Source organism: Streptomyces halobius, from assembly GCF_023277745.1.
Lineage (GTDB): Bacteria > Actinomycetota > Actinomycetes > Streptomycetales > Streptomycetaceae > Streptomyces > Streptomyces halobius.
The window spans coordinates 6,952,808-7,010,478 of record NZ_CP086322.1; the positions used below are offsets into that span (position 1 = coordinate 6,952,808).

General features: G+C 71.7%; 41 protein-coding genes and 2 pseudogenes (2 of these 43 running past the window's edge). 19 read left to right on the plus strand and 24 right to left on the minus strand.

What is annotated here, in order from left to right:
* Window positions 1-1,536 carry the final stretch of an AfsR/SARP family transcriptional regulator gene (locus K9S39_RS31610; protein ID WP_248869044.1) on the plus strand. It extends 1,797 nt beyond the left edge of the window, so 1,536 of the gene's 3,333 nt are visible here — the last part of the coding sequence; its start codon lies beyond the left edge, outside the window; the stop codon is at window positions 1,534-1,536.
* 51 nt (window positions 1,537-1,587) lie between these two features.
* Here K9S39_RS31610 and K9S39_RS31615 read toward each other — a convergent pair whose 3' ends face one another.
* From K9S39_RS31615 to panB, 3 genes are all read right to left on the minus strand, one after another.
* A complete protein-coding gene (locus tag K9S39_RS31615; protein WP_248866746.1) occupies window positions 1,588-2,418 on the minus strand; it encodes an ABC transporter permease in 831 nt (276 codons plus the stop codon).
* Window positions 2,415-3,440 carry an ATP-binding cassette domain-containing protein gene (locus K9S39_RS31620; protein WP_248866747.1) on the minus strand — a complete coding sequence of 342 codons (1,026 nt, stop codon included), beginning with the start codon at window positions 3,438-3,440 and terminating at the stop codon, window positions 2,415-2,417. Before K9S39_RS31620 ends, K9S39_RS31615 begins: the two co-directional genes overlap by 4 nt.
* 181 nt (window positions 3,441-3,621) lie before the next feature.
* Window positions 3,622-4,548 carry a 3-methyl-2-oxobutanoate hydroxymethyltransferase gene (gene panB / locus K9S39_RS31625; RefSeq protein ID WP_248866748.1) on the minus strand — a complete coding sequence of 309 codons (927 nt, stop codon included), beginning with the start codon at window positions 4,546-4,548 and terminating at the stop codon, window positions 3,622-3,624.
* Window positions 4,549-4,793: 245 nt separating this feature from the next.
* Between panB and K9S39_RS31630 the strand changes: the two genes are divergently transcribed.
* From K9S39_RS31630 to K9S39_RS31645, 4 genes are all read left to right on the plus strand, one after another.
* A complete protein-coding gene (locus K9S39_RS31630; protein WP_248866749.1) occupies window positions 4,794-6,440 on the plus strand; it encodes an MFS transporter in 1,647 nt (548 codons plus the stop codon).
* Window positions 6,437-7,117, plus strand: coding sequence for a TetR/AcrR family transcriptional regulator (locus K9S39_RS31635; RefSeq protein WP_248866750.1), 681 nt, complete (start codon window positions 6,437-6,439; stop codon window positions 7,115-7,117). The genes K9S39_RS31630 and K9S39_RS31635 overlap by 4 nt, the downstream gene beginning before the upstream one ends.
* Window positions 7,118-7,507: 390 nt before the next feature.
* On the plus strand, window positions 7,508-8,428 hold the full coding sequence (locus K9S39_RS31640; protein WP_406708177.1) for an endonuclease/exonuclease/phosphatase family protein: 921 nt from the start codon (window positions 7,508-7,510) through the stop codon (window positions 8,426-8,428).
* Window positions 8,429-8,653: 225 nt separating this feature from the next.
* On the plus strand, window positions 8,654-9,862 hold the full coding sequence (locus K9S39_RS31645; RefSeq protein ID WP_248866752.1) for an MFS transporter: 1,209 nt from the start codon (window positions 8,654-8,656) through the stop codon (window positions 9,860-9,862).
* Between the two features lie 464 nt (window positions 9,863-10,326).
* Here the strand turns inward: K9S39_RS31645 and K9S39_RS31650 are convergent, their stop codons facing one another.
* From K9S39_RS31650 to K9S39_RS31660, 3 genes are all read right to left on the minus strand, one after another.
* Window positions 10,327-12,078 carry an NAD+ synthase gene (locus K9S39_RS31650; protein WP_248866753.1) on the minus strand — a complete coding sequence of 584 codons (1,752 nt, stop codon included), beginning with the start codon at window positions 12,076-12,078 and terminating at the stop codon, window positions 10,327-10,329.
* Window positions 12,079-12,257: 179 nt separating this feature from the next.
* Entirely contained in the window at window positions 12,258-14,054 is a 1,797-nt protein-coding gene (locus K9S39_RS31655) for a multicopper oxidase family protein (RefSeq protein WP_248866754.1), read from the minus strand.
* An 89-nt stretch (window positions 14,055-14,143) separates the two neighbouring features.
* Window positions 14,144-14,713 carry a hypothetical protein gene (locus tag K9S39_RS31660; protein WP_248866755.1) on the minus strand — a complete coding sequence of 190 codons (570 nt, stop codon included), beginning with the start codon at window positions 14,711-14,713 and terminating at the stop codon, window positions 14,144-14,146.
* A gap of 218 nt (window positions 14,714-14,931) precedes the next feature.
* Between K9S39_RS31660 and K9S39_RS31665 the strand changes: the two are divergent.
* From K9S39_RS31665 to K9S39_RS31680, 4 genes and pseudogenes are all read left to right on the plus strand, one after another.
* Window positions 14,932-15,612, plus strand: a pseudogene (locus K9S39_RS31665) (DUF998 domain-containing protein); the annotation flags it as partial.
* Window positions 15,613-15,794: 182 nt separating this feature from the next.
* Window positions 15,795-16,706, plus strand: coding sequence for an alpha/beta fold hydrolase (locus K9S39_RS31670; protein WP_248866756.1), 912 nt, complete (start codon window positions 15,795-15,797; stop codon window positions 16,704-16,706).
* Window positions 16,707-16,992: 286 nt separating this feature from the next.
* The gene (locus K9S39_RS31675) at window positions 16,993-18,354 is read left to right on the plus strand and encodes a glutamine synthetase family protein (protein ID WP_248866757.1); all 1,362 of its coding nucleotides are present in this window, start codon (window positions 16,993-16,995) and stop codon (window positions 18,352-18,354) included.
* A 23-nt stretch (window positions 18,355-18,377) separates the two neighbouring features.
* Window positions 18,378-21,401, plus strand: a complete 3,024-nt coding sequence (locus K9S39_RS31680; protein WP_248866758.1) for a bifunctional [glutamine synthetase] adenylyltransferase/[glutamine synthetase]-adenylyl-L-tyrosine phosphorylase — start codon at window positions 18,378-18,380, stop codon at window positions 21,399-21,401.
* A gap of 393 nt (window positions 21,402-21,794) precedes the next feature.
* On the opposite strand, the gene K9S39_RS31685 is transcribed toward K9S39_RS31680, so the two are convergent.
* The 3 genes from K9S39_RS31685 to K9S39_RS31695 all read right to left on the minus strand — a co-directional run bounded on the left by K9S39_RS31685 (window position 21,795) and on the right by K9S39_RS31695 (window position 25,515).
* Window positions 21,795-22,625 carry a phosphatase PAP2 family protein gene (locus K9S39_RS31685; RefSeq protein WP_248866759.1) on the minus strand — a complete coding sequence of 277 codons (831 nt, stop codon included), beginning with the start codon at window positions 22,623-22,625 and terminating at the stop codon, window positions 21,795-21,797.
* Window positions 22,626-22,768: 143 nt separating this feature from the next.
* Entirely contained in the window at window positions 22,769-23,818 is a 1,050-nt protein-coding gene (locus K9S39_RS31690; protein WP_248866760.1) for a LacI family DNA-binding transcriptional regulator, read from the minus strand.
* A gap of 23 nt (window positions 23,819-23,841) precedes the next feature.
* Window positions 23,842-25,515 carry a glycoside hydrolase family 13 protein gene (locus K9S39_RS31695; RefSeq protein ID WP_248866761.1) on the minus strand — a complete coding sequence of 558 codons (1,674 nt, stop codon included), beginning with the start codon at window positions 25,513-25,515 and terminating at the stop codon, window positions 23,842-23,844.
* A 247-nt stretch (window positions 25,516-25,762) separates the two neighbouring features.
* Between K9S39_RS31695 and K9S39_RS31700 the strand changes: the two genes are divergently transcribed.
* The 6 genes from K9S39_RS31700 (at window position 25,763) to pulA (ending at window position 34,416) form a co-directional block, all read left to right on the plus strand.
* Window positions 25,763-27,040 (plus strand): extracellular solute-binding protein, encoded by a 1,278-nt coding sequence (locus K9S39_RS31700; RefSeq protein ID WP_248866762.1) that lies wholly within the window; start codon window positions 25,763-25,765, stop codon window positions 27,038-27,040.
* Between the two features lie 53 nt (window positions 27,041-27,093).
* Entirely contained in the window at window positions 27,094-27,972 is an 879-nt protein-coding gene (locus K9S39_RS31705) for a carbohydrate ABC transporter permease (RefSeq protein WP_406708178.1), read from the plus strand.
* 2 nt (window positions 27,973-27,974) lie between these two features.
* Complete coding sequence (locus K9S39_RS31710; RefSeq protein ID WP_248869045.1) at window positions 27,975-28,811, plus strand: sugar ABC transporter permease; 837 nt, start codon at window positions 27,975-27,977, stop codon at window positions 28,809-28,811.
* A gap of 1 nt (window position 28,812) precedes the next feature.
* Window positions 28,813-30,471, plus strand: a complete 1,659-nt coding sequence (locus tag K9S39_RS31715; protein WP_248866764.1) for a glycoside hydrolase family 13 protein — start codon at window positions 28,813-28,815, stop codon at window positions 30,469-30,471.
* A complete protein-coding gene (locus K9S39_RS31720) occupies window positions 30,468-31,523 on the plus strand; it encodes a LacI family DNA-binding transcriptional regulator (RefSeq protein WP_248866765.1) in 1,056 nt (351 codons plus the stop codon). The genes K9S39_RS31715 and K9S39_RS31720 overlap by 4 nt, the downstream gene beginning before the upstream one ends.
* Before the next feature lie 256 nt (window positions 31,524-31,779).
* Entirely contained in the window at window positions 31,780-34,416 is a 2,637-nt protein-coding gene (gene pulA, locus K9S39_RS31725; RefSeq protein WP_248866766.1) for a pullulanase-type alpha-1,6-glucosidase, read from the plus strand.
* Between the two features lie 361 nt (window positions 34,417-34,777).
* On the opposite strand, the gene K9S39_RS31730 is transcribed toward pulA, so the two are convergent.
* From K9S39_RS31730 to K9S39_RS31760, 7 genes and pseudogenes are all read right to left on the minus strand, one after another.
* The gene (locus K9S39_RS31730; RefSeq protein WP_248866767.1) at window positions 34,778-35,515 is read right to left on the minus strand and encodes a VOC family protein; all 738 of its coding nucleotides are present in this window, start codon (window positions 35,513-35,515) and stop codon (window positions 34,778-34,780) included.
* A 94-nt stretch (window positions 35,516-35,609) separates the two neighbouring features.
* Window positions 35,610-36,308: a TetR/AcrR family transcriptional regulator gene (locus K9S39_RS31735; RefSeq protein ID WP_248866768.1), complete on the minus strand. Its 699-nt coding sequence runs from the start codon at window positions 36,306-36,308 to the stop codon at window positions 35,610-35,612.
* A gap of 101 nt (window positions 36,309-36,409) precedes the next feature.
* Entirely contained in the window at window positions 36,410-37,519 is a 1,110-nt protein-coding gene (locus tag K9S39_RS31740) for a PDR/VanB family oxidoreductase (RefSeq protein WP_248866769.1), read from the minus strand.
* Window position 37,520: 1 nt separating this feature from the next.
* Window positions 37,521-38,423, minus strand: a complete 903-nt coding sequence (locus tag K9S39_RS31745; RefSeq protein ID WP_248869046.1) for a metal-dependent hydrolase — start codon at window positions 38,421-38,423, stop codon at window positions 37,521-37,523.
* 165 nt (window positions 38,424-38,588) lie between these two features.
* Window positions 38,589-40,546, minus strand: a pseudogene (locus tag K9S39_RS31750) (hypothetical protein).
* Between the two features lie 76 nt (window positions 40,547-40,622).
* The gene (locus K9S39_RS31755) at window positions 40,623-40,859 is read right to left on the minus strand and encodes a DUF397 domain-containing protein (RefSeq protein WP_248866770.1); all 237 of its coding nucleotides are present in this window, start codon (window positions 40,857-40,859) and stop codon (window positions 40,623-40,625) included.
* 50 nt (window positions 40,860-40,909) lie between these two features.
* On the minus strand, window positions 40,910-44,077 hold the full coding sequence (locus K9S39_RS31760) for an alpha-N-acetylglucosaminidase (RefSeq protein ID WP_248866771.1): 3,168 nt from the start codon (window positions 44,075-44,077) through the stop codon (window positions 40,910-40,912).
* A gap of 624 nt (window positions 44,078-44,701) precedes the next feature.
* Between K9S39_RS31760 and K9S39_RS31765 the strand changes: the two genes are divergently transcribed.
* Genes K9S39_RS31765 through K9S39_RS31775 form a run of 3 tightly spaced genes read left to right on the plus strand, consistent with a single transcriptional unit; the run spans window position 44,702 to window position 47,095 of the window.
* A complete protein-coding gene (locus K9S39_RS31765; RefSeq protein ID WP_248866772.1) occupies window positions 44,702-45,517 on the plus strand; it encodes a GNAT family N-acetyltransferase in 816 nt (271 codons plus the stop codon).
* Complete coding sequence (locus K9S39_RS31770; protein ID WP_248866773.1) at window positions 45,514-46,392, plus strand: lysophospholipid acyltransferase family protein; 879 nt, start codon at window positions 45,514-45,516, stop codon at window positions 46,390-46,392. Before K9S39_RS31765 ends, K9S39_RS31770 begins: the two co-directional genes overlap by 4 nt.
* Window positions 46,385-47,095 carry a DedA family protein gene (locus K9S39_RS31775; protein ID WP_248866774.1) on the plus strand — a complete coding sequence of 237 codons (711 nt, stop codon included), beginning with the start codon at window positions 46,385-46,387 and terminating at the stop codon, window positions 47,093-47,095. Before K9S39_RS31770 ends, K9S39_RS31775 begins: the two co-directional genes overlap by 8 nt.
* An 8-nt stretch (window positions 47,096-47,103) precedes the next feature.
* On the opposite strand, the gene K9S39_RS31780 is transcribed toward K9S39_RS31775, so the two are convergent.
* The 6 genes from K9S39_RS31780 to K9S39_RS31805 all read right to left on the minus strand — a co-directional run bounded on the left by K9S39_RS31780 (window position 47,104) and on the right by K9S39_RS31805 (window position 53,957).
* On the minus strand, window positions 47,104-47,823 hold the full coding sequence (locus K9S39_RS31780) for a winged helix-turn-helix domain-containing protein (protein WP_248869047.1): 720 nt from the start codon (window positions 47,821-47,823) through the stop codon (window positions 47,104-47,106).
* Between the two features lie 305 nt (window positions 47,824-48,128).
* Window positions 48,129-48,869, minus strand: coding sequence for a rhomboid-like protein (locus K9S39_RS31785; protein ID WP_248866775.1), 741 nt, complete (start codon window positions 48,867-48,869; stop codon window positions 48,129-48,131).
* 1 nt (window position 48,870) lies between these two features.
* Window positions 48,871-49,776 (minus strand): DUF6891 domain-containing protein, encoded by a 906-nt coding sequence (locus tag K9S39_RS31790; protein ID WP_248866776.1) that lies wholly within the window; start codon window positions 49,774-49,776, stop codon window positions 48,871-48,873.
* Between the two features lie 170 nt (window positions 49,777-49,946).
* The gene (glnII, locus tag K9S39_RS31795) at window positions 49,947-50,969 is read right to left on the minus strand and encodes a glutamine synthetase (RefSeq protein WP_248866777.1); all 1,023 of its coding nucleotides are present in this window, start codon (window positions 50,967-50,969) and stop codon (window positions 49,947-49,949) included.
* A gap of 266 nt (window positions 50,970-51,235) precedes the next feature.
* Window positions 51,236-52,375, minus strand: coding sequence for an ARPP-2 domain-containing protein (locus K9S39_RS31800; RefSeq protein WP_248866778.1), 1,140 nt, complete (start codon window positions 52,373-52,375; stop codon window positions 51,236-51,238).
* A gap of 73 nt (window positions 52,376-52,448) precedes the next feature.
* Window positions 52,449-53,957 (minus strand): hypothetical protein, encoded by a 1,509-nt coding sequence (locus K9S39_RS31805; protein WP_248866779.1) that lies wholly within the window; start codon window positions 53,955-53,957, stop codon window positions 52,449-52,451.
* Window positions 53,958-54,570: 613 nt separating this feature from the next.
* Here K9S39_RS31805 and K9S39_RS31810 point away from each other — a divergent pair.
* Entirely contained in the window at window positions 54,571-54,843 is a 273-nt protein-coding gene (locus K9S39_RS31810) for a hypothetical protein (protein ID WP_248866780.1), read from the plus strand.
* 125 nt (window positions 54,844-54,968) lie between these two features.
* Here the strand turns inward: K9S39_RS31810 and K9S39_RS31815 are convergent, their stop codons facing one another.
* Both K9S39_RS31815 and K9S39_RS31820 read right to left on the minus strand, forming a co-directional pair.
* On the minus strand, window positions 54,969-55,532 hold the full coding sequence (locus K9S39_RS31815) for a PadR family transcriptional regulator (RefSeq protein ID WP_248866781.1): 564 nt from the start codon (window positions 55,530-55,532) through the stop codon (window positions 54,969-54,971).
* Window positions 55,533-55,708: 176 nt separating this feature from the next.
* Window positions 55,709-57,671, minus strand: partial view of an NADPH-dependent 2,4-dienoyl-CoA reductase gene (locus tag K9S39_RS31820; protein WP_248866782.1) — the 3' portion only. It continues 53 nt past the right edge of the window; only the last 1,963 of its 2,016 coding nucleotides appear in the window; its start codon lies off the right edge, out of view — the gene reads right to left on this strand; it ends in the stop codon at window positions 55,709-55,711.

The window sequence follows — 57,671 nt, forward strand, 5'->3', positions numbered from 1 at the left end:
GAGACGGTGGCCGAGTACGCCGGTGAGCGGCTGGACCAGGCCGGCGAACGGGCCGCCGCCGAACGCCGCCACCTCGTCGCCTACCGTGAACTGGCCCGCGCGGCCGACCCGTTGCTGCGTGGCCCCGGCCAGCGCACCTGGTCCGAGCGGCTGGAGCTGGAACACGACAACCTGCGGACCGCGCTGCGCCGCGCCATCGCCGCCCGCGACGAGCACGAGGCGCTGTGCCTGGTGCTGTCCCTCCAGTGGTTCTGGTCGCTGCGCGATCACCGCAGCGACGCCCGCCACTGGTCGGCGGCAGCCGGGGCGCTCGGCCCCAACCCCTTTCTGTCGCCCGTCAAACCCGCCCCCGACCTGCCGGAACGGCCCATCGACGGGCCGCCGCCGCTGGACCCCGAACAGCTTCTGGAGGCCCGCCGGGAGGTCCGGCTGGTCCACCTCGCCAGCCTCGACAGCGATATCGAGGCGCTGCGGGCGCCGGGGATGCGGGAGGAGCTGGCCGGGATCCGCACCGCCTACCGCAGCGGGATGCCGCAGACCTGCAAGGTGCCGGGCGCCATGTGGTTCTACGCGGTGCTGATCACCGGTGCGTTCGAGGAGGTGGAGCAGCTGGTCGACGGCGCGGTGCGCGCCTGCCGCGACTTCGGCTACGACTGGGAGCTCGCCTTCGCGCTGCAACTGCGCTCCAAGGTCTTCAACGAGCGTCCCGGCGGGCTGGAGCGGGCGACACGGGACGCCGACGAGGCGCTGCGGATCTTCCTCCGGCTCGGCGACGCGTGGGGCGCGGCCGAGGCGCTGTCGGGGCGCGGCGAATCCCACGAGAAGCGCGGCGCGTACGCGCTCGCCGCGCAGGACTACCGCGCGGCGATGGTGCACGCCGAGGACCTGGGGGCGCACGGTCAGACCCTGATGCTGCGCACCAGGCTGGGCGGCGTCCTGATCGAGGACGGCCAGGAGGAGGCCGGCGAGCGGATGCTGCGGGAGGTGCTGGAGGCCGCCAAGGACCAGAACAGCGGCCGCGACGCGGTGCCGTTCGCCCATCTGATCCTCGCGATGTGGCTGACGGTCTCGGGGCGTACGCGGGAGGCCCGCGGTGAACTGCTCGCGGCGCGCGAGGTGCTGGGGCCGCGTGCCCCGGATCTGTTCGCCGGGATCGTGGAGTCGGGGCTGATCGGGCTGGAGGTGGACGAGGGGCGGCGCGGCCCGGATCTGCTGCCGAGATTCCGGAGGGCCCTGGAACTGCTGGAGGATCCGTGGACGGAGATCTTCGCCCCGGAGCTTCCGGTGATCCAACTCCTCACCGGGGCACGGGTGGTGATGGCCGCCCAGGGCGAGCGCGGCGCACGGACCGCGGCCCGGCTGCTGGGGGCGTACGACGCGCTGCGGGCGCCCGAGCCCGTACCGACGCTGATCGCCCGCACCGACCGGGCACGCACGGAGGCGGCGGCGCGCGCCGCGCTGGGTGACGCGGCGTACGAGTGGGGATACGCCGAAGGCGGCGGCCTCACTCTGGAGGAGGCCACCGCCCTCATCTGACGCGAGCCGGGCGAGGGCTGTGACTCCCGGGGCCACCGGGCCCCGGGCACGTCAGGTCTTGTCGCGGAACTTCCGGACCGCGAGCGGCATCGTCACGGCCGTGATGCCGACCGCCCAGCCGAGGGTGACCAGCGTCGGGTGCGCCACCGCGCCATCGCCCGTGATCAGCGCACGGGCCGCGTCCGCGAGGTTGGAGAGCGGGTTGACCTCGGTGAAGCCCTCCAGCCAGCCGGGCATCGACGTCGGCTTGGCGAAGATCGACGAGCCGAACTGCAGCGGCATCAGCACCAGCATCGCCACGCCCTGCACCGCCTGCGGGGTCTTCATGGCGAGCCCCAGCAGGATGAAGATCCACATCAGGGCGGCGCCGAAGACTATGGACAGCACGATCGAGCCGAGGAAGGCGAGGATGCCGCCCTTGATCTCCAGGCCCAGCAGAAAGCCCATACCGAGCAGGATCGCGATGGCGACCAGCATCCGGCCGACCTCGACGACGATCTTGGCGATCAGGACCGAGGACCGGGCTATCGGCATCGTCCGGAAACGGTCCATGACGCCCTTGCGGAAGTCCTCGTTGACGCCCGTGCCCACCGCCATGGCGATGTTCATGCCCATCATCGCCATCATGCCGGGCACCAGGTACTGGACGTATTCCTGCTGGTGGCCCTTGCCGAACATGGCGCCGCCGAAGACATACACGAACAGCAGGATGAAGATGACCGGCATCAGCACGGCGTCGAACATCGACTCCGGGTCGTGCTTGATCTGGAGGGCGTTGCGCCGCGCCAGTGCGCCGATGTGCCGCAGATTGGCACGCACGCCGATCCGGCCCTCGTCGGCGCCCGGCTTCACGCGCGGCGCCGTCACCGTTGCGGCCGTCATGCCGATACCTCCGCGTACTGCTTCTCGTCCGTCAGGTCGTCGATGGCCTCCGAGGTCTTCTGGCCGGTGATGGCCAGGAACACCTCGTCCAGGCTGGGGAGATGGGTGCTGATCCCGGCGAGGGTGAAACTCTGCTGGCCGAGCACATTGACCACGGCCGTCAGCTGTTCATCGCTGATGATCGGGACGTTGACCACACCCCCGTCGTGGTCGGCGGTCGCACCCGCGATGCCGTCCAGGCCGGCCTGCGCGATGACGCCGACCATCCGCTCCAACTCACCGGCGTCCGTCGGCCGGATCTGCAGCGTCCGGCCGCCGACCTTGGCCTTCAGCTCGTCGACCCGGCCCTCGGCGATCACCCGGCCGCGGTCGATGACCGTCAGCTCGTTCGCCAACTGCTCGGCCTCTTCCATGTACTGGGTGGTGAGCAGCACCGTCGCGCCCTCACGGACCATCCGCTGCACCTCTTCCCACACCTCGTTACGGGTGCGGGGGTCGAGGCCGGTGGTGGGCTCGTCCAGATACAGGACGGCGGGCCGGCCGATCATCGAGGCGGCCAGATCCAGCCGGCGGCGCATACCGCCGGAGTACTTGCCCGCGGGGCGCTTGGCGGCCTCGGTCAGGGAGAACCGCTCCAGCATCTCGTCCGCCCGGCCGCGGGCGTCCTTACGGGAGAGATCGAGCAGCCGCCCGATCATGTAGAGGTTCTCCCAGCCGGAGAGCTTTTCGTCGACCGAGGCGTACTGCCCGGTCAGGCCGATCGTGCGGCGCAGCGCGCGGGGCTGGCGCACCACGTCGTAACCGGCCACGAAGGCGCTGCCGGCGTCCGGCACCAGGAGGGTGGACAGGCAGCGCACGAGGGTGGTCTTCCCGGCGCCGTTGGGCCCGAGCACACCGAGGACGGTGCCTTCCCGCACGTCCAGATCCACACCGTCGACGGCCTTCACCTCGCCGAAGTGCTTGACCAGACCGCGCACCTCCACGGCGTTTCCGCCCTGGGTGGTCATCTTCTGTCGCGTCATGCCGTCAACGGTGCCAGCCGCCACTGACAACGCACCGACAGATCACCGACAGCCAGCTCGGAGCGCCGACAGCCAGCTCGGAGCGCCGACAGCAGGACGGACGCCGTCGGCGGCCGCGACCGGCCGCCGACGGCGTCCACCGCGACTCCCGGAGGAACGCGACTCCTGGTGGAAGGTGTGTCTAGTGGAAGGTGTGTTCCTCGGCCGGGAACGTCCCGCCGACCACATCCTCCGCGAACGCCTTCGCCGCGCCGCCCAGCAGCTCCCGCATCTCCAGATACCGCTTGACGAACTTCGGCACCCGGCCGGACGTCATCCCGGCCATATCCGTCCACACCAGCACCTGTGCGTCGCAGTCCAGGCCCGCGCCGATGCCCACGGTCGGAATGTGCAGCGAACGGGTCACCTCGGCGGCCAGCTCGGCCGGCACCGCCTCCAGGACGACGGCGAACGCACCCGCGTCCTGGACCGCCTTGGCGTCCCGGAGCAGCTGCTGCGCCGCCTCCTCACCGCGGCCCTGGACGGGGTAGCCGCCGAAGGCGTTGACCGACTGCGGGGTCAGCCCGACATGCGCCATCACCGGGATCCCGGACGAGACCAGCAGCTCCACCTGGTGCGCGGAGCGCTCGCCGCCCTCCAGCTTGACGGCGCCCACCCCGGCCTCCTTGACCAGCCGGGTGGCGTTGCGCAGCGCCTGGACCGGGCCCTCCTGGTACGAGCCGAAGGGCAGGTCGCCGACGACGAGGACGCGCCTGGTGCCGCGGACGACCGCGGCGGACAGCAGGGTGGTCTCGTCCATCGTGACCGGCACGGTGGACTCGTACCCGAGGTGGCAGTTGCCCATCGAGTCGCCGACGAGCAGTACCGGGATACCGGCCTCGTCGAAGACGGAGGCGGTCATCGCGTCGTAGGCGGTGAGCATCGGCCACTTCTCGCCGCGCTGCTTGGCCGCGGCGATGTCGCGGACCGTGATACGGCGGGAACTCGTGCCCCCGTACAGCGACTTGTCGCCGGCGGCGGGCTTCTGGGGCGGCTTGGGGGTGTCCTGCGGAGCGGCGGGCGGCGGGGATCCCGCGACCGGCATTCGGGCAGGCGAAGGCTGCGTCATGGTGACGGCTCCTGTTCATCATCTCGAGGCGCCCTGACGGCGTCCCCGGACTCCCGTCCATGCTGGCATGCCAGGTGCGACGAGGGAAAGGGGCGGTCGTCAGGGCCCGAGGGCCGCCGGTCCGGGGGCCGCCCTCCCGGCGTCATCGATGACGATCGATACGGAAGATCGATACGGGTCGGTTTTGTGCCGATGAGAGATCGATACGGAACAGGTTCGTATCGAAAATGTCGTACAGTGCTCCCATGGCCTCCGTATCGGACACACAGAGCTCCCCGGGCTCCCCGGACCCACCGGACATACCCGCCGCCCGCCAGGTCCCCGACCGCATCCACCGCCGTCGCTGGGCGATCCTGTCCGTCCTCATGCTCAGCCTGCTGATCGTGGTGCTGGACAACTCCATCCTCAACGTCGCGATGAAGACCATCGCGACCCCGGCCCCCACCGGCCTCGGCGCCACCCAGAGCGAGCTGGAGTGGGCGGTCAACGCCTACACCCTCGTCTTCGCCGGGATGCTGTTCACCTCGGGTCTGCTCGGCGACCGGCTGGGCCGCAAGCGGGTGCTCCTCTTCGGCATGGTGGTCTTCGGCATCGGCTCGGTCCTCGCCGCGACGGCCGGATCGCCCACCGAACTGATCGTCTTCCGCGCGGTGATGGGCCTGGGCGGCGCCTTCGTCATGCCCGCCACCCTCGCGATCCTGATGAACGTCTTCGAGCGCGACGAGCAGCCCAAGGCGATCGGCATCTGGGCCGGCGGCGTGGGTCTGGCCATCGCGATCGGCCCGGTCGCCGGCGGTCTGCTGCTCGACCACTACTGGTGGGGCTCGGTCTTCCTCGTCAACGTACCGATCGTGCTGGTCGCGCTGGCCGCGATGCTGCTGCTGGTCCCCGACTCCAAGGACCCCCGCCCCGGCCGGCTCGACCCGGTGGGCGTGCTGCTGTCCGTCGTCGGCCTCGTCCTCCTCGTCTACGGGATCATCAAGGGCGGCCAGCTCGCCGACTTCACCGACCCGGAGGTGGTCGGCACGGTCCTCGGCGGCCTCGCCGTCCTCGCCGGCTTCGTCGTGCACCAGAAGCGCAGCGACCACCCGTCCATCGACATGGGCCACTTCCGCAAGCCCGCCTTCTCGGCCGCCGTCGCCGCCATCGCGCTGGTCTTCTTCGCGCTGATGGGCGTCACGTTCTTCATCGTCTTCTACGTGCAGAGCGTGCGGGGCTACACCCCGCTGCAGGCCGGACTGCTGATCCTGCCGCTGGCCGCCGCCCAGATGATCTTCGCGCCGCGGGCCCGGCATGTCGTGGACCGCTTCGGCGCCCGCGCGGTCTGCACCGCCGGCATGCTGGCGGTCGCCGCCACCATGGCGGGGATGCTGCTCCTGGACACCGACAGCCCCATGTGGATCATGGAGGTGCTGTTCTTCCTCCAGGGCGTCGGCATGGCGCACATCATGCCGCCGGTCACCGTCTCGCTGATGCAGGCGATGCCGCGCGAGAAGGCCGGCTCCGGCTCCGCCGTCAACAACACCTTCCGGCAGGTCGGCGGCACCCTCGGCGTCGCCGTCCTCGGCTCGCTGCTGTCCACCGCCTACCGCGACCGCATCCAGGCCAAGATAGACGCGCTGCCCGGCATCCCCGAAGCCGCACGGCACGCGGCCGGCGAATCCATCGAGGCCACCCTCGGCCTCGCCCGCCACCTCGGCCCGGCCGGCCGGCCGCTGGCCGACGACGCCGAGGCCGCCTTCGTCCACGCCATGCACGTCACCGCCCTCGGCTCGGCCGGCGTCGCGCTGCTCGGCGCCGTGGTCGTCGCGGCCTTCCTGCCGGGCAGAACGGCAGCGGCCCCGCCCGCCGCGGAGCCCCGGGAAGAGGAGAAAGCGGGCATACAGGGATGAGCCGGGCCGTAGGCGGTACGGAGACGGCGGCAGCCGGCACACCACCGGAACGTCCGGTCCGGCCGCGTCGGGCAGTCCCCGAGCGCCGCGGCAGACCGCGCAGCGCCGCCGCCGACACCGCCATCATCGAGGCCGTGCTGCGCATGATCGAGGACGGTGCCTCCATCGGCGAACTGTCGATGGAACGCATCGCCCGCGAGGCGGGCGTCGGCAAGGCCACCGTCTACCGCCGCTGGCCCGGCAAGAGCGCGCTGATGCTCGACGTCATGCGCTCCCTGGACGAGCCGGGCCCGCAGCTCAACGGCGCCTCGCTCCGCGACGACCTGGTCTCCCTGCTGGAATTCCTCCGTCGGCGCGGCCTGGCCAAGCGCAACTCCGCGCTGCTGCGCACCGTCGTCAGCCATGTCCAGGCACAGCCGGAGCTGTGGGCGGAGTACCACGAGACGGTCGTGCAGGCCCGCCACGAGGCGCTGCTCGACGTGCTCCGGCGCGGGATGGCCAACGGCGAGATCCGCGCCGACCAGGACGTCGAGACCATTTCCGACCTCTTCGTCGGCCCGATGCTGGCCCGCGCCGTCCTCCACGAGTGGAAGGAACTCCCCGAGGGCCTGGCGGAGGACATCGTCGACATGGTCCTGGAAGGCGTACGCCCCAAGGAGCGGCCGGAGCCCGGCTGAGCGGCCACGCCGGACGCGGGGCCACCGCCGGGGGCTGCGCGGGGCGACGACTGAGGGTGGACGTCCACGCCCGACGCGGGGACACCGCCCGACGCCCCGGGGCCGCCGACCGATCCCCGCCCCATGACCGAACCATGCCCGTTCTGTCACAGTGGCGTTCACCTGCCCTGTGCCGGAACCCCGGCCCACCCACACCCCGTCCTCATTTCTAAGAAAGCGCGTTACACACCATCGCCTAGGGTCAGCAACCACAGGCGAGGCGCACCAGGGCAAGGCAGTGAGGACAGCGGGATGGCGCAGGCATTCATGACGGAGCCGGGACAGGGCGAGACCCCTGAGCGGACCGGTTCCCGAGCCGGCCGCCTGCTGAACTGGTGGCGCCCCGAAGGGATGTGGCGGCGCGGCATCGTCCTCGCGGTGCTCGCCGTCCTGCTCGGGCTGCTGATGTTCCTGCACGCCCGCGTCCCCAACGCGGTGGGAAACCTGGGCAGTCTGCTGGAGACCTTCCTGCCGTGGCTGGGCCTCGCCGTCCCCGTACTGCTGCTCGTCGCGGTACTCCGCCGCTCGGCGACGGCGCTGGTCGCGCTGCTGCTGCCGGCCGCCGTCTGGATCCACCTCTTCGGCGGCCAGGTCACCGACAAGGCCAGCTCCGGCGGCAATCTCACCGTCGCCACCCACAACGTCGACGCGGACAACCCCGACCCGGTGGGCACCGCCCGGAAGATCATGGCCTCCGGCGCCGATGTGGTGGCGCTGGAAGAACTGGCCGGCACCGCCCTGCCGACGTACAAGAAGGAGCTGGCGAAGACCTACCCGTACAGCACCGTACAGGGCACCGTCGGCCTGTGGAGCAAGCGCCCGCTGTCCGACACCGCGCCGGTGTCCATCAAGATCGGCTGGAAGCGGGCGCTGCGCGCCACCGTCACCACCGCGGACGGCCAGAAGGTCGGTGTCTACGTCGCGCATCTCCCGTCGGTACGGGTCAAGCTCGCGGCGGGCTTCACCGCCAACCAGCGCGACGGCAGCGCCGAGGCGCTGGGCGAGGCGATCGCCGCCGACCCGCTGAAGAAGGTCATCCTGCTCGGCGACCTCAACGGCACCATGAACGACCGCGCGCTGGCCCCGGTCACCTCACAGCTGCGGTCCGCCCAGGGCGCGGCGGGCGACGGCTTCGGCTTCAGCTGGCCGGCGGCGTTCCCGATGGCCCGGATCGACCACATCATGACCAAGGGCATGGACCCGGTCGCGTCCTGGGCGCTGCCCCCGACCGGCAGCGACCATCTGCCGATGGCGGCGCGGGTGAAGCTCTGACGTCGGCCGGATCCGGCGGGTCGTCCGGGCCCGCCGGGCCGGGACGACCCGTGGGCCGTCGGCGATGTGGTGCATCTGACGCGGGTTTTTCACGCTCCGTTCTCCCATCGGAATTGCGCGCCTGAGAGACTTTGTTCCGTAACCGAACTTAATGTCTCTCCCTCCTGCCCGCGTGCACCGCCCGCACCCGCACGCAGCCCCATCCCCGAAAGGTCTCGGTCCTCCATGCCCTCGGCTCTGCTCGCGCTCGCGATCTCGGCCTTCGGAATCGGCACCACCGAATTCGTGATGATGGGCCTGCTGCCCAACGTCGCGGACGATCTGGGCACCTCGGTACCCACCGCCGGCTACCTCGTCTCCGCCTACGCCCTCGGCGTCGTCATCGGCGCCCCCCTCCTGACGGCCCTCGGGTCCCGCATCCCGCGCAAACGGATGCTGGTCCTCCTCATGGCCGTCTTCACGGTCGGCAACCTCGCTTCCGCACTGGCCCCCGGCTTCGGCCTGCTGATCGTCGGCCGGCTGCTGGCCGGACTCCCGCACGGCGCGTTCTTCGGCGTCGGCGCGGTGGTCGCCGCCCGGCTGGTGCGCGAGGGCCGCCAGGCCCGCGCCGTCGCCACCATGTTCCTCGGCCTGACCATCGCCAACATCGTCGGCGTCCCCGCCGCCACCCTCCTCGGACAGCACCTCGGCTGGCGCGCCACCTTCCTCGTCGTGACCGCCATCGGCCTCGCCGCGATGGCCTCCCTGGCCCGGCTGATCCCGCCGCTGTCGGCCGAGGAACGCACCGGCCTGGCCCGCGAACTGCGCGCCCTCGGTGACCGTCAGGTCCTGCTCGGCCTGCTCACCACCGTCTTCGGCTTCGCCGGCGTGTTCGCCGTCTACAGCTACCTCGCCTCGATGATGACCAAGGTCACCGGCTTCACGGAGGGCTCGGTCCCGCTGGTCCTGGCCCTCTTCGGCATCGGCATGACCCTCGGCGCCCTGGCCGCCGGCCCCCTCACGGACCGCGCCCTGCGCCCCACGCTCTACAGTTCGCTGGCCGCCCTCGCCCTCGTCCTGGCCGCCTTCCACTTCACCGCACAGGTGAAGTGGGCCGCCCTGGTCACCGTCGTCCTCATCGGCGCGATCGGCTTCCTGACCACCACGCCCCTCCAGATGCTGGTCATGAACAAGGCCCAGCAGGCCCCCACCCTGGCCGCCGCCTCCAACCAGTCCGCCTTCAACCTCGCCAACGCGGGCGGCGCCTGGGTCGGCGGCCTCGCCCTTTCGGCAGGCTGGGGCTGGACGTCCCCGACCCTGGTCGGCGCGGCCCTGGCAGCGGTCGGCCTGGCCGTCGCGGCGCTGGCCGGGCTACTGGACCGGGGCGCCCACGACACATCCCGCATCGTGGCGCGCAGCGCGGAAACCGCCGTGCCGGCGGAACGGTCCCAATGACGCCCCCGCTGCGCCTTGCCTGAGCCGACATCCTCGCCCCGCCGTGGCTCCCCCACTGCCTGAAGGGCGTGGGGAGGTACCCCCCACGCTGCGGGCTGGTCGCCGCTGCGCGGGGCTGTTCGGCAGCGGTGCCGGTCCTCCCGAAGGGGGTGGGGAAAAGACCGGTAAGGGTACACGTAGTCCGTCGTATGCCCCTCGTGGACGCGGACACAGGCACCCGACAGACGACATGTGCCCCCACCGGCCTCTTTCCCCCACCGCCGGGAGGATGGGGGTACCTCCCATGCCCTTCAGGCTATGGGGGAGGACCGTAGGACGGAGTCCGGAGGTCCGTCACCGCACCCGAAAAACCCACGCCCGCCGCGTGGGGGTACCTCCCACGCCGTTCAGGCAGTGGGGGAGCAACGGCGAAACACCCTCACGGCGGGGCAGCCGACAACGTGGGGCGCAGGCCAAGCGCAGCGTCACCCCTCGCGCCAGTGATTGGTAATCGGCAACCGCCGGTCCTTCCCAAAACCCTTGGCGGAGATCTTGGTGCCCGGTGGGTACTGGCGGCGCTTGTACTCGGCGTGGTCGACCATCCGCACCACCCGTGTGACCAGTTCCTCGTCGAAGCCCTGCGCCACGATCTGCTCGCGGCCGCGGTCGCGGTCGACGTACAGCTCCAGGATGCGGTCGAGGATCTCGTAGTCCGGCAGCGAATCCGTGTCCACCTGGCCGGGGCGCAGTTCGGCGCTCGGCGGTTTGGTGATGCAGTGTTCCGGGATCGGCGGGGTCTGGCCGCGGTCGGCGGCGGCCTGGTTGCGCCAGCGGGCGAGCTGGAAGATGACGGTCTTGTAGACGTCCTTGACGGGGCCGTACGCACCGACCGAGTCGCCGTAGAGCGTCGAATAGCCGCACGCCAGCTCGGACTTGTTGCCGGGGGCGAGGACCAGGTGGCCTTCCTGGTTGGAGATGCCCATCAACGTCGTGCCGCGCAGCCGTGACTGGAGGTTCTCCTCGGCGAGGCCGGTCAGGGAGAGGGACCCCATGTACGCGTCGAACATCTGGCCGATCGGCACCGTACGGAAGTTGAGCCCGGTACGGCGGGCGAGCTCGGCGGCGTCGGTGAGGGAATGCTCGGAGGAATAGCGGGAGGGCATCGCCACCGCGTGGACATGCGACGCGCCCAGCGCGTCGCAGGCGATGGCGGCGACGAGGGCGGAGTCGATCCCGCCGGAGAGTCCGATGACCACGCTGCGGAAGCCGTTCTTGGCGACGTACGCCCGCAGACCGACGACGAGCGCGGTGTAGATCTCCTCCAAGTCGTCCAGGCGTTCCGCCTCGCCACCCAGGGTCTCGGGGGGGTAGGGCGGCAGCGGGTCGGGGGAGAGCACCACATGATCGATGCGCAGCCCGTCGTCCACGACGCCCGACAAAGGCTCCGGCGCCGCGTCCGGCAGTTCCAGATCGACCAGGACACACCCTTCGGCGAACTGCGGCGCCCGCGCGATCACCCCGCCGTCCTTGTCGACCACGATCGAGTCACCGTCGAAGACCAGCTCGTCCTGGCCGCCGATCATCGCCAGATAGGCGGTGGTGCAGCCGGCCTCCTGGGCCCGCTTGCGCACCAGATCCAGCCGGGTGTCGTCCTTGTCCCGCTCGTACGGGGAGGCGTTGACGGACAGCAGCAGCCCGGCCCCGGCCGTACGGGCCGCGGGCACCCGGCCGCCGTCCTGCCACAGGTCCTCGCAGATGGCGAGCGCGACATCGACGCCGTGCACCCGCACGACGGGCAGCGTGTCGCCGGGCACGAAGTAGCGGAACTCGTCGAACACGCCGTAATTGGGCAGGTGGTGCTTGGCGAAGGCGAGCGCGACCTCGCCGCGGTGCAGCACCGCGGCGGCGTTCTGCGGGGCACCGGCGGGCCGCCCGTAACGCGGCCCGTCCTGCTCGCCGCGGTCCAGATAGCCGACGACCACCGGGAGTTCGCCCAGGCCCTCCGCGGCCAGCCGGCCGGCCAGTGTCCGCAGTGCGACCCGGCTGGCCTCCACGAACGACGGACGCAGCGCCAGATCCTCGACGGGGTAGCCGGTCAGCGCCATCTCCGGGAACGCGACGAGGTGCGCGCCCTGGTCGGCGGCGTGCCGGGTCCAGCGCACGATCGTCTCGGCGTTCCCGGCGAGATCGCCGACGCAGGAGTCGATCTGATTCAGGGCGAGACGAAGTTGAGGCACCCCGCCAGTGTAATCGTCTTTCTGACGCAATGGGCGGGGTGCCGGTAACTCCTGTGCCAGGTGCTGGTTCTGCGCCTGGTGGTACGGGAGTGCTGGGGCTGGTGGTACGGGTGCGCTCGGTGTGTGTTTGCGCGCTTGGAGTGTCCTTGCGCGCTCGGTGTGTGCCCGGTGCTCCGGTACTACTTCTGCCGGTAGCCGAGGACCGTCATCATCCCGGACTCCGAGTGGTAGACGTTATGGCAGTGCAGCATCCACAGGCCCGGGTTGTCGGCGTCGAAATCGACGTCGAGGGAACGGCCGGGCAGCACGATCGCGGTGTCCTTACGGGGACCACCACCCGGCAGCCCGAAGGTGTGCCCGTGCAGATGCATCGGGTGCCACATGTCGGTGCGGTTCCGGAAGGAGAGCCGGACCCGCTCGCCCGCCCGGACCGCGTAGCGCTGCGACGCCTTGTACGGCTTCTTGTTGATGGCCCAGTCGTACGCCGCCATGGAGCCGGTGAGGTCGAGCTTGATGATGCGGTCGGGGCGGCGCGACGTGGTCCGTACGGACTCGGCGGCCTTCAGCCGGTCCGCGGTCAGCAGCCGCCCGTCCAGCTCCTTGGGGCGGGCGGACGGGCCGGGCGCCGCCCCGCCGCCGGTACGCAGCACGGCCAGCCCGGAGCGCTTCTTGCCCTCGGCGAGCGCGGTGAGCGGAAAGGCGCCGTCCTTCGCGGTGACCAGCACGTCGTAGCGCTCGCCCATGCCCAGCAGCAGCGCCTCGGTCCTGGCGTGCTCGACGGGGAAGCCGTCGGTGTGCGTCACGGTCATGGTGTGGCCACCGAGCGCGACGCGGTAGGCGGTGTCACCGCCCGCGTTGATGAACCGGATCCGGATCCGCTCGCCGGGCTTGGCCCGGAACGTCTGCGGGTCCTTGGCGGTACGGCCGTTGACCAGGTGGTACGGGTGATTCACATCGCCCGCGTCACCGCCCAGCAGTTTGCTGGTGGCGCCCATCAGCATCCGCGACGGTCCCCCGGTCCCCGAGCGGCCTTCCTGGCCCGTGCCGCCCATGCCCGCGTCGCCACCGTCGGCGTGGCTCATGCCGCCCTTGTCCCCGTGGTCCATGCCGCCGTGGTGGGAACCGCCCTGGTGCTCCATCCCGCCGTGCCCGGAGCCGCCGCCCATGCCCTTGCGCAGCTCGGCGAGGACCGTGTCCGGGGTGCTGCCGTCCACCCCGTCGAGCCAGTCGTCCAGCACGACCACCCACTCCTTGTCGTACGACAGCGGCTCCTTCGGGTCCTCGACGATCAGCGGCGCGTACAGCCCGCGATCCTGCTGCACGCCCGAGTGCGGATGGAGCCAGTACGTGCCGGGGCGGGGGACCGCGAACCGGTAGGTGAAGGAGGCGCCCGCCTTGATCGCGCGCTGGGTCAGGCCGGGGACGCCGTCCATGTCATTGCGCAGCGCCAGCCCGTGCCAGTGCAGGGACGTGGACTGTGGGAGGTGGTTGGCGAGGGTCAGTGCGAGCGTCTCGCCCGCCGTGACCCGGACCTCCCTGCCGGGCAGATCGTCGCCGTACGCCCAGGACTTGACGCTCCGGTCGCCCAGCTCCAGCCGGGCCGGGGTGGCGGTGAGCGAGACCTTCCGTACGGGGCCCGCGCCGCGTTTCTTCTCGGCCGCGGTGACTTCGGGGCCGTCGGGCGAGACATAGCCGGCCGGCGCGGTACCCGGTCCGGAGTGGTCCATGCCGTGCTTGCCGTCCGTGCCGCCGTGGGAGCCGGAGTCCCCGGTGGAACAGCCGGCCAGGAGGCCGCCGCCGACGACGGCGATCCCCGCGCCGAGCAGGGCGCGGCGGGAGTGGGCGGCGTGCGTGATGTGGGTGGCGTGCGTGATGTGGGTGGCGTTCGTGGCGCGAGCGGAGTGCGTCGCGTCTGCGGACTCCGTGGGCTGCACGGACTCCGTGGGCTGTGCGGGCTGCATCGGCTGTGTACGCATGGTGGAGAGCGCCTCGTGGGTGTCGATGGTGATGTGGGTGAGAGCGCGGAGCCGCGGACGCGGGCAGGCGTCGGTGGCCGGGGGCGCTCCTACACGCGCAGCACCGACAACCGGGCGAGGGTTTCGCGGCGGGGCGGTGACGGTATCGGCCGCGGACCGCGCAGCAGAAGGACGCGCAGGGCGGCCGGCAGACCGGCCTCGCCGTGTCCGAGCAGCACTCCGGCGCCGAGCAGCACCAGCAGGGCCGGCACCCAGAAGGAGAGCGCGGCCCGGCAGACCGTGCCGAGGTCCATGGCGCCGCCGTCGGTGTCGGTTGCGGAGTGATCGGGGGAGTGGTGCATGGAGTGGCCCGTGGGGCGCGCCTCCGTGGGGTGCGCGGTCGCGGCGTGCCCCGCCAGGGGGGGTACGGCCATCGGGTGCGCACCCGATGCCCGCACATTCGTGGCGTGCGCACCCGTGGCGTGCGCGTCCATCGCATGCGGACCGGTAGCGTGCGCGCGGGCCACCGTCGCCGAGAGCGTGGCGTGCCCGCCGTGCCCGCCCGTCGGATGCCCGAACGTATGCATCGTGACGATCCCGGCGATCAGCGCGGCGAACAGCAGCAGCCGACCGCACCAAGCGGCGGCCTTCCCCTGCTCGCGCCTCTGCTGCTCGCGCATCGCGGACCTCTCGACGGAACGTGGGGCCCAGCTGACGGACCCTTCGCAAACCCTTCGCAGCCTACCCCCGAGGGGTATCGGTTCCCGCATCGGCTCACCGCTCGCCACCGTTTGCGCCGGTATCAGCGCATTGCCGTCGTCCGCCCGCCTATCCTTGGCCCCCGCGCCACCGGCTCACCGGCGTCCGTGCCACCGGCCGGGCCCACCCGACCACCAGGATGTCCGTGACCCCGACCCGTACCGTCCGCTCCCGCCACGGGGCGGCCGCCGCCGTACCGCTGCTGCTCGGTGCCACCGCGTACACCGCATGGGTCCTGGAGGTGGTGATCTCCACCGGCCTCAACCCCGTGCAGGCGTACGTCAGTGAGCTCGCCGCCGCCGACCAGCCGCTCGGCGGGCTCTTCCGGGCCACCGACCTGGTCGCCGGCCTGCTGGTGCTGACCGGGGCGGTGACCGCGCTGCTCACACTGGAGCGCAGGCCCTGGGCGACGGCCGGCTGGGCCGCGCTCGCGCTCTTCGGCGCCGCCACCGCCGTCGACTCCCGGCTGCCGCTGAGCTGCGCGCCGACCAGCGACCCGGCCTGCGCCGCACGTGAGACCGCGGGCCTGGTACCGGCCACCCACACCGCGCACGCCATCAGCAGTTCCCTCGCCATGACCGGCGCGCTCGCCGCCCTGGTCCTGCTGACCTTCGCCGCCCGCCGCTACGACTGGTGGCCGTCGCTCGGCCGCTTCGGCCCGCCCCTGGTACTGGCCGAACTCGCCGCCACCTTCTGGACGCTGGCATCGGTCGCGGCCTTCACGACGGGCAAGGGCACCTGGGCCCTCGGCGTCGGCCAGCGCCTCCAGGTCCTGTTGGTCGCCGTCTACGTAGCGCTGCTCGCCCGCTGCCTGGCCCGCGGACCGGAACCCCGCGAGCCGAAGCCGGTCGGATCCGAGCCGCTCGGGCCGAGGTCGGCCGGACCCGAGCCCCACCAGCCGGAGTCCCGCAATCGGGAGACCCGCACACCCGAGCTCCGTGAGCCGGAGTCCCCCCAACGGGAACCCCGGAGTCCGGAGCCCCCCAAACCGGAGGCGCACCCATGAACAGACCCCCCACGCGCCTCCGCAACCCCACTCCTACCCTCACACCCACCCACCTCCGTCTCCCCACGCCCATCCCCGGCCGGATCCTCCGCATCGACGGCATACCGCTGCACGTCCTGACCGAGGGCGCCGGCCCGGTGTGTGTCCTCAGTGGTGGCCTCGGCATGGCCTGGTTCGACTGGGACGCGGTCGCCGCGCTGTTGGCCCCGCACCGTACGGTGGTCCGCTTCGACCGGCCCGGCCTCGGCCTGAGCGCCCCGGCGCCCGCGGCGCCCACCCTCGCCGCCGAGGCGCACCGGATCGCCCGCCTCCTGGACGCGGTCGGCCATCCGGGCCCGGCCACCGTCGTCGGCCACTCGCTCGCCGGCTTCCACGCCGAGGCGTTCGCCCGGCTGCACCCGGACCGCTGCGCCGGGCTCGTGCTCGTCGACGGCAGCGTCGAGGCGGACCCGCGGCCGCGGCTCCCGCGCCCGGTCCGTACCGCCTGGGCGAACGGCGTGGCCACCGCCCTCTCCGCCGCCGGCATCCCGCGCGCCCTCGGCCCCACCGCACGCCGTCTGATCGACCGCGCCTCGACCGTCGGCAGCCATCCGCCGCACCCCTGGGTGCGCGCCGGGTACCGCACCTCCCGGGTGCTGCGCGCCTGCGTCCTGGAGAACGCGACCTACCCCTACCAGGCCGCCGAACTCGCCGCCCTGCGGCCCGGCCACCCGATGCCCGCGGTACCGGTGACCGTCCTGGCGGCGTACGACGGCAGCGAGGCGGCGCGCGAACTGCGCTGGCTGGAGCGGCAACGGGCATTCGCCGCGGAGCTGGGCGGCGGGTTCGCGGTCGCCGCACCGGCCGGTCACCTGGTGATGGCCGACGCCCCCGAGGCAGTGGCACGCGCCGTGCTCACACAGGTGTGACCCGTACTGGCACAGCTGTGACCCGTACTGGCACCAGCGCGCGACGAAATGCAGAAAGGATGCGGTGAGAGGTGGAGAGACGCAGAGAGCGATGAGCTCCCCGCCCATTACATACTGTGAAGTATGTCGTGGCCGGTGGAGTCGCGCCGGAGGACACGGCCCGCCGGTTCTGATTCAGGCCAAGGGTGCGTAATGTGACGGTAACCCCCTCACGTGATACTGGTGTGCCACGCACGTACTTCGACGGGCGTGGACAGGCCGATTGACCTGCAAGGATTGGTGACCCATGGACAAGCAGCAGGAGTTTGTGCTCCGGACGCTGGAAGAGCGCGACATTCGCTTCGTCCGGCTGTGGTTCACCGACGTACTCGGGTTCCTCAAGTCCGTCGCCGTCGCACCCGCCGAGCTGGAGCAGGCATTCGACGAGGGCATCGGCTTCGACGGCTCCGCCATCGAGGGATTCGCCCGCGTATATGAGTCCGACATGATCGCCAAGCCGGACCCCGGAACCTTCCAGATCCTGCCCTGGCGCGCCGAGGCCCCCGGCACCGCCCGGATGTTCTGCGACATCCTCATGCCGGACGGCTCACCCTCGTACGCCGACCCGCGCTACGTCCTCAAGCGCATGCTGGCCAAGACCTCCGACCTCGGGTTCACCTTCTACACCCACCCGGAGATCGAGTTCTACCTGCTCAAGGACAAGCCCGTGGACGGCGCGCGGCCCACCCCCGCCGACTCCTCCGGCTACTTCGACCACACCCCGCAGAACGTCGGCATGGACTTCCGCCGCCAGGCGATCACCATGCTGGAGTCGATGGGCATCTCGGTGGAGTTCAGCCACCACGAGGGCGCGCCCGGCCAGCAGGAGATCGATCTGCGCTACGCCGACGCGCTCTCCACCGCCGACAACATCATGACGTTCCGGCTGGTGATGAAGCAGGTCGCGCTGGAACAGGGCGTGCACGCCTCGTTCATGCCGAAGCCGTTCTCCGAGTTCCCCGGCTCCGGCATGCACACCCACCTCTCCCTCTTCGAAGGCGACCGCAACGCCTTCCACGAATCGGGTGCCGAATACCAACTGTCCAAGGTGGGACGGTCGTTCATCGCCGGACTGCTGCGGCACGCCGGGGAGATCTCCGCCGTCACCAACCAGTGGGTCAACTCCTACAAGCGCATCTGGGGCGGCGCCAACCGCACCGCGGGCGCCGGCGGCGAGGCCCCCTCGTACATCTGCTGGGGACACAACAACCGCTCCGCGCTGATCCGCGTCCCGATGTACAAGCCCGGCAAGGTGGGCTCCGCGCGGGTGGAGGTCCGGTCGCTCGACTCCGGCGCCAACCCGTACCTGTCGTACGCCGTGCTGCTCGCGGCCGGCCTCAAGGGCGTCGAGGAAGGCTACGAACTGCCGGCCGGCGCCGATGACGACGTGTGGGCGCTGTCCGACTCCGAGCGCCGGGCGATGGGCATCGCGCCGCTGCCGCAGAACCTCGGCGAGGCCATCGAGCTGATGGAGCGCAGCGAACTGGTCGCCGAGACCCTCGGCGAGCATGTTTTCGACTTCTTCCTCCGGAATAAGAAGCAGGAGTGGGAGGAGTACCGCTCCGAGGTCACCGCCTTCGAACTGCGCAAGATGCTGCCCGTGCTCTGAGCCTTCCGGGAGGCCGCACCGCCATGGCACCACCCGCTCCGCAGGGACGGCGGAGCAGCGCCTTCACCCGTCTGCTGAGGCACGGTTTCACCGGCCCCTCAGCGGCCGGGCGGCTGCTCGACGCCCCCGAATTCGCCTCCGTACGCGGTGACTCGGTGCTCCTCGAAGCGCTGGGCGCCACCGCGGACCCCGATCTCGCGCTGCTCGGCCTGTCCCGCCTCGTCGAGGCCCTGGAACCGGACGAACAGCAGGTCCTGCTCAGCACCATCGTCACCGCGAAACCGCTGCGCGACCGGCTGCTGGGCGTGCTGAGCGCCTCCGAGGCGCTCGGCGACCACCTCGCCCGGCATCCGCGCGACTGGCATTCCCTGGTCACCTACGAGTCGGCCGATCTGCACCCCACCACCCCCGAGTTCGAGCAGGCGCTCGCGGAGGGCATCTGGGGCGAACGGGGCGCCGGCCGCTCCCGCGCCGACGCGCTGCGCGCCGCCTACCGGCGGTGCCTGCTGGGCATCGCGGCCCGCGATGTGTGCGGCACGACCGATGTCGCCGAGGCCGCGGCGGAGCTGGCGGACCTGGCCACCGCCACCGTGCGGGCCGCCCTGCAGATCTCCTACGAGGAACAGGCGGGTGACGCGGCCGTCTGCCGGCTGGCCGTCCTCGCCATGGGCAAGTGCGGCGGCCGTGAGCTGAACTACGTCTCCGACGTGGACGTCATCTTCGTCGCGGAGGCCAAGGACGGCGTGGACGAGGCCAAGGCCCTGCAGTCCGCCGCCCGGCTCGCCGCCCGTATGATGCGGCTCTGCTCCGACGTCACCGCCGAGGGCACCATCTGGCCGGTGGACGCCAACCTGCGCCCCGAAGGCCGCAACGGCCCCCTCGTACGCACCCTGCCCAGCCACCTCGCCTACTACCAACGCTGGGCCAAGACCTGGGAGTTCCAGGCGCTGCTCAAGGCCCGCCCGATGGCCGGCGACCTCGAACTGGGGCAGGAGTACGTCGACGCGCTGGCACAGATGGTGTGGCACGCCGCCGAACGTGAGAACTTCGTCGCCGACGTCCGGCAGATGCGCCGCCGCGTCGTCGCGAACATCCCCGCGGCGCAGGTCGACCGGGAACTCAAGCTCGGCCCCGGCGGACTGCGCGATGTCGAATTCGCCGTCCAGCTCCTGCAGTTGGTGCACGGCCGCAGCGACGCCACGCTCCGCAGCCCCACCACCCTGGAGGCCCTGGGCGCCCTCGCCGCCGGCGGGTACGTAGGCCGCCAGGACGCCGCCGCGCTGGACGCCGCCTACCGCTTCCTGCGCACCCTGGAGCACCGCATCCAGCTGCACCGGATGCGCCGCACCCATCTGATGCCCGAGGAAGAGGCCGATCTACGGCGCCTGGGCCGCTCGATGGGTCTGCGCACCGAGCCGGTCGACAGCCTCCGCAAGGAATGGAAGTGGCACGCCCGCGAGGTGCGCCGCCTGCACGAGAAGCTCTTCTACCGGCCGCTGCTGGACGCCGTCGCGCATCTGGAGACCGGCGAGACCCGCCTCTCCGCCAAGGCGGCCCGCCACCGCCTGGAAGCCCTCGGCTACGCCGACCCCGTGGCCGCGCTGCGCCACCTGGAGGCGCTGGCATCCGGGGTGACCCGTAAGGCGGCGATCCAGCGGACCCTGCTGCCGGTACTCCTCGCCTGGTTCGCGGACTCCGCCGACCCGGACGCCGGACTCCTCAACTTCCGCAAGGTTTCCGACGCCCTCGGCAAGACGCCCTGGTACCTGCGGCTGCTGCGCGACGAGGGCGCGGCCGCCGAGAACCTCGCCCGGGTGCTGTCCGCCGGGCGGTTCGCCCCCGATCTGCTGCTGCGCGCCCCCGAAGCGGTCGCGCTGCTCGGCGCGCCCGACGGGCTGCGGCCGCGCGGCCGGGCCGCGCTGGAGCAGGAGGTGCTGGCCGCGGTCGGCCGCGCGGACGGCGCCGAGGCGGCGGTCGCGGTGGCCCGCGGGGTGCGTCGCCGCGAACTGTTCCGCACCGCCGCCGCCGACCTCATCGGCGCGTACGGCACGGAGGGCATCCCGGCCGAGGTGGACCACGGCCATGCCATCGACGCCGTTGGCGACGCGGTCTCCGACCTCAACGCCGCGACCCTCGCCGGCGCCCTGCGCGCCGCCGTCCGCGAGCAGTGGGGCGACACCCTGCCCACCCGCTTCACGGTGATCGGCATGGGCCGGTTCGGCGGCCACGAGCTGAGCTACGGCTCCGACGCCGATGTCCTCTTCGTCCACGAACCACGCGAGGGCGCCGACGAACAGGAGGCCGCCGAGGCCGCCCAGGCCGTCGCCAACGAGATGCGCCGGCTGCTCGAACTCCCCTCCGCCGACCCGCCGTTGCCCATCGACGCGGACCTGCGCCCCGAGGGCCGCTCCGGCCCCCTGGTGCGCACCCTCGCCTCCTACGCCGCTTACTACCGCCGCTGGTCGCTGGTCTGGGAGGCGCAGGCCCTGCTGCGCGCCGAACCGGTCGCCGGGGACGCCGAGTTGGGTCGGCGTTTCATCGAGCTGATCGACCCGCTGCGCTATCCGGCCGAGGGTCTCGGAGAGGACGCGGTCCGCGAGATCCGCCGGCTCAAGGCCCGTATGGAGTCCGAACGGCTGCCCCGCGGCGCCGACCCGACCACCCACACCAAGCTCGGACGCGGCGGCCTGAGCGACGTCGAGTGGACCGTCCAGCTGCTCCAGATGCGGCACGGCTGGGAGCTCCCGGGGCTGCGCACCACGCGCACCCGCGAGGCACTGGCCGCCGCGCACGCGGCCGGGCTGCTGGACACCGAACATGCCCAGATCCTGGACGAGGCATGGGTGCTGGCGGCGCGGGTGCGCAACGCGGTGATGCTGGTCCGCGGCCGCCCCGGCGACACCTTCCCGGTCGACGGCCGACAACTGGCCGCGGTCGGCCGCTACCTCGGCTACGAGGAGGGCCACGTCGGGGAGATGCTGGACGACTATCGGAGGGTCACGCGGAGGGCGCGGGGGGTTGTGGAAGAGGTCTTCTACGCAGCGTGACGCTGCGCTGTGCCTGCGCCCCACGTTGTCGGCTGTCCCGCCGTGAGGGGTTCGCCTGCGGCGGGCGTGGGGTTTTCGGGTGCGGTGACGGGCCTCCGGACTCCGTCCTGCGGCCCTCCCCCATAGCCTGAAGGGCATGGGAGGTACCCCCATCCTCCCGACGGTGGGTGGAAAAAGGCCGGTGGGGCACAGGTCGTCTGTCATGTGTCTGTGATCGCGACCCACGGTGCACATGACCGGCTACGCGTACCCCCACCTCTTCCCCACCCCTTCGGGAGGTGCCGGTCCGCAGGACGGAGTCCGGAGGTCCGGCGCCGCTGCCGAACAGCCCCACGCAGCGGCAACAGCTCACCGCAGGTGCAACGGCGGGACAGTCAAGGATGTCGGCTCAGGTCAAGCGCAGCGTCGCCCCAAGCGGTGAGGCATGTTCCCGTACCACACAACAGCAACCCCGAACCCGAAGCTCAGGCACAGGGCCCCGCCGATCGCGTCCAGCCAGAAGTGGTTGGCGGTGCAGACGATGACGAGCAGGGTCAGGGCGGGGTAGAGCAGGCCGAGGACCCTGGCCCACAGCGGGCGGGCCAGCATGGCGATGGTGATGCCGCACCACAGGGACCAGCCGATGTGCATCGACGGCATCGCGGCGTACTGGTTGGACATCGACGCGAGGTTGCCGGATGCTATCGAGCCCCAGGTCTCGTGTTTGATGAGGGTGTCGACGAAGCCGCCGTCGGGCATCAGCCGCGGCGGCGCCAACGGGTAGAAGTAGTAGCCGAGCAGGGCGATGCCGGTGGTCGCGAAGAGGGCCAGCCGGGCCGCGGCGTAGCGCCCCGGGTGCCAGCGGTAGAGCCAGACCAGCACTCCGACCGTCACGATGAAGTGCAGCGTCGCGTAGTAGTAGTTCATCGAGACGATGAGCCACGTCACGGAATCCACCGCGTGGTTGACCGTGTTTTCCACGGCGATGCCGAGTGCCTGCTCCGCCCGCCAGACCCAGTCGGCGTTCCTGAGGGCCTGTGCCTTCTGTTCGGGTACCGCGTTGCGGATGAGGGAGTACGTCCAGTAACTGACCGCGATCAGCAGGACCTCGAACCAGAGACGGGGCGTACGCGGCGTCCGCAGCCGGGCCATCCGGCCACTGACTGGCGGGAGGTCCGGGGCGGCCCCGCTGGGTTGCAGGGTGGCCGGACGGCCGTCCAATGTCCTCATAGTCGCGTCGCCCATAGGGAGACAGTTTGCCAGAAACCGGTTTGTCGCCGATCATCCTTCGGTCGGGTATTCGATGGTCTGTATCGGTCTCAAGGGGGAGGCCCGGCCCTCACGATTCTCGGGCCTGTCCCCGAAAAAACTGTCAGGGGCCGTGGCCTTCAGGACGACCGGAGCGGCTTCGGAATCCGCGCCGGCTTCGGGGCCGAGGCGGTGGAACCGCGGACCACCAGCTCCGGATGGAAGATGAACTCGCTGTGCGGGGCGGGCGTACCGCCGATCTCCTCCAGGAGCGCGCGTACCGCCGCCTGTCCCATGGCGGGCACCGGCTGCCGGATGGTGGTCAGGGGAGGATCGGTGAAGGCGATGAGCGGTGAGTCGTCGTAGCCGACGACGGACATCTCGCGCGGTACGTCCAGGCCGCGCTGCCGGGCCGAGCGGATCGCGCCGAGCGCCATCATGTCGCTGGCGCAGACGATGGCCGTACAGCCCCGGTCGATCAGCGCGGCGGCCGCGGCCTGGCCGCCCTCCAGGGTGTAGAGGGAGTGCTGGATGAAGGCGTCCGCCTCGGCGGGCCCCAGGTCCAGCTGTTCCTGCATGCTGCGCAGGAACCCCGCAATCTTGCGCTGGACGGGGACAAACCGCTTGGGGCCGACGGCCAGGCCGATCCGGCGGTGGCCCAGGGCCACCAGATGCGTCACGGCCAGATGGACCGCGGCGCGGTCGTCGGGCGAGACGAAGGGGGCCTGGACCTTGTCGGAGAACCCGTTGATGAGGACGAACGGCACGCCCTGGCCGCGCAGCTGCTCGTAGCGCTGCATATCGGCGGAGGTGTCGGCGTGCAGTCCGGAGACGAAGATGATGCCGGCGACGCCGCGGTCCACCAGCATCTCGGTCAGCTCGTCCTCCGTGGAGCCGCCGGGTGTCTGTGTGGCGAGGACCGGGGTGTAGCCCTGGCGCGTCAGTGCCTGCCCGATGACCTGGGCGAACGCCGGGAAGATGGGGTTCTCCAGCTCCGGTGTGATCAGGCCGACCAGGCCGGCGCTGCGCTGCCGCAGCCGGAGCGGGCGTTCATAGCCCAGGACGTCGAGGGCGGCGAGCACGGACTGGCGGGTGGCGGCGGAGACGCCGGGCTTCCCGTTGAGAACTCGGCTGACGGTGGCCTCGCTGACACCCGCCTGTGCTGCGATATCGGCCAGTCGGGCGGTCATGGGGGGACTGTACCGTTCGCGTCTCAGATTGCCCACCAGGTGCAGCTGTCGCCGGGGAGTACGGCCGTGCCGCCGTTGACGGTCACCGGGACGCTGGCGAGCAGCGGGCTTCCGGGCAGCGGGATTTCCCTGTCCTGGGTGAGGGTGTTGACGGTGCACAGGACGCCGGGGCGGGTGAAGGCGAGCACGCCGTCGGGGGACGGCTGCCAGGTCATCCGCCCGTCGCCGAGGCCCGGCAGCCGGCGGCGCAGGGCGAGCGCGGCGCGGTAGAGCTCCAGGGTGGAGGAGGTGTCGCCCGTTTGGGCCTGAACGGTCAGGGTGCGCCAGTCGGCGGGCTGCGGCAGCCAGCTGCCGCCGGGGCCGAAGCCGTACGGCGGCTGCTCGCCGGACCAGGGGAGCGGCACCCGGCAGCCGTCGCGGAAGCCGTCCTGGCCGCTGCTGCCGGAGCGGCCGTCGGGGACCGCCTCGTCATCGTCACCGGTGCCGGGGCCGGAGCCGGCGGGGTGCGGGGTCCGGCCGCCGCGGAAGAAGGCCGGGTCCTGGCGGACCTCGTCGGGCAGGTCGGTGACCTCGGGCAGGCCCAGTTCCTCGCCTTGGTAGAGGTAGGCGGAGCCGGGCAGGGCGAGCATCAGGAGGGTGGCGGCGCGGGCGCGGTCGAGGCCGCCGCCCAGCCGGGTGGAGTGCCGTACGACGTCGTGGTTGGAGAGCACCCAGGTGGTGGGGGCGCCTACGGAGGCGGTCGCGGCGAGAGAGGCGTCGATGACCCGGCGCAGTTCGGCCGCGTGCCAGCGGGTGTTGAGGAACTGGAAGTTGAACGCCTGGTGCAGTTCGTCGGGGCGGACGTAGAGGGCGAGCCGTTCCGCGTTGGGGGCCCAGGCTTCGGCGACGCCGATCCGGTCGCCGCCGTAGGTGTTCAGCAGTTGGCGCCAGGAGCGGTGGATGGCGTGCACCCCGTCCTGGTCGAAGAACGGCAGCACCTGGGAGCCGATCAGCTTGGCCTGTTCGCCGTGGCCGATGTCGGGCAGTCCGGGGGCCTTGACCATGCCGTGGGCGACGTCGATGCGGAAGCCGTCGACGCCGAGGTCCAGCCAGAAGCGCAGGATGGCGGCGAATTCGTCGGCCACGTCCGGGTTGTCCCAGTCGAGGTCGGGCTGTTCGGGGGCGAAGAGGTGGAGGTACCAGTCGCCGCGGTCGGTGCGGGTCCAGGCGGGGCCGCCGAAGACGGACTCCCAGTCGTTGGGCGGGAGTTCGCCGTGCGGGCCCTTGCCGGGGCGGAAGACATAGCGCCGACGGGCGAGTTCGGGGTCCTGGAACCAAGGGTGCTGGTCGGAGGTGTGGTTGGGCACGATGTCGACGATGACCCGCAGGCCCGTCTCGTGGGCGGTGCGGATCAGGTCGTCGGCGTCCTGGAGGGTGCCGAAGAGCGGGTCGACGGCGCGGTAGTCGGCGACGTCATAGCCGCCGTCGGCCTGCGGTGAGGCGTAGAACGGGGTGAGCCAGACGGCGTCCACACCCAGGTCCCTGAGGTACGGCAGCCGCTCGCGGACGCCGCGCAGATCGCCGATGCCGTCGCCGTCACTGTCGGCGAAGGAGCGGACGTACACCTGGTAGATGACGGCGTCGCGCCACCATCCCGGACCTCGGCCCGGTGCGGGGGCCTGGGGGGCGGGGCTGGGGGAAGTGAGCTCCTGGGTCATCTGCCGTCCCTGTCGAGGTCAAGAGTCCTGCGTCCGTCATGCCGTTGTGTCAGTCGGTGCTTTCAAGGAATCAACGCTCGGGCGGACACGGGGTGACGGGGGAGAGGGGCAAGGGGGTGCGGTTCCGGCCATAGTGTTGCACTTCGTTCCGGAGTTCTTGCAGCAATTTTGCGCAAGCTCTTTCGGTTTGTTTGCGGCGCTGTTACGTTCCAGACCGCCATCTGAGGCGTTTCCCTAAGGAGTTCACATGCGGCGTGGCATACGTGGCCTCATAGCCACCGCGCTGGTAGCGGGCCTGGCACTGGCAGCGACAGCGTGCGGTGGCGGGGAGGACAACGGCGGCGACGACAGCGGGGGTGAACTGTCCGGAACCGTTACCTTCTGGGACACCTCCAATGACGCCGAGAAAGCGACTTACAAGAAGCTCGCCGAGGGGTTCACCAAGGAGCACCCCAAGGTCCGCGTCAAATATGTGAACGTGCCGTTCGGCGACGCCAACGCCAAGTTCAAGAACGCGGCCCCGAACGGAGAAGGCGCCCCCGATGTGATGCGCACCGAGGTCACCTGGACCGCCGACTTCGCCAACCTCGGCTATCTCGCACCGCTGGACGGCACCCCCGCCCTCGACAACACCGAGGACTACCTGCCGCAGGCCCTCGGCTCCACCAGGTTCAAGGGCAAGACCTACGCCGTCCCGCAGGTCATCGATACCCTCGCGCTCTTCTACAACAAGAAGATCCTCAAGGACGCCGGTGTCGAGGTTCCCAAGACCTTCACCGAACTGGCCACCGCCGCCAAGAAGATCAAGGCGAAGACCGGCGCCACCGCCCTCTATCTGCGCGGCGACGACGCCTACTGGTTCCTTCCCTACCTGTACGGCGAGGGCGGCGACCTCGTCGACGCCCGCGCCAAGATCGTGAAGATCGATGACGGCGCCGGGGTGAAGGCGTTCCAGACGATCAAGAGTCTGGTCGACTCCAAGGCCGCCATCACCGACGCCACCGACGGCCAGGAGAACCAGCTCAAGGCTCTCAAGGACGGCGATGTCGCGATGGCGATCGACGGCCCCTGGGACATCGAGGGCGCCCGCGCCGGCAAGGCGTTCAAGGACAAGCAGAACCTCGGCGTCGCCCCCGTCCCCGGCGGCAGCAGGGCCCAGGGCTCCCCGCAAGGTGGCTGGAACCTCTCCGTCTACGCCGGCAGCAAGAACTTGCAGGCTTCTTATGCCTTTGTGAAGTACATGAGCTCGGCCAAGGTCCAGCAGCAGACCACTGAGAAGCTGAGCCTGCTGCCCACCCGTACGTCCGTCTACGACGTACCGGCGGTGAAGAACAACGAGATGGTGAAGTTCTTCAAGCCCGCCGTCGACGGTGCCGTCGAGCGGCCCTGGATCGCCGAGGCCAACTCGCTCTTCGAGCCGATCAAGGTTCGGATGAACAAGGTGCTCACCGGCACCGCGACGCCGGAGCAGGCCGCCAGGGCGACCGGCGACGCCTTCCGGAAGCTGCTCAAGGACTACAAGTGACCTTCGCTGTACGGCTGCGCCGGGCGCTGGGCACCCACTGGTACGCATGGACGATGGTCGCCCCGGTGGTGCTCGTCATCGGGGTGATCATCGGCTATCCGCTGGTGCGCGGCGCCCATCTCTCGCTCACCGACGCCAACGAGGCCAATGTCGAGCGGCACATCGGCGTCAACCACCTCCCCGCCACCTACGAGTTCACCGGCCTGGCCAACTACCGGGCGGTGCTCTCCGACCCCGTCTTCTGGGACCGCCTGGGCTGGACCGTGGTGTGGACGGTCGGCTGTGTCTCGCTGACCTTCCTGATCGCCCTCACCCTGGCGAACATGCTCAACCGGAAGCTGCGCGGCCGCACCTTCTACCGCCTCGCGCTGATTCTGCCCTGGGCCGTCCCCGCCTTCATCTCCGTCTTCACCTGGCGGATGCTCTACAACGAGAAGAGCGGCATCCTCAACAAGCTGTTGGCCGGCGGCGGTATCGACGCTGTCCCCTGGCTCAACGACCCGACCTGGGCGAAGCTTTCGGTCATCGCCGTCAACGTCTGGCTGGGCGTGCCGTTCATGCTCGTCGCGCTGCTCGGCGGCCTGCAGTCCATCCCCGGCGAGCTGTACGAGGCCGCTGAAATGGACGGCGCAAACGCCTGGCAGCGCTTCCGCAACATCACCATGCCGGGACTGCGGGCCGTCAGCAGCACCGTCATCCTGCTCTCCACCATCTGGACCTTCAACATGTTCCCGGTGATCTTCCTGCTCACCCGGGGCGGGCCCGGCGACGCCACCGAGATCCTGGTGACCTACGCCTACCGGCTCTCCTTCGTCGACAGCCCCCGCAACTTCTCCCAGTCCGCGGCCTGGGGCGTCCTGATCCTGGTGCTGCTCTCGTTCGTCGCGGTGATCTACCGCCGGGCACTGCGCAAGCAGGGAGAGGTGTGGTGACCATGCGTACCCACCGCAACAAGAGGGGCCCGCTGGCCTCGGCCGGGCTGCACACCGCCCTCCTCGTCGCCACGGCGGTCGCCGTCTTCCCGCCCCTGTGGCTGCTGGTGACCTCCTTCAAACCGCGCAACGACGCCTTCTCCACCAGCCTCGTCACCCACTTCACCGTGGCCAACTACACCCACGTACTGGCCGACACCACGTTCCTGACCTGGTTCGGAAACTCCGTGATCATCGTCGGGGTGACCACCGTCCTCGGGGTCTTCATCGCGGCCACCACCGGCTACGCCGTCAGCCGCTTCCGCTTCCCCGGGATGCGGCCGCTGATGTGGCTGCTGCTGATCACCCAGATGTTCCCGGTCGCGGTGCTGATCGTGCCGCTCTACAACCTGCTGGCGAGCCTCAATCTGCTCAACCAGCCCGCGGGCCTGGTCGTCACCTACCTCACCATCGCCGTCCCGTTCTGCGCCTGGATGATGAAGGGGTTCTTCGACACCATCCCGGTGGAGATCGACGAGTCGGGCCGGGTCGACGGGCTCAACCCCTTCGGCACCTTCTGGCGGCTGGTACTGCCGCTGGCCCGCCCCGGCCTGGCCGTGACCGGCTTCTACACCTTCGTCACCGCCTGGGCCGAAGTCGCCTACGCCTCCGCGTTCATGACCGGCGAGGAGAACCTCACGCTCGCCGGCGGCCTGCAGACCTTCGTCAACCAGTACACCAACGACTGGGGATCGATGACCGCCGCGGCCGTGATCATCGCCGTGCCGGCCGCGCTCGTCTTCGCCTTCGCCCAGCGCCACCTCGTCTCCGGACTGACCGCCGGAACCACCAAGGGATGATATGACCCAGCAGCACTACGCCGCCCCGTCCGCCCCCACCGGCCACCGCCCCGGCGCCACGGGATGGTGGCGCGACGCGGTGATCTACCAGGTCTATCCGCGCAGCTTCGCCGACGGCAACGGCGACGGCATGGGGGATCTGGAGGGTGTCCGCAGCCGGCTGCCGTACCTGCGCGACCTGGGGGTGGACGCCGTCTGGCTCAGCCCCTTCTACGCCTCCCCGCAGGCCGACGCCGGCTACGACGTCGCCGACTACCGGGCCATCGACCCGATGTTCGGCACCCTGCACGACGCCGACGCCGTCATCCGGGAAGCCCATGAACTGGGCCTGCGCATCATCGTCGACATCGTCCCCAACCACTGCTCCGACCAGCACGCATGGTTCCAACGGGCGCTGCGCGAGGGCCCCGGATCGGCACTGCGCGAGCGCTTCCACTTCCGCCCCGGCAAGGGCACGGACGGCGAACTGCCGCCCAACGACTGGGAGTCGATCTTCGGCGGCCCCGCCTGGACCCGGGTCCCCGACGGGGAGTGGTACCTCCACCTCTTCGCCCCGGAACAGCCCGACTTCAACTGGGAACACCCCGCCGTCCAGGACGAGTTCCGCTCCATCCTGCGGTTCTGGCTGGACCTGGGCGTGGACGGCTTCCGCATCGACGTCGCCCATGGCCTGGTCAAGGCCGCCGGGCTGCCCGACATGGGCCACGGCGACCAGCTCAAACTGCTCGGAAACCAAGTGCTGCCGTTCTTCGACCAGGACGGCGTGCACGCCATCTACCGCTCCTGGCGGGCGGTCCTGGACGAGTACTCCCCCAGCCTTCGGCCGGGGGTGCTCCCAGGGGACCGCATCGGCGTCGCCGAAGCCTGGACGCCCAGCGCCGACCGCACCGCCCGCTACCTGCGCCCCGGCGAACTGCACCAGGCGTTCAACTTCCACTACCTCAACACCGGTTGGGACGCGGCGGGCCTGCGTGAGGCCATCGACTCCTCGCTCGACGCGATGCGCCCGGTCGGCGCCCCCACCACCTGGGTGCTCTCCAACCACGACGTCGTACGCCATCGCACCCGCCTCGGCGGCGGCCTGCACCGCGCCCGCGCCGCGGCCCTGCTGATGCTGGCGCTGCCCGGCTCCGCCTACCTCTACCAGGGCGAGGAACTGGGCCTGCCCGAGGTCACCGACCTGCCCGACGAGGTCCGCCAGGACCCCGCGTTCGCCCGGAAGTCCGGGGAGAGCGGGCAGGACGGGCTGCGCGACGGCTGCCGGGTGCCGGTCCCCTGGTCCGGCGACGCGCCGCCGTACGGCTTCGGCACCGGCGGCAGCTGGCTGCCCCAGCCCGCCGACTGGGCGGGGCTGACCGTGCGGGCCCAGACCGGCGACCCGTCCTCCACCCTGGAGCTGTACCGCAGCGCACTGGCCCTGCGCCGCACCCACCCCGGGCTCGGCGCGGGCGACGCGGTGGAGTGGCTGGACGCCCCGGACGGTGTCCTGGCCTTCCGTCGTCCGGGCGGCCTGGTCTGCACCGTCAACACGACGGATGCCCCGGCCCGGCTGACCGCCCCCGGCAAGCTGCTGCTGGCCTCCCGCGAACCGGCCGAGGACGAGGGAGAGTTCGCCGTGTTCAGCCTCCCCGCCGACACCACCGTCTGGTGGGAGGCGTGACCCTGCCCGCTTCCCGTGCCACTCCGCGCCTGGCCGATATCGCCGACCAGGCGCGGGTCAGCGAGGCGACCGTCAGCCGGGTCCTCAACGGCAAGTCGGGCGTGGCCGGCACCACCCGCCGGCGGGTGCTCGGCGCCCTCGACGTCCTCGGGTACGAACGCCCGGTACGGCTGCGACGCCGGAGTGCGGGGCTGGTCGGGCTGGTCATCCCGGAGCTGACCAACCCGATCTTCCCGGCGTTCGCCCAGATCATCGAGCAGTCACTGGCCGGACACGGCTACACCCCCGTCCTGTGCACCCAGATGCCGGGCGGAGCCACCGAGGACGAGCTGGTCGAGCAGCTGGAGGAGCGCGGTGTCACCGGCATCGTCTTCCTGTCCGGGCTGCACGCGGACACCGGCGCCGACCCGGCACGCTACGCCCGGCTGACGTCCCGGGGCGTCCCGTTCGTGCTGATCAACGGCTACAACGAGCGGATCGCCGCGCCCTTCGTCTCGCCGGACGACGACGCGGCGGCCCGGATGGCGGTACGCCATCTCGCCGAGCTGGGCCACGAGCGGATCGGTCTCGCCGTCGGGCCGGCCCGCTATGTGCCCTCGCGCCGCAAGGCGGAGGGGTTCCTGGCGGCGCTGGGGGAGTCGTTCGGCCTGTCGAGGGGGCAGGCCGAACGACGGGTCCGGCACACCCTGTTCAGCGTCGAGGGCGGTCATGCGGCGGCCGCCGGTCTGCTCGACGCGGGCTGTACCGGCATCGTCTGCGGCAGTGACCTGATGGCCCTGGGGGTGGTGCGCGCGGCCCGGGAGCGCGGGCTCGACGTACCGGCCGCGCTCTCGGTCGTGGGCTTCGACGACTCCCAGCTGATCGCGTTCACCGATCCGCCGCTGACGACCGTACGGCAGCCGGTGCAGGCCATGGCCTCGGCGGCCGTGGGCGCGCTGATCGAGGAGATCCGGGCCCGCGCGGAGGGGGTGCAAACCCCCGTCCAGCACACCGAGTTCGTCTTCCAGCCGGAGCTGGTGGTACGGGGCTCGACGGGGCCGGCGCGGGAATGAGCGGGGGAGTGCGGTACGGCGCTGTGCCGTGTGCGAGTCCCGGGTGGTGACCGGTCCGGCCGGCCGGGCGCGTGGGGTCCGGCGGATGAGTGCCGGACCCATCGGCCGGCCGGAGCGGTTCGGTTCGAACGTAACATCGTTGCAATATCTTGCGTAAGGTATTGCAAGGAAGAATTCCCACGACTACAACGATCAACGGCCTCTGGAGCAAGGCGCGTTGCCGGGCCATGTCACTCCCGACTCCCCAGGAGGAGCCATGTCCCCCACCGCACGCCGGACGCGCAGTCGCGTGGCCGCCGCGCTCGCCCTGATCGCGGGTGCGGCCGGGCTGCTCGCGCCGCCGCCGCAGTGGGCGCAGGCGGCGCCGCCCGGTCCGGCCAAGGCCGAGGCCCAGTGGATCGATCGCGACACCGTGGTCTGGAAGGGCGCGGAACGCGCCCCCGCCCGGCTGGGGTTCGGGGATCAGGGACGGAGCATCCGGCTCGCGCCGGGCTCCCTCACCCCCGCCGAGCGGGCCACGTATCCGCATCTGAAGGACTTCCCGGCCTTCCTCGTCGACCCCCGCGACCAGGGCCTGGCCCGGACGGCCCTGCGGGAACGGCTGGTCGCCACCCAGCGGTCGGCGGACGGTCGGCGCGCCACGACCGGCGTGCAGATCCCCGGCGTGCTGGACGATCTCTACGGTACGGCCGCCGCCAAGACGGCACTGGGACCGGTCTTCCGGGACGGCCGCCCCACCCTCTCCGTCTGGGCGCCGACCGCCCGGACCGTGGCGCTGGAACTTGACGGCCGTACGGTCGCGATGCGGCGGGACGACGCGAGCGGGGTGTGGCGCGTGCGCGGCGAGCGCGACTGGGCCGGCAAGCCGTACCGGTATGTGGTGACCGTCTGGGCGCCCATTGTCCGCAAGACGGTCACCAACAGGGTCACCGACCCCTACTCCACCGCGCTGACCGCCGACTCCGGCCGCAGTCTCGTCGTCGACCTCGCCGACCCCAAGCTCGCCCCCAAGGGATGGACGCACCTCAAGAAACCCACTGCAGTGCCATTGCGCAAGGCCCGCATCCAGGAACTGCACATCCGGGACTTCTCCGTCGAGGACCGCACCTCCCGCCACCCCGGTCAGTACCTCGCCTTCACCGAGTCCGGCTCGGACGGTATGCGGCATCTGAAGGACCTTGCACGCAACGGCACTTCCTATGTCCACCTGCTCCCGGCGTTCGACGGCGGGACCGTCCCCGAGCGGCGCGCCGACCAGGCGCGCCCGGACTGCGACCTGGCCGCACTGCCCGCCGACTCCGCACAACAGCAGGAGTGCGTCGGCGAGGTGGCCGCCCGCGATGCCTACAACTGGGGCTACGACCCGCTGCACTACACCGTCCCCGAAGGCTCCTACGCGTCCCGGCCGGACGGCACCGCCCGCACTCTCGAATTCCGCCGGATGGTGCAGGGCCTCAACCGGACCGGCCTGCGCGCCGTCATGGACGTCGTCTACAACCACACCGTCGCCGACGGCCAGGACCCGCGATCCGTCCTGGACCGGATCGTGCCCGGCTACTACCAGCGGCTCCTCGACGACGGCAGCGTGGCCACCTCCACCTGCTGCTCCAACACCGCCCCCGAGCACACCATGATGGGCAAGCTCGTCGTCGACTCCGTGGTCACCTGGGCCAAGGAGTACAAGGTCGACGGCTTCCGCTTCGACCTCATGGGCCACCACCCCAAGGCCAACATCCTCGCCGTCCGCAAGGCCCTGGACGCGCTGACGCCGGAGAAGGACGGTGTCGACGGCACGTCCGTCATCCTCTACGGCGAGGGCTGGAACTTCGGCGAGGCCGCCGACGACGCCCGGTTCGTCCAGGCCACCCAGAAGAACATGGCCGGCACCGGCATCGCCACCTTCAGCGACCGGGCCCGCGACGCGGTCCGCGGCGGCGGCCCCTTCGACGCCGACCCACGCGTCCAGGGCTTCGCGTCCGGCCTCTACACCGACCCCAACCCCTCACCCGCCAACGGCAGTCCGCAGGAACAGCGGGCCCGTCTCCGCCACTACCAGGACCTCATCAAGGTCGGCCTCACCGGCAACCTCGCCGACTACACCTTCACCGACACCACGGGCCGCCGCGTCAAGGGCTCCCAGGTCGACTACAACGGCGCCCCCGCCGGATACGCCGCCGACCCCGGCGACGCCCTCGCCTACGCCGACGCCCACGACAACGAAACCCTCTACGACACCCTGGCCTTCAAGCTCCCGCGGCACACCACGGCCACGGACCGCTCACGCATGCAAGTCGTTGCGCTGGCCACCGCCGCCCTTTCGCAAGGTCCCGCGCTCTCCCAGGCCGGCTCGGATCTCCTGCGCTCCAAGTCCCTGGACCGCAACTCCTTCAACAGCGGCGACTGGTTCAACGCCCTGCACTGGAACTGCGCCGACGGCAACGGCTTCGGCCGGGGACTGCCACCGGCCGCCGACAACAAGGACAAGTGGCCCTACGCCAAGCCCCTGCTGGCCGACCCCGCCCTCCGCCCCGGCTGCGCCGCCATCATCCACACTGCCGCCGCCTACCGCGATCTGCTCCGCATCCACGCCACGGAACCGGCCTTCGGCCTGCCCACCACCGCCCGGGTCCAGTCGGACCTCTCCTTCCCGCTCTCCGGCAGGAACGAGACCCCCGGCGTGATCACCATGCGGGTCGGCAACCTCATGGTCGTCTTCAACGCCACCCCGCACCCACAGCACCAGACCGTCGACGCGGTCGCGGGCCGGCCCTATGCGCTGCACCCCGTCCAGGCCCACGGCGCGGACCGGATCACCGCCACCGCGTCCTACACACGGCAGTCCGGCACCTTCACCGTCCCGGCCCGTACGGTCGCGGTCTTCCGCCACGGCTGAACCCCGCTTCGCCACGGTCTGCCCCGCCCGTCGAGGCAGATCGTGGCTCCGCCACCGCACGGGGCCAGGCCCGCCGACCTGATCGTCCCGACAGGCGCGCCTGACCACCGACGTGCACCCCCACCGTCTATTCCCCACCCCCTCGGCAGGTGCCGGTCCGCAGGGCGGAGTCCGGAGGTCCGGCGCCGCTGCCGCACAGCCCCGCGCAGCGGCAACAAGCCCGCGGCGCTGGGGTACCTCCACGCCTTTTAGGGCTCCCCTGCCGTATGTGTGGGTCAGGCTGTCGTGAGTTGGCGGCCGGGGAGGGCGGGGCCCGGCGCCGCGCACTGCACCGTCGTGAGGGTGCGGACTGAGTTCCACGTCAGCCCCGGCCGAGGACGCAGAACTCGTTGCCCGCCGGGTCGGCCAGGACGACCCAGGAGACGTCACCCTGACCCACGTCGGCCCGTATCGCGCCGAGGCCTTCGAGCCGGGCGACCTCCTTCGCCTGATCCTCGACGGGGTCGGACATCACGTCGAGATGGACGCGGTTCTGTACGACCTCGTCGTCGAGCGTGCGGCGGAACTCCAGGTACGGCCCGACGCCCTTGACGGAGCGCAGCAGGGCGCGGTCGTCGGTCAGCTCGTGGACGGTCCAGTCGATCGCCTCGCCCCAGAACCGGACCATGGCCCGTGGGTCGGCGCAGTCGACGACAACGGCGGCTATCGGCCCGGTGTCCCGGTAGAGCTCCCGGGGCTCCAGGACGCTGAACACGTTGCCTTCCGGGTCGGCCATCACCGTCCACGGCGCGTCGCCCTGGCCCCCATCGGCGGGCGTCGCCCCGAGCTCCTTCAGACGTGCGACCAACTCCGCCTGATGGGCGTCGGAGGTGGTGGCGAGCTCGATGTGCACGCGGTACTTCACCGTCTCCGGGTCCGGGACGCGGACGAGATCGATGCAGACGGCGGACGGGTCCGGCCAGTCGAAGCCCACGGGTTCCAGGTTGGTGACGCCGGGCCCTTCGCTGGAAACATCCCAGCCGAGCACCTCCGCCCAGAACTGGCCGAGCGCAGAGTCGTCCCGGGCTTTGAAGTTCACCTGAACCAGTTGCAGCGTCATGCCGCATACCCTAGGTGATCCCCCATCGGGCGGGCGTGCGAATTCAGGCTCTCCTGCTGCATGTACGGCTCAAACACCCCCACGACGGGGGACGCTAAAACGTCGGCTCAGGAACGCGCAGCGGTCCCCCCACCGGCTCGTCCGCCAACATCCGGCGGACGAGCCCCGCCATCTGGGCGTCGTACGTCGCACTCACCGCCGCCAACGCCGCGAAGTCCTGTACCAGTTGCCGCTCCAGCTCTGCGCGTGGGACGCGCTCCTGCTCCGCGTGCGGGACGGGTCGGCCGTCCAGCCACAGCAACGCCGTGGTCTCGGCCAGCGAGATCCATGACCGGATCACCAACTCCATCCGTGTGGTGGGCTGTTGGACGTCGAGATGCGCGAGGATCTGTTCGTAGGCGGCCTGGCGTACGCCGTCGATCAGCGCGCTGGTGCGGCTCGAACCGATCGCCGGGCCGCCCCGCATCAGCGCGGAGAAGCCGGGACCGTGTTCGTCCACGAAGTCGAAGAACCGCTCCATGACCCGCAGCAGCCGGGCGCCGAGCGGGCCTTCGTGCGGTTCCACGAAGCGGGCCGTGAGCTCCTCGGCGGCGCGGCGCAGCGCGGCCTCGTAGAGCTGCCGTTTGCCCGGGAAGTAGTGGTAGACCAGCGGCCGGGAGATCCCCGCCGCCTCGGCTATCTCGTCGATCGAGACCTCTTCGGGGGAGCGCCGGCTGAAGAGGTCGAGCGCGACGGCTATCAGCTGCTCGCGCCGTTCCTCGACACCCATCCTGCGGCGCGTCCCGGTCGTCATGCGCACCACACTAACGACCCGGGACGCCGCACGGAATCACACGGAATCACACGGAGTCCCGGGCGGTCGCCGGATGCGCACGGAGGCGGCGGGGGACGGTGTCACAGATCGAGGACGAGCCGCTCCCCGCGCGCCCTCGATACGCAGATCAGCAGGGAGTCATCGCGCTCGGCGTCCGTCAGCAGATCGTCGCGGTGGTCCACCTCACCCGCCAGCACCCGCTGTTGGCAGGTGCCGCAGAACCCCTGCTCGCAGGAGTACGGGAGGTCCGGCAGCGCCTGGTCGCGGATCGCCCGCAGCACGCTGGTGTCCGCGGGCACGCTGACCGTACGGCCGGTGCGCCGCAGCTCCACCTCGAACGGGACGTTCTCGCCGGACGGTGCGGGCGCGGCGGGGGCGAACCGCTCGGTGTACAGGGTCAGTCCCTCGGCCCCGTCGGGCAGCAGCGCGGCCACCGCGTCCATCAGCGGTCCGGGCCCGCAGCAGTGGACGGCGGCGTGCGGGGGCGCGGCGGCGAGCGCCGCCGCGAGGTCGGGGCGGCCGTCCTCGTCCTCCGCGACCACCGTCAGTCGCCCGCCGTCGGCCCCCGCGAGCTTCTCGGCCTCCGCCAGGAACGGCATCGACGCCCGTGACCGCCCCGCGTACACCAGCCACCACGGCACCCCCTCCGCCGCGGCCTGCCGCACCATCGGCAGGATCGGGGTGATGCCGATACCGCCGGCGATGAAGAGATAGGCATGGCACTCGGCCAGCCGGAAGCGGTTGCGGGGTCCGCGTACCTCGACCTCGACGCCCTCGTGCAGCTTCTCGTGCACCTCCCGCGAGCCGCCGCGGCCGTCCTCGATCAGCCGGGTGGCGATGGTGTACGAACCGCCGTCCGGCCGCAGTGCGTCGGCCGGTTCCCCGCACAGCGAGTACTGGCGCACGGTGCCCGACGGCAGCACCAGATCGATATGCGCGCCCGGCTCCCAGCCCGGCAGCCGCTCGCCCTCCAGGCGGAGCGTCACCACGCCGTCGGCCGCCGCCGCGCGCGCGGCGACGCGGAGCCGCAGGAGGGGCGTGCGGTCCCGGCCCTGTCCCGATATCGGCTCCTCCAGGGCGGGCAGCGGCCACAGTGGGGAGGTGTTTATCCGGCGCCGTAGCGCCCGGCGGGCGAGCAACGCGGCACCGGCGACCATGAGTACGGCGCGTATTCGGGGCAGTGCGGGCATCTCAGGCACCTCCGGCCGCGGCCTCGGCCGCGGTCGCGGCGGGGGAGCGGTTGAGATAGGCGACGGCCTGTGCGGTGCTGCCGTGGTGGGAGGGGTGGTAGGTCCGGCTCAGATACTGGGGGATGGAGCGCAGCATGGCTCCGGGCGTGGGCAGCATGCCCTGTCGTCCGGCCCGCAGGAAGTCCTTGAACGTCGCCTTGCCATCGGTCAGCGACGGGTCGTTCGCCATGAAGAACCGCGTGCCGCGCTGCCAGAGGAAGACCAGGGCGGAGAAGGCCGTGGCCCACGTGCGGACCCGTCGCCGGTAGCCGCCGTCCAGATGCACGAAGACATCGAAGGCCACCGACCGGTGCTCGACCTCCTCCGCGCCGTGCCAGCGCAGCAGGTCGAGCATCGTCGGGTCGGCGCCCTTGGCGTCCAGCGCCTCGGCGTTCAGCACCCAGTCGCCCAGGAACGCGGTGTAGTGCTCGATCGCGGCGATCATCGCGACCCGCTCCATCAGCCACCATTTACGGGCCCGGCCCGGCGGCAGCGTCCGGTCCCCGAGCAGCTTCTCGAAGAGCCAGTCGACCTGCGCGGTGTACGGCGTCGGGTCGAGTCCCAGCTCCTTGAGACGGGGCAGGACGTCGTCGTGCGCCTGCGAGTGCATCGCCTCCTGGCCGATGAACCCGATCACGTCCTCCCGCAGCCGGGGGTCGCGTATGTGGGGCAGCGCCTGCTTGTAGACATGCACGAACCAGCGCTCGCCGGCGGGCAGCAGCAGATGCAGCACATTGATCGTGTGGGTACTGGCCGGATCGCCGGGGATCCAGTGCAGGGGAGTGTCCGTCCAGTCGAAGGCGACATTGCGGGCCTTCAGCGGGATGTGCTCGGTGGCGACCGGCTGGGGCCGCAGCGAGGCCATGTTAGACATGGCGTCAATGTACTCAGGGGTAAGTACTGGCGGTACCCCTTGGACGGGAAAGGTTGGGAGGGGCGGGAGGGGCGGGAGGGGCGGCGCGTGCGAGGGGTGCCCACGGGGCCGGGGGAGAGCTCCGCCCGGACCCGTCCCCCGGCCGCCCCCACCCCCTCAGTGCAGTGCTTCCACCCTGCTGCCGTCCGCCAGTCGTCCCGCCAGCTCCGCGCGGTCGCCCGCCTGCGCCTCGACCGCCAGCAGTCGGCCCGCCGTCTTGCCGTGCACCCCGCCGGTCGCCTTGATCGAGGCGACCTTCTCGCTGCCCGCGGCCAGCAGCCACCACTGGCCGTCCGCCGCCTTCCACAGCACCCCGGCCAGCGCCTCCGGCGCCCGCGGCCCGCAGGCCGTGCCGTCCTCGGCGCGCGCCGCCACCACGCCCGGCGCATACGGCTGCCCGCTCGGCGCGGGCGCCTGGAACAGGGCCATCGTCCGGCTGCCCGACCCGCGCCAGGTCTCCGCTCGGGCGCACACCCAATCGGCGCTGCCCGCACCGTCGGGCAGCGGCTGCTGCGCGAACCCCCAGGCATTCACCGCGCGCACCCCCTGCCCGCGCACCGCCGGCAGGCCGTACGCGCCCACGCCGTCCTGCCCTCCGGGCCGTCCACCGCGCCGGGTTTGCCCGGCGAGCCGTACGTCAGCCGCGCCGGGGTCAGCTCCCCGAGGTCGGTCAGCAGTTCGTCACCCATCCGCAGCGCCGGCCATGACGAGCACCTCCGCTCCGGGCGCGGCGCCGGTACGGGATCGGTCAGACCATGCGCGTCGATGTGCAGCGCCTGCCCCGCCTCGTCCGGCTTCAGCATATCGACCAGCCGCGCCGACGTCACCCAGGGGGCCGTCAGATACCGGACGTTACCCGTCGTACGGCCCACCACCAGCGCGTCCGCCGACGCCGCCTGAGCACCGTCGGTGCGCGCGAAGTCCAGCGCCGCGCCGGAGCCGTCACCCCGGCCCTCGCCGTCCGCGGACTCGGCGTACCGCACCACCCGCAGACCGTCGTGGAACAGCACCACCACGGCGTGGTCGACCACGCCGGCGAACAGCAGCTGCGGCGGTCCCGCCGCCGGTCCGGTCGCGGTACCGGGCGTCGCGGTGACGGACACCCCGGCGCCCGGCCGGGCCCATACCGCCAGTGCCCGCCGCAGCAGGGCCTTGTCGCCGACCTTGTCGCCACGGGCCGGCCAGGCCGAGAAGTCCTCGCGCGCCGCGCGCTTCCACGCGCTCGCCGGCAGTACCGTCAACTTGCCCGGATCCAGGGCCGCTTCGGCCGAGCGATTCCGCGTGTACGGGGGTGCGGCCGCGCCGTCCGGGCCCCAGCCGCCGTCCGGCAGCGCCAGCAGCGTCCCGCACACCAGCGCCGCCGCGCCCGCCGCCAGCGCCGCCCGTACGTGCTGCCGCCGCCGGATCAGGTCCGTCGGCCGGGCCTGGAGCGCGCACGGGTCGAACTCCACCGACTCCAGCAGCGACCGGTCCCGGCTGCCGGCGGGTGTCGCCGCCTTGGCCGCCTCGTCCAGCGCCACCCGGGCCCCGTCGACGCCGGCCGCCTCCAGCACCCGCCGCGCGTCCTGCGCCGGCAGCCGCTCCAGATCACGCAGTACGTACGCCGCGCGGGCCGGTCCGGACAGCGCCGACAGCGCCTGGTCCAGCGAGAGTTCATCGGCGCCGCCGGAGCGCGGGAAGAGCCGCAGCCCCCACACCTGGGGGAGTGTCGGCGGCAGTGCGGGCAGTCGCCGCGGCCGGGCGGCGGCGAGCGCGGCGCGCAGCACGCGCAGCCGCAGAAAGGCGTAAGCGGGATCGGTCGCCGCGTCCGCGCCGCCGCGCCGGGCCGGCAGACCGAGTTCGCTGCCGTCCGTACGTCGGCGCGGCAGCGACCGCTGCACCACCGCATGGGCGGTCAGGACGCGCCGACTGCGTGCCATGCCGGGCGGCAGTACGAGATAGGCCAGCCGAACCAGCCGGGGATAGTGCTCGACCAGCGCCGCCTCGGCCTGATCGACGTCGATGCCGTTGACGCTGTCGCCGCCGTCAACAACGGTGCGGTCCGGACGCGGGGTTGTCGCCTGCTGCTGCTCCACGTTCGGTGAAACGAGTGAATCCTGTGATGGTCACCCGCGGTACGCGAGCGCCCGCGGGTGATCGGAAAGACCTCCGCTACGGCCTTTTGTCCAGGTCGAACTCGCCGTCCCGCGCGCCCAGGACAAAAGCGCGCCACTCCGCCTCCGTGTAACGCAGGACCACATCCGGGTCCTTGGAGTTGCGCATCGCCACCGCGCCGCGCTCCAGGAAGGCGATCTCCACCGCCTCCTCGGCATCGCCGGGCGGGCGCTGCCAGGTGGCGTCGGAGATGTCGAGGGCGTAGAGCCACTCCTTCTCAGCTGCGGCACTCATACCGTGATCCCCTCGCTCGTGATCCGTTCCCGGTCAGCGTACGCCGGTGGTCAGGTCATCTGCCAGCGGCCGAACCCGGCCGTACCCCGCGTCCCGGCGTTCGTCGTACCGGAGTTGGCCGCGCACTGGTGCAGCCCGGCGTCCTGCCGTGCGGTGGCCCCGGGGACGGTGACGGTGGCGATGTCGCGCCAGGTGGCGCCGTCGTCCGTGGAACAGGCACCGGTGTAGGTGCCGGATCCCGTGCCGCTGCCGGAGCGGCGGTCCGGCCCGCGGGTGAGCCGGAGCAGTACCGGCGCGGTGACGCCGGTGAGCCGTTCGTAGGCGTCGAGGGCGCCGTCGCCGTCGGAGTCGTAGGACAGCACCACCCCGTTGCCGGGGGTCACCGAGAGGTTGAGGAAGCCGAGGGCGTCCGATGAATCGGGGGCGGGGGAGGCGAGACGGTTGCGGACGATGAGGCCGGCGCGGGCCCAGGGGCCGGTCGCGTCCAGCCCGGTCACCTCGGCCGTCATCGACCCGCCCACGGCGAGCGCGCCCGCGCGGAAGACGGCGCCGAACTCGGCTGTGGCCCGCCACAGATCCGCCCCCGCGCCGCTGATCGCGAAGCGGCCGTCCAGCTGGCCGAAAACCGCCTCATTGGTGGTCACGGTCTTCAGACCGGGATCCAGCGGCCCGGCGACGTACAGCGTGCCGTGCCGGGTCGCGCGGACCCGGGGCTCGCCCTTGGGGCCGTACTCGACGGTGAGGTCGTACGGCAACGGCTGCAGCGGTGTCGTCGGCGGGCCGGCGGGGGCCGTGACCCGCCAGCGGGTCTCGCCGGTGGCGCCGGGCGGCAGGGAGGGCAGCGACACCGGGCCGGTGGCGGTTCCGCCCACCCCCTCCGGCACCGTCAGCGAGAAGTCGACGCGGCCGGTGGCGCGCAGCCCGTTGGCATTGCGCAGTGCCGCCGTCACCACCCCGCGGCCGCCCGGCGGCAGCGCGGACGGCACCGCGGTGACCTTCACGGTGCCCTGGTACGGAGCCCTGGCGAGGGTGTCGTGGACCCGCCGCGCGATGCGGTACGCGTCGGCCGTGGGACGCAGCGGGTACTCCTTGCGCGCGCGGGTCCAGGGCTCCTCGACGGCGTACCAGTCGAACGGCTTCGGCGGCCGGCCCGCCGACAGCGCGTCCGCGAGCTCGTCCAAGTACGCCTGCCACTGCGGAAGATGGAAATCACCGATCAGGCCGTGCCAGTCGCGGTTCGCGTAGTTGGCGAGCCTGCCGCCGTCGGCGGTCTCCCGGTCCGCCCAGGTGGTGATCAGCGCGCGGGCGCTGTGCTCCAGCCGCGCCTCCTCCTCGGCGTTGGACGCGCTCGCCCTGGCGTCCGCCAGCCACGGCCCGAGCAGAAACGCCCGGTGCGCGCCGGCGACCTCGTCGCTCAGCCGCATCAGGCGCAACCACAGCCGGGAGAGCGCGCGGAAGGCCGCCAGATCCTGGCGCCGGTAGGCGTCGTGGAGCTGGGGCAGCAGCTGCCAGGACCGGTTGGCGAGGCACTGCCGGGCGGCGTCGGTGAGGTCGTAGCGGTACGCGTCGCTGCCGCGCAGCTCGGGGCGTACGGCGAGCAGCGCGGCGAAGGCGGGGTCGAAGGCCGCAGGGTCGAAGGCCGGGCTCTGGGTGGCGTAGACGGTGCCGGCGCGGGCGGTCAGGCTGGGTCGGGCGGCGAACAGCGAGTCGTGCGGGCGGCCGTCCTCGCTGCTGATCTCGTACGCGCTGGTGCGCAGCGCGCTGAACGCGGCACGGGCACCCTTGTCGCGGCCGCCGTACCGGGCGTCGGCGTAGTCGTCGAACCACGCGGCGCGGTCCACCGGGCCTGTGCGCCAGGCCAGTTCGCTGAACAGCTCGAAGGCCGCCGGGTCCCGTTCCGCGGCCTCCGGCATGTACGCGGTCCCGGCCAGCTTGCTGCCCGGTTTGTCGCGCCAGGCGGTGAAGCGCCGGGCCCAGATGTGGGTCTTGGCGCCGATGGTGGTGCGGCCGCCGAAATTGGGGATGCTGCCGAACGCGTACGGCACCCCGCCCCAGTCCTTCTCCCGGTCGGTGACCGCGTCCAGATCGCTCAGCCCGTCCACGATCAGCATCCGGTCGTGGTCGACGGCGTCCAGGAGGTCGCGCCGCGGGTTGCGCTGCCAGCCGAGGACCACCCAGGTCGCGCCGGGACGGGCGGTCCGCAGGGCCCGTTCGACGGCGCGGGCGGCATCCGGCACCGGGATGTCCCCCGGGTTGCCGCCCTCATGCAGCAGATCCATCTTGAAGAGCTCGGCGGGGCCGAGGAGTTGGCGCTGGTGGCGGTAGAACGCGGCGGCGGCGTTGGCGAACACCCCCGTACGGGGATCGAGCCAGTCGGGGCGTTTGAGGCCCGCCCATTCGCCCTGCGGCACGGTCTTGGGCGCCGTCGCCGCGGCCCACATGCCACCGGGATTGCGGGCGGCGAAGCCGTTGGGGACGGTACCGAAGTAGCCGGGCAGCACCGGGCGCATCCCCAGAGACCGCAGCCGGTCGGTGATCCGCCGCCCCAGCTCGGCCCGTCGGCCGATGAGCGCGGCGCTGGGCGGACCGTCGTAGCCGCTCATGTTCTGCAGCAGCCACCACGGCTGGTGCGAGGGCGCCGGGATCCAGGCCCGTGCCTCGGCGTCGGAGTAGCCGAGATCGGTGAGCAGCCGGTGGTAGACCGCCTCGGAGCCGGGCGTGACCAGCACCTCGTTCACCCCGTGCAGTGCGAGGAGGTCGATCAGCCGCTCCCAGCGCGGCCAGTCCGCGTACGGGGCGGTGTAGCCGTCGTGGGTGTCGTTGAGCGCGAAGCGGTGCGGGAGCGCCGTGGCGCGTTCGAGGGGCGCGGCCGGGGCGGGCAGCTCGGCGGGCAGGTCCAGCTGCTGGCCGGCCCAGGACAGATGCGCCCGGCAGGTGTACCGGAGATACCAGTGGACGCCGGTGAGCAGGGTGGCGGGTGTGGTGGCGGCGACCGTGATCCGGCCGGGTGCGCCGTCGACCCGGAAGCGGTCGGTGCCGCCGTCCCCGGTGAGCGGCACCAGGCGGAACTGGCCGGCGTGCCGGGGCAGCAGCCGGTCCAGCGCCGCTCGCGCGGGGGCGGTGTCGTACGACGCCGCCGGCGCGCGCCGCATCAGGGGCGGGGCCGCGGCGGCCCCGCCGAGGGCGGCCCGGGCGCCGATCGCTCCAGCGGTTCCCAACAGTGCGCGTCGTGAAGGTCGGCTGCGCCTTGCGGTCACGAATTGCCTCCGTCCGTTATCGGCTTTCCCGCCGTTGGGGGGGCGCCTGCGGCGGGCTTGCTCCGTTTTCGGCTGTCCCGCCGCGGGGGGTGCGCCTGCGGCGGGCGTGGTTCTACGGGTGCGGTGACGGCCCTCCGGACTCCGTCCTGCGGGCCGTCCCCTCCCGTGGGTGGGTGGTGAGGGGCCGGTGGGGGCAGGCGTTGAGTGTCCAGTTTCGATGTGATCGTTTCCACTGGGCGCGCGTGATCACTTAGGTGTACCCCCACCGTTTCTCTTCCACCCCCTCGGGAGGGGCCGGGCCGCGGGACGGAGTCCGGAGGCCCGGCACCGTCGCCGAACAGCCCCGTGCAGCGGCAACAAGCCCGCGGCAAGCGCCACGGCGGGACAGCCAGAACGTGGGGCCCGGGCAATGCACAGCGGACAGCCGGAAACGGTGAGCAACAGAGTCCGAGAGTTCGGCGGAGCCTCACTCCCCCGCTCCCTGCGCTTCACGCGCCCGGCTGTCGGGCACGGGAACAGTCTCCCGCGTAGAGAACGCCAGGTCATTGGGTTCCACAGCCTCCCCACTCCCCATGGAGGGCTCTCATGAGCATGGCATCGACCGCGTCCGCCGCCGTCCACGGCACCGTCCCCACACCCGCCACCGACCCGGCCGCCGTTCCGGCCTCCACCGACCCGGCCGCCGCCCCCGGCTACACCGCCGTGATCGCCGACACCGACGAGCAGATCCGGGCCGCGCAGCGGCTGCGCCACCAGATCTTCGGCGAGGAGATGGGCGCCACCCTGCACTCCCCGCTGGCCGGCCATGACATCGACGCCGTCGACGCCCTCGCCGACCACCTCGTCGTCACCCACACCGCGACCGGCGACGTCGTCGGTACCTACCGGCTGCTGCCGCCCGGCCGCAGCTCACGGCTCTACTCCGACGGCGAGTTCGATCTGACCGCCCTGGCCGCGCTGCGTCCCTCCCTCATCGAGGCCGGCCGCTCCTGCGTCCACCCCGACCACCGCGGCGGCGCGGTCATCAACCAGATGTGGGCCGCCCTCGCCCGCTACACCCTGCTCTCCGGCCACCGCTACCTCGCCGGCTGCGCCTCCGTCCCGCTCGCCGACGGCGGTACCGCGGCCGCCCACGCCTGGGCGCTGGGCCGGACCCGCTATGTCGCCCCCGACGGGCTCCAGGTCACCCCGCACCACCCCTGGCACGCCACCGTCCCCCTCCCCGGCCGTCCCAGCGTCGCCCAGCTCCCCCCGCTGCTGCGCGGCTATCTGCGCATCGGCGCCTGGATCTGCGGCGCGCCCGCGCACGACCCCGCGTTCGAGACCGCCGACTTCTTCGTCGTCCTGGACATGGAACGCCTCGGCGACCGCTACCGCCGCTTCTTCCTGGGGGAGCGGTGAACGGACCCTGGGACGTCTGGTCCGCCTGTACGCCGGACTGCGCCGCCCACGCCGTGCCGCGGGTACGGCCCGTCGAAACCGCCCTGCGCTGCGCCGCGTTCGCCCGTGCGGTGCGCCGCGCCCTGACGGACGGCGAGCGGATGGCCGATCCGGTGCGGCTGCGCTCCCACGCCCGTGCGCTGCTCACGGCGCTCGGGATACGCCGGGAGGGCACCGCGGAGCGGCTTGCCGCGCCGGTGGCCGCCGGCGGTCCCGGCACCCTGATCGTCGTCAACCACATCTCCTGGCTCGACATCCCGGCGCTGCTCGCCGTCGAACCGGTGACCCTGCTCGCCAAGCGCGAGGTCGGCGGCTGGCCGATTGTCGGCGGCCTGGCCCGCCGCGCCGGTACCCACTTCATCGACCGCGAGAATCCACGTCAACTCCCCTTCTCCGTCCGCGAATTGACCGAACTGCTGGATTCCGGGCGCTCGGTGGCGGTCTTTCCCCAGGCCACCACCTGGTGCACCGCCGAACAGGGCGTCTTCCGCCGGGCCACCTTCCAGGCGGCCATCGACGCGGGCGCCCCCGTCCGCCCGGTGACCCTCCGCTACAGCCAGCAGGGCATCCCCAGCACGGTCGCCGCCTTCTGCGGCGAGGACACCTTCGCCGCCTCGCTGCGCCGGGTGCTCGCGGCCCGCGCGCTGACCCTCCACCTCACCGCGCATCCGCCACTGACGGCGGACGGCGACGGTCTCGGCCGACGGTGGCTCGCGCGCCGGGCGGAGAGCGCCGTCCTCGGCGGGCGGGCACCGACCGAGCCGGTGGACCGCGGGCCCGTCCGGGGGCTGCCGTCGCCACGGACGAGGGAACCGGTGGCCGACCGGCATGTTTGAGCGGCTCGACCGGCTCGCCGAGCCACTGCTGGGGCTGCTGGACTCGCCCTGGCTGTGGCTGATCGTCCTGCTGGTGTCCGGCCTGGACGCACTGCTGCCGTTCATGCCCAGCGAGTCCACCGTCGTCCTGGTCGCCGTGCTCATCGGCCCCGATCTGCCGCTGCTCGCCCTGTTGACGGGCGTCGCGGCGGCCGGGGCGCTGGCCGGTGACTGTCTTGGTTACGCCATCGGGCGGTACGCGGGCCCGCGCGCTGTCGCCCGGCTCGTGCGCGGCGAACGCGGGCGGGCCCGGTACGCCCGCGCCCGCGCGCGGGTCGAACAGCATGCCGCCCTGTTGATCGTCGCGGGCCGCTTCCTGCCCGGCGGGCGGGTCGTCTCCGCGCTGTCCACCGGCAGCGTCCGCTATCCGCTGCGCCGCTTCGTCGTCCTGGACGCGGCGGGCGCGAGCCTGTGGGCGCTGTTCAGCTCGGCGCTCGGCGGGTTCGGTGGGGCGGCGCTCACCGACTCCCCGGCCAAGGGGCTGCTGTTGGCCACCGGGATCGGGTTGGTAGTGGCGGGCGGTGTGGCGGCTCTGCACCGGCGAGTGGTGCCCGAACGGGGCGATTTCGGTGGAGGCGCGGCCGGGGGTGCTGCCGCGGACCGGGCGGGGGAGTGCGCACCCGCCCGGCCGGGCCCGTGGCCGGAGCAGCGGGAGCGGGCCTGAGCCGCTGCTCAGACGCTGGGCACGTACTTGTAGCCGACCCGCCGAACCGTCACGATCGACGACCGGTGCTCGGCGCCCAACTTGCGGCGCAGCCGGGCCACATGGACATCGACCGTGCGGCCGTCGCCGACATGCCCGTATCCCCATACCGTGGTCACCAGATGGTCGCGGGTGTGCACCCGGTGCGGATGGGCGACCAGATGGGCCAGCAGCTCGAACTCGAGGAACGTCAGGTCCAGCGGGCGGCCCTGGACGTGGGCGGTCCGCTGTTCGCGGTCGACGCGGACGAGGGCGTCGTCGGGTGCGGTCGGGGACGCTGTTGCGGTCGCGGTGGCCGGGAACGCTGCTGCGGGTGCCTTCGCTGCCGCTGGGTTCGCGGGCGGCCCGACGGTCGGCACGGCTGGCGGCAGCGGGGCGGTGGCCTGTTCCGCCGGTACGAGCACGAGATAGCCGACCATCGGCGGCCGGCCGGGCAGTGCGGGCAGACTGTGCTGCGGCGCCGGCAGCCAGGTCGCGCCGGAGTTCAGCAGCTCGGCGAACTCTTGGACGCTGTGGTGCGGTGGAGGTCCCCCCGGCCGGAGGCTGGGGGAGCCGCCACTCGGGGCGGTGGTGGGCGACGGGTGGGATTCGTCGGGTGCCACGGCACGCAGCCGGTGGCGGTACGGGCCTGGGTGGGCGGGAACGGCGGCCGTCGTGGAAGTGGCGGGAAGCGTACGGATGTTCGTCATCAGGGTCAGCTCTTTCGCGCAGTGGGGCGTCGGGGACGTCATGCGCGCGGGCAGGGCTGGGGACGCCGGTCAGCGGCGTCGGTGAGGTAGGTGCGGGCCCGCGCTCAGTGCGCGCGGCAACACAGACGGTCGAAGGCGTGCGCCTGCCGGGACGGCCAGAAGGGCTCCAGGTCGCTGCGACCCGTCGCGGTGTCGATAAGGCTGGCCATGCCCCCATTGAACCAGACAGCCGGCGACCAAGGGAACGGAGTTGCCGGCGGCGACGGCGCGGGACGGCGGTGACCGCGTGCCCGGCCGGGCCGCGCCTACGGGCGTGCCTGTCCTCCACGGACCACCGCCCCCATCCCCGCACCTGTCCCCGCCCCCGCACCTCTCCCCGCTCTTGTCCCCGCCCCCGCACCTCTCCTCGCTCTCGTCCCTGTCCCCGTCCCTATCGCCAGGCCGAGAGCGAGCGCCGTCAGATGGCCGGCGTCCGTGAACGTCCGACCGGGGCGCAGCACGGGCCGGATCCCATGCGCCAGCAGCCCCGCCGTCGCCGCGGCCCGCGCGCCGCGGTGCGGGACGGTCGCGGCAAGAGCGCCGAATGTGGCGTAGAACCCGTAACTCGCTCCGACATCGAGGGCCCGTACGGTCGCCTCCGGGAGGTCTTTCCCGCGCCCCCGGGCGCGCAGGCCCCCGTAGACCAGCAGGCTCGCGCCGATGTGCCCGGCGGCGAACACCCCGGCCGCGCGCCGCGGGCCCCAGCGCGCCTCGGCCGTACCGAGGGCGGCGAGCAGCGCGGCGCCGTACGGCACCGGCAGCGGCTCCTCGACGAACGCCGCGCTGGTGACCAGCGTCCCCCAGCGACCGGCCCGCAGATTCCCGACGTTGGTGGAGTGCCTGCGCAGCAACTCCACGCGCCTCTCACGGGGCAGCCGCGCGGTGGCATACGCACCCGCCTGCACGGCGCCGACGTACAGGGGTGTGACCCAGGGGATCCGGCGACGCGCGAGGCCGCCGAAGCGTTCGCCCCAGGGCGATTTCGGCCTCATCTCGGACGACCGCATCTCAGGCTCCCGTGGGCAGCCGCTTGCGCCAGTCCAGCGGCGTGACCTCGATGACCTTGCGCGGAGTGCCGTTCCACTCCACGGGCAGTCCCGCTTCGGTCAGCGCGGCCACGACGGCCTTGCCGACCTCCACGCTGTCCCGCCCGGAATCCGCGTAGGCGCCGTACCGGATCGAGAGGCCGCCGTCGTCCGCGACCGTTTCGGTGTCCTGATGGTGGAAGAAGACGAAGCCGTGGTCGGACTCGGCGCGTTCACCGTCGATCTCGGACAGTGCGCAGCGGCTGCAGCAGCCGAAGTTCATCCGCGCCGTCAGCCCCTGCCGCTCCAGCGCCGCGAACACTTCCGCCACCCTGTCCGCGTCCGTGACCTCGGGCCATCGCGCCTGCTCGGCGAGCCGCTCCTCCCACAGGGAAGCGACGATCCGTCGCGCCTCCTCCGGCGTGACCGGAGTACTGTCCGGGTCGAAGGCGTCGCTCACGCCCTGCACGACCTGATGAAAGCTCCGGAAACCGGACCGTATGCCCTTGCGGGCCTGCTCCTCGGCCGCCGCTCGGGTCTCCGGATCGAGGTCGGGCGTCGCCCCCAGGTCCGCCGGCTGCCAGTCGAGCGCCGTACGCCAGGTCTCGACGCCGCGCGCCCAGTCCAGGAAGGCCGCCACGACCCGCCCGGTGTCCGTGGTCTCCGCACGGAAGTGCTGGTCCGGCCCGCCGTCGCGGTATTCCACCGCGAACGGCCTTGCGCCCTCCCGCCAGGTCTGCACAAATCTCTGCGCCTCTTCGGGGATCCGCTCGACGACCACGAAATGGTCGTCGTCGGCGCCGATCCGCCCGAGCAGGGTGGTCAGCTCGGCTGCGGTCGGCCGTGAAAGCACCGGTCCGGTCTCGGTCTTGACGGTGATCGGAAGCATGCCTACAGCGTGCCATCCGCCACTGACAATCGCCGTGACCCGCCGGAAGGCGAAGGGGCCGGGCACGCGAAGGGGCCGGACCACACGGCCCGGCCCCAACTCACGCTCTTCGACTCATGCTCTTCGACTCACGTCACGGTCTCCGACGCATGCTCGCTCTCTCAGCCGGCTCAGACCTGCCCGCGCCGCTCCAGCTCCGTGCAGCAGGTGTCCACGATCAGCCGGGTGACCACGTACGGATCGACATTGGCGTTCGGCCGCCGGTCCTCGATGTAGCCCTTCTTCTCCACCTCGACCTGCCAGGGGATACGCACGGAGGCACCACGGTCGGAGGCACCGTAGGAGAACATGTCCCATGGGGCGGTCTCGTGCGCGCCGGTCAGCCGGTCCTCGATGCCGGTGCCGTACTGGCGCACGTGCTCCAGGGGCTTGTCACCCTCGCCCAGCGCCTCACAGGCCGTGATGATCGCGTCGTAGCCCTCGCGCATCGACCGGGTGGAGAAGTTGGTGTGCGCGCCCGCGCCGTTCCAGTCGCCCTTGGCCGGTTTGGCGTCGAGCGACGCGGAGACGCCGAACTCCTCCGCCGTACGGTGCAGCAGCCAGCGCGCCACCCACATGTGGTCCGAGACCTCCAGCGGCGACAGCGCGCCGACCTGGAACTCCCACTGGCCGGGCATGACCTCGGCGTTGATGCCGGACAGGCCCAGGCCGGCCGCCAGACACAGGTCGAGGTGCTTCTCGACGATCTCCCGGCCGAAGATCTCGCCGGCGCCCACGCCGCAGTAGTAGCCGCCCTGCGGGGCGGGGTAGCCACCACCCTCGGGGAAGCCGAGCGGGCGGTCACCCTTGAGGAAGGTGTACTCCTGCTCGATGCCGAAGAGCGGCTCCTGGCCGGCGAACTTCTCCGCCACCGGACGCAGCAGCGCACGGGTGTTGGAGGAGTGCGGCGTGAGGTCGGTGTTGAGGACCTCGCACAGCACCAGTACGTGATTGCCGCCACGGATCGGGTCGGGGCAGCTGAAGACCGGCTCCAGGACGAGGTCCGAGGAGTGGCCTTCGGCCTGGTTGGTGCTGGATCCGTCGAAGCCCCACCGGGGCAGCTCGGCCCCATCGGCAAGGATCTTGGTCTTGGAGCGGAGCTTGGCGGTCGGCTCGGTGCCGTCGATCCAGATGTACTCGGCCTTGAAGGTCACGGGGTCCTCTTACTACGGGTAGGTGCGGGCACGTGTGCGGACGTGCTGCCGCACTCTCGCAACCGGCCGTTTCTCGTCCGTTGCCCGTATGTGAATCGCAGGTTACTCAGTCGGACAAGCTTGCGATCCGTACATAATCGCACCGGAATGAGCGGAAATGCTCGCTGGGGCGCCTGAGCAGCCCGGCCTCTTGGCCCCCTGGGGAACGCGACCATGCCAGCCGCACTCAACGGCCATCAACCACCATCAACCGCCACCGACCACCCTCAGCGGTGTACCCTCAGCAGCCCTTCGAATCCCAGATGGCGGACCCGTCGCATCAGCTCCTGGCCGCTGATGCCCATCGCCGCCGCGGTGGCGCCGATATGCCAGTCGTGTGCGGCGAGCCGGTGCAGCACATGGCCGCGCCGGACCTGCTTGTCGGAGAGCCGGAACGTCTTGAGGTAGGCGACCCGTCCCCTCCCGTCCGTGATCGTCTCGCCGATGTGCTGGGTACGGTGCAGCGCGAACGGCGGCAGGAAACGCGACAGCCGGAACCGCCCCATGCGGTACACCTGCCGTACGTCGTACGAGGCATCCAGCAGCGCGCCCGCCATCAGGCCGTCGTGCTGTAGCTCCCACTCCCGTTGGCACCGCTCGGCCGCGGACCGCAGATCCGCGAGCGAGGTGATGTGCTCCGGCGAGATCCGCGCGGTGAACTCCGGCACCGGCCCGCCGTACAGGGCGAACTGGTACATCAACTCGCCATACAGGTCGTGGAGCAGGGAGGGGTGCAGCGCCCGGTAGTCGTCCGGATGCGGCACCACGAACGCGGCGGCCAGGGCATCGGCGACGTACACCAGCACCCCGCACTGGCCGGGGTGGATCTCGAAGATGCGCAGCGCGTCGCCGAGCCCGCGCACCTGGCCGCCCCGGTACGCCGTCTCGGCGCGGGGCGAGAGGCCCTCGCGCACGGCACGCCTGGTCCACTCCTCCCACACGACCGACGGGCCGCCGAAGTGCAGCGCCAGATAGCCGTCCAGAGCGAGGTGCAGCGGCAGGAACCGCAGCCCCGACCGCCCGCCGTCGGAGGTCCGGGCCTTCGGCCGCCGCTGGACCATCTTGCGCGGGAGGTGCAGCGGCGCGCACGCCACCGGACCGCGCTCATCGCTCAACTGCGAGCCGTACGAGGCGGCGGGCGAGCCGTCACCCGTCCAGTTCGCCACAAAACCGTGCGGGATATACGAGGTGTGCCGGTCTGCCGCGACGGTCGAAGGGCCACTGCCACAGCTCTCGTCATCCGCGTACACCTCGCGATGCAGCCGCAGATCGGTGATCGGCTCCGCGCGCACCAGCGGGACGAGGCGGACGCCACCCCACACCTGCGCCGGACGGACGCTCAGCCCGCTCAGATCCAGCCTGCTCATGCCGAGACCTCGCTCCGCTCGCCCTCGCACGCGCCCAGCGAGCACCCCTCAATGGCTCCCTCACTACGCCCGCTCATGCCGCACCACCCGCCCCGTCCGGGACGTCCTCCAGGAACCGCCGTACCCGGTCGTCCAGATGGGCCCGCAACTCCGCCAGCCCCGTACGGCCCTCCGCGAACCGCGCGAGCTGCGCCAGCGCCGGGAGATCCTCGGCCATCCGCACCCCCGCCGTCGGCACCGAGGCCGACAGCCGCCGCACAGCAAAGTCCTCCGCGTCATACACCGGGTTGAGGTGTACGACGGAAGTACGGCCCTCCCGGTCGATCCTGGTGCGCCAGGCCCGCAGCACCTCGCCGGCCATCCCCGGCGGAGCGTTGTCCCAGCCGTCCGAGACGATCACCAGCCGCTCGGGCGCGCACTCCAGCGCGTCCAGCAGCCGCATCCCCAGCGGTGTCGGCCCGTAGGGGTGGGCCAGCAGCGCATCCTGCCGCCCCGACGTCCACAGCGGCACATACGCCCCGGCCAGCGCCTCCAGCAGAAAGTGGCAGGCCAGCGCGACCGCCAGCGGACGGCGCCGTTTCTGTCGCGAACCGGTGGTGGAGAAGCTGTCGTCCAGGACGGCCGCCACCCGGCCCCACGTCCCGGCCTGCGCGCCCGCCGCACGCCGTGCCGCGGCCCGCAGCGCGGCGGTCAGCTCGGCGCGGCGCGCGGCCCGGTCGTCGAGGGACAGCCCGAGGACATACGAGGCGAGACGAGTCAGTGGCATCCGGGTGAGGTCGGCGGCCGCGGTATCGGCGCCGAGCGTACGGGCCGACTCCTGCGCCCGCAGCCGCTCCAGGCGGGTCATCCGCGGCGCGATGTTCTCCAGGAAGGCACGTCGGCCGATGCCGTGCGCCGCCGCGAACCCCTCGGCGACGGTGAACGGCAGCTCGTACACGGCGCCCTGCTCGTAGTGCGCCCGGCGCCAGGCGTCCAGCAGCGGGGTGGCGAAGCGCTTGCGGCGGCGCGGCGCGAAGAGGAAATCACCGAGCTCCGTGGCGAGCTCGCCACCAACATCGCCATCGGCCTCGCCACGGTGCCCCAGGGGCAGATGCGCATGACGTGCCGCGCACTTGAGGCCGGAACGGTACTTCACGGCGTCGAGCGCGGGATCCGGCCGCGCGGCGAGCCAGTCGCGCATGATCGCGCGGGTGCGGCGGTTGTTGACCTTGGCGGTCCGCAGCGCCCGGAACAGGCGGTACACGCGCGGCGCCGGGAGCCGCGCCAGCCGGGCCGCGATCAGCCGCCCCTCGGTACGCCGCTCCTCCGCCGTCACCTCGCCCGCCGTCTCCAGGAGCCGCCGCACGATCAGCGCCGCGTTGTGGTCGTTGATGTCGAGTGCGAGCGAAGCGGCGTACAGGGGGCGGTAGTTGACGCGTACGTACTCGTGCAGGAAGTCCAGCGACATCCGCTGCTCGGCCTCGCCGGAACGGAATTCGCGCTGGCCGGTGGAGGTGATCGCGGCGTGCACGAACAGCAGCACGTCCTCGGCCGCGATCAGCTCCGCGTGGCGCCCCTCGATTCGCTTCGCGTGGCTCTCCACGCCGTCCTCCCCCGTAGTCGGTCGCCGGCCGGGGAATGAAGGCACGAACAGCGAATCGTTGCTTTGCAGAGCAGGTCCGGAAGTCGCGCCGGAGTCCCGCGGCCGGCGCGAGGGATTCTATTGCCTGGGCCGATCTGGATCTTGCCGTTTGTGGCTTCCCCGCCGTGGGGGTCGCCTGCGGCGGGCTTGAGCCCCACGATTTTGGCTGTCCCGCCGTTGCACCTGCGGTGGGCTGTTGCCGCTGCGCGGGGCTGTTCGGCAGCGGTGCCGGACCTCCGGACTCCGTCCTGCGGTCCGGCACCTCCCGAGGAGTGTGGGAGAAATCCAGTGGGGGTACCTCCCACGCCGTTCAGGCAGCGGGGGGAGCAACGGCGAACAACTCCCACGGTGGGACAGCCAAGGGCGTCGGCTCAGGCCCCACCGCAGACGAACCCCCACGGCCGGATGGTCGACAACGACGAGCAAGCCGGCCGGCCCCGGGCAAGCGCAGCGGAGACCCAAGTGGGCCCAGGCAAAGCGCAGCGGACGACGTTGAGCAGCGGGGATTGTCAGTGGTCCCCACTAAAATTGGGACCAGTCAGTGAGGGTTCACCGTTGCTACAGGAGGTTGTTGATGGCCGCTGCCACACTCATGACGAAACCTCTCCCGACCCACCCGCTGCCCAAGAAGCCGCTGCCCGCTGGATGGCCGCGTGAGCGGTACGAATCCCACAACCGCCGGCTGAAGGCCATGCGCCTGGCCATAGCCCTGCTCGACACCGGCTGCTACCGCCCCGAGCAGGCCAACAACCGTAGGATCCGCGCCACCGCTTCCGCGATAGGGGTGCATGTCCCCTCCGACACCACCTGCCGCCTCGTCCGAGCCCTCCTCTACGACAACTGCTGACGGGACATCAGGAAGACTGAGCTGCAAGGGGTAAGGCGTAAGGGGTAAGCCGTGGGCCGCACGTCATACGGCGGCCGTATGTCCCACGGCGACGGCCGGCTCCGGGGCCCCCGGAGCCGGCCATCTCACCGCGCCTCATTGGAGCGCGTCCCCGCCCCATCGATCTCCGCCACCTCCGCGAGCGCCTCCCGGAGCCACTCCACCCAGAACGTCTCCAGGCTGATCCCGGCCCGCAGCACCAGCCGCCGTAGCCGGTCATCGGGCGAGGTCGCGGACGCGAAGTCGCGGTGCTCGATCTCGGTGTACTCGGCCAACTGCCGCTCGTGCAGGGCGAGATGGCGCCGCAGTTCGTCATCGAGCCCCGCGCACCCGACCACCGCTGCCGCGCGCAGCCGCAGCAGCAGCGCATCGCGCAGGGGCTTGGGGTCCTGCTTCCCCGACGCCCACTGCGTCAGTTCCGCGCGCCCTGCGGGCAGTACCTCGAACTCCTTCTTCTGCCCGCGGGCCGGCTGCTCGCTGGGCAGGGCCCGGATGTACCCGGCCTGCTCCAGTTTTCCCAGCTCGCGATAGATCTGCTGATGTGTGGCGGACCAGAAGTAGCCGATCGACCGGTCGAATCTGCGCGTCAGCTCCAGCCCCGACGACGGCTTCTCCAGGAGGGCGGTGAGGATGGCGTGCGGCAGGGACATGGGGGAATCCTAGGGTCTGGCCGTCACCGGCCCGCGGCGGGTCATCCGGCCACTGCGGCGGGCCTTCTGGTCCCTGTCACCCGGGCCGTCCGGCCACCTCCGTGGGCCATCCGGTCACGGCGGCCGCCGGTCCCGTCACCGGCCGTGGCGGGCCGCCCGCCCGCCGCGGCGCCGCCTCACAGCCCCGCCGCCAGCTCCGTCCCCTGCTGGATGGCGCGCTTGGCGTCCAGCTCCGCCGCCACGTCCGCACCCCCGATCAGGTGCACGGCCCGCCCCTCGGCGCGCAGCGCCTCGTACAGCTCCCGGCGCGGCTCCTGCCCGGTGCACAGCACGACCGTGTCCACGGGCAGCGTCCTCGCCGCACTGTCGATCGTGAGATGCAGCCCCTCGTCGTCGATACGCTCGTACGTCGCGCCCGCAACCATCGTCACTCCCCGGTGCCTGAGCTCCGTACGGTGGACCCACCCGGTGGTCTTGCCCAGCCCGGCACCGACCTTCGAGGTCTTGCGCTGGAGCAGATGCACCTGCCGGGGCGGGGTGGGGCGCTCGGGCGCGCGCAGTCCGCCGCGCTCGCCGTAGGTCGTGTCGACGCCCCAGGTGCGGAAGTACGTCTCCGGATCCTGGCTCGCCGCGTCACCGGCATCGGTCAGGAACTCGGCGACATCGAAGCCGATACCGCCCGCTCCGATGATCGCGACGCGTTCGCCGACCGGCGCGCCGTCCCGTAGTACATCGAGGTAGCTGACGACGCTCGGGTGGTCGACGCCCTCGATCTCCGGGGTGCGCGGCGTGACCCCGGTGGCGACGACGATCTCGTCGTACGTGTCGAGGTCACCGGCCGTGACGGCGGTGTTCAGCCGTACCTCCACGCCGTGCAGCGCGAGCTGGGTGCGGAAGTAGCGCAGTGTCTCGTCGAACTCCTCCTTGCCCGGCACCCGCTTGGCGATGTTCAGCTGGCCGCCGATCTCGTGCGCGGCGTCGAACAGCGTGACGTCATGGCCGCGTTCGGCGGCCGTCACGGCGCAGGCGAGCCCGGCGGGCCCGGCGCCGACCACGGCCAGCCGCTTGCGCAGCCGGGTGGGGGAGAGGACCAGTTCGGTCTCGTGGCAGGCGCGGGGATTGACCAGACAGGAGGTGATCTTGCCGCTGAAGGTGTGGTCGAGGCATGCCTGGTTGCAGCCGATGCAGGTGTTGATCTCGTCGGCCCGGCCGTCCTTCGCCTTGCCGACGAAGTCGGGATCGGCGAGGAAGGGACGGGCCAGTGACACCATGTCGGCGCGCCCGTCGGCGAGCAACTCCTCGGCCACGTCGGGGGTGTTGATCCGATTGCTGGTCACCAGGGGGATGCCGACCGACCCCATCAGCCTCTTCGTCACCCAGGTGTACGCGCCGCGCGGCACCGACGTCACGATGGTCGGGATCCGCGCCTCGTGCCAGCCGATGCCGGTGTTGATGATCGTCGCGCCCGCCGCCTCGATCTCCTTGGCCAGTGCGATGACCTCCGCCAGCGATGAACCGCCCGGCACCAGATCCAGCATCGACAGCCGGTAGATCAGAATGAAGTCCGCGCCCACCCGCTCCCGGGTACGCCGCACGATCTCCAGCGGGAACCGCACCCGGTTCTCGTACGCACCGCCCCACCGGTCCGTACGGTGATTGGTCGCACCGGCGATGAACTCATTGATCAAGTACCCCTCGGAGCCCATGATCTCGACACCGTCGTACCCGGCGGACCGGGCCAGCTCCGCCGCCCGTACATAGTCCTCGATGGTCTGCTCGACCTCGTCGTCGGTGAGCGCGTGCGGGGTGAAGGGGCTGATCGGCGCCTGGATCGCACTCGGCGCGACCAGCGCGTCGTGATACGCGTACCGTCCGAAGTGCAGGACCTGCATCGCGATCCGGCCGCCCGCGGCATGCACCGCGTCGGTCACGGTGCGGTGCTGCGCCGCCTCCGCCTCGGTGGTCAGCTTGGCGCCGCCCTCGTACGGCCGGCCCGCCTCGTTCGGCGAGATGCCGCCGGTGATCATCAGACCGACGCCGCCCCGGGCGCGGGCGGCGTAGAAGGCGGCCATCCGGGCGAAACCGTTCTCGGCCTCCTCCAGCCCGATGTGCATGGACCCCATGAGTACACGGTTCGGC

Bases quoted from the DNA above. Each gene is read 5' to 3' on its own strand.
- K9S39_RS31815 (WP_248866781.1), bottom strand. From the start codon at position 55,532: ATGTCCCTGCCGCACGCCATCCTCACCGCCCTCCTGGAGAAGCCGTCG.
- K9S39_RS31700 (WP_248866762.1), top strand. From the start codon at position 25,763: ATGCGGCGTGGCATACGTGGCCTCATAGCCACCGCGCTGGTAGCGGGC.
- K9S39_RS31635 (WP_248866750.1), top strand. From the start codon at position 6,437: ATGAGCCGGGCCGTAGGCGGTACGGAGACGGCGGCAGCCGGCACACCA.
- K9S39_RS31730 (WP_248866767.1), bottom strand. From the start codon at position 35,515: ATGACGCTGCAACTGGTTCAGGTGAACTTCAAAGCCCGGGACGACTCT.
- K9S39_RS31810 (WP_248866780.1), top strand. From the start codon at position 54,571: ATGGCCGCTGCCACACTCATGACGAAACCTCTCCCGACCCACCCGCTG.
- K9S39_RS31800 (WP_248866778.1), bottom strand. From the start codon at position 52,375: ATGAGCAGGCTGGATCTGAGCGGGCTGAGCGTCCGTCCGGCGCAGGTG.
- K9S39_RS31710 (WP_248869045.1), top strand. From the start codon at position 27,975: ATGCGTACCCACCGCAACAAGAGGGGCCCGCTGGCCTCGGCCGGGCTG.
- K9S39_RS31740 (WP_248866769.1), bottom strand. From the start codon at position 37,519: ATGCCCGCACTGCCCCGAATACGCGCCGTACTCATGGTCGCCGGTGCC.
- K9S39_RS31675 (WP_248866757.1), top strand. From the start codon at position 16,993: ATGGACAAGCAGCAGGAGTTTGTGCTCCGGACGCTGGAAGAGCGCGAC.
- K9S39_RS31670 (WP_248866756.1), top strand. From the start codon at position 15,795: ATGAACAGACCCCCCACGCGCCTCCGCAACCCCACTCCTACCCTCACA.
- K9S39_RS31790 (WP_248866776.1), bottom strand. From the start codon at position 49,776: ATGCTTCCGATCACCGTCAAGACCGAGACCGGACCGGTGCTTTCACGG.
- K9S39_RS31630 (WP_248866749.1), top strand. From the start codon at position 4,794: ATGGCCTCCGTATCGGACACACAGAGCTCCCCGGGCTCCCCGGACCCA.
- K9S39_RS31615 (WP_248866746.1), bottom strand. From the start codon at position 2,418: ATGACGGCCGCAACGGTGACGGCGCCGCGCGTGAAGCCGGGCGCCGAC.
- K9S39_RS31690 (WP_248866760.1), bottom strand. From the start codon at position 23,818: ATGACCGCCCGACTGGCCGATATCGCAGCACAGGCGGGTGTCAGCGAG.
- K9S39_RS31680 (WP_248866758.1), top strand. From the start codon at position 18,378: ATGGCACCACCCGCTCCGCAGGGACGGCGGAGCAGCGCCTTCACCCGT.
- K9S39_RS31735 (WP_248866768.1), bottom strand. From the start codon at position 36,308: ATGACGACCGGGACGCGCCGCAGGATGGGTGTCGAGGAACGGCGCGAG.
- panB (WP_248866748.1), bottom strand. From the start codon at position 4,548: ATGACGCAGCCTTCGCCTGCCCGAATGCCGGTCGCGGGATCCCCGCCG.
- K9S39_RS31755 (WP_248866770.1), bottom strand. From the start codon at position 40,859: ATGAGTGCCGCAGCTGAGAAGGAGTGGCTCTACGCCCTCGACATCTCC.
- K9S39_RS31660 (WP_248866755.1), bottom strand. From the start codon at position 14,713: ATGCGCGAGCAGCAGAGGCGCGAGCAGGGGAAGGCCGCCGCTTGGTGC.
- K9S39_RS31765 (WP_248866772.1), top strand. From the start codon at position 44,702: ATGAGCATGGCATCGACCGCGTCCGCCGCCGTCCACGGCACCGTCCCC.
- K9S39_RS31705 (WP_406708178.1), top strand. From the start codon at position 27,094: ATGGTCGCCCCGGTGGTGCTCGTCATCGGGGTGATCATCGGCTATCCG.
- K9S39_RS31745 (WP_248869046.1), bottom strand. From the start codon at position 38,423: ATGGCCTCGCTGCGGCCCCAGCCGGTCGCCACCGAGCACATCCCGCTG.
- K9S39_RS31685 (WP_248866759.1), bottom strand. From the start codon at position 22,625: ATGGGCGACGCGACTATGAGGACATTGGACGGCCGTCCGGCCACCCTG.
- K9S39_RS31695 (WP_248866761.1), bottom strand. From the start codon at position 25,515: ATGACCCAGGAGCTCACTTCCCCCAGCCCCGCCCCCCAGGCCCCCGCA.
- K9S39_RS31645 (WP_248866752.1), top strand. From the start codon at position 8,654: ATGCCCTCGGCTCTGCTCGCGCTCGCGATCTCGGCCTTCGGAATCGGC.
- K9S39_RS31780 (WP_248869047.1), bottom strand. From the start codon at position 47,823: ATGACGAACATCCGTACGCTTCCCGCCACTTCCACGACGGCCGCCGTT.
- pulA (WP_248866766.1), top strand. From the start codon at position 31,780: ATGTCCCCCACCGCACGCCGGACGCGCAGTCGCGTGGCCGCCGCGCTC.
- K9S39_RS31640 (WP_406708177.1), top strand. From the start codon at position 7,508: ATGTGGCGGCGCGGCATCGTCCTCGCGGTGCTCGCCGTCCTGCTCGGG.
- K9S39_RS31775 (WP_248866774.1), top strand. From the start codon at position 46,385: ATGTTTGAGCGGCTCGACCGGCTCGCCGAGCCACTGCTGGGGCTGCTG.
- K9S39_RS31785 (WP_248866775.1), bottom strand. From the start codon at position 48,869: ATGCGGTCGTCCGAGATGAGGCCGAAATCGCCCTGGGGCGAACGCTTC.
- K9S39_RS31655 (WP_248866754.1), bottom strand. From the start codon at position 14,054: ATGCGTACACAGCCGATGCAGCCCGCACAGCCCACGGAGTCCGTGCAG.
- K9S39_RS31715 (WP_248866764.1), top strand. From the start codon at position 28,813: ATGACCCAGCAGCACTACGCCGCCCCGTCCGCCCCCACCGGCCACCGC.
- K9S39_RS31620 (WP_248866747.1), bottom strand. From the start codon at position 3,440: ATGACGCGACAGAAGATGACCACCCAGGGCGGAAACGCCGTGGAGGTG.